The 56,637-nt window shown below is 51.0% G+C and carries 55 protein-coding genes, 5 tRNA genes, 1 rRNA gene, 1 other RNA gene and 1 pseudogene (2 of these 63 running past the window's edge); 17 read left to right on the top strand and 46 right to left on the bottom strand.

Annotated elements, in window-relative coordinates; translation table 11 throughout:
* Window positions 1-183, bottom strand: partial view of an ABC transporter ATP-binding protein gene (locus tag IRJ17_RS07790; protein WP_242774103.1) — the 5' portion only. Its footprint begins 729 nt before the window's first position; 183 of the gene's 912 nt are visible here — the first part of the coding sequence; its start codon is at window positions 181-183; the stop codon falls past the left edge of the window.
* A gap of 153 nt (window positions 184-336) precedes the next feature.
* Here IRJ17_RS07790 and IRJ17_RS07785 point away from each other — a divergent pair, with 153 nt between their 5' ends.
* Window positions 337-1,047, top strand: coding sequence for a response regulator transcription factor (locus tag IRJ17_RS07785; RefSeq protein WP_242774100.1), 711 nt, complete (start codon window positions 337-339; stop codon window positions 1,045-1,047).
* A 2-nt stretch (window positions 1,048-1,049) separates the two neighbouring features.
* Entirely contained in the window at window positions 1,050-2,453 is a 1,404-nt protein-coding gene (locus IRJ17_RS07780) for a sensor histidine kinase (protein WP_242774097.1), read from the top strand.
* A 179-nt stretch (window positions 2,454-2,632) separates the two neighbouring features.
* On the opposite strand, the gene IRJ17_RS07775 is transcribed toward IRJ17_RS07780, so the two are convergent.
* The 15 genes and pseudogenes from IRJ17_RS07775 to IRJ17_RS07705 form a co-directional block, all read right to left on the bottom strand.
* A complete protein-coding gene (locus tag IRJ17_RS07775; protein ID WP_173599415.1) occupies window positions 2,633-3,226 on the bottom strand; it encodes a YdeI/OmpD-associated family protein in 594 nt (197 codons plus the stop codon).
* A 288-nt stretch (window positions 3,227-3,514) separates the two neighbouring features.
* Window positions 3,515-3,934 carry an SRPBCC family protein gene (locus tag IRJ17_RS07770; RefSeq protein ID WP_242774094.1) on the bottom strand — a complete coding sequence of 140 codons (420 nt, stop codon included), beginning with the start codon at window positions 3,932-3,934 and terminating at the stop codon, window positions 3,515-3,517.
* On the bottom strand, window positions 3,931-4,272 hold the full coding sequence (locus tag IRJ17_RS07765) for an ArsR/SmtB family transcription factor (protein ID WP_173599417.1): 342 nt from the start codon (window positions 4,270-4,272) through the stop codon (window positions 3,931-3,933). The genes IRJ17_RS07770 and IRJ17_RS07765 overlap by 4 nt, the downstream gene beginning before the upstream one ends.
* An 18-nt stretch (window positions 4,273-4,290) precedes the next feature.
* Window positions 4,291-4,801 (bottom strand): annotated as a pseudogene (locus IRJ17_RS07760) (DoxX family protein).
* Window positions 4,802-6,106: 1,305 nt separating this feature from the next.
* A complete protein-coding gene (locus IRJ17_RS07755; protein ID WP_373926263.1) occupies window positions 6,107-6,661 on the bottom strand; it encodes a response regulator in 555 nt (184 codons plus the stop codon).
* A 69-nt stretch (window positions 6,662-6,730) separates the two neighbouring features.
* Window positions 6,731-7,111, bottom strand: coding sequence for a hypothetical protein (locus IRJ17_RS07750; RefSeq protein ID WP_242774091.1), 381 nt, complete (start codon window positions 7,109-7,111; stop codon window positions 6,731-6,733).
* 7 nt (window positions 7,112-7,118) lie between these two features.
* Entirely contained in the window at window positions 7,119-7,418 is a 300-nt protein-coding gene (locus IRJ17_RS07745; protein ID WP_242774089.1) for a bacterial transcriptional activator domain-containing protein, read from the bottom strand.
* Between the two features lie 135 nt (window positions 7,419-7,553).
* Window positions 7,554-8,327 carry a HipA family kinase gene (locus IRJ17_RS07740; protein ID WP_122963701.1) on the bottom strand — a complete coding sequence of 258 codons (774 nt, stop codon included), beginning with the start codon at window positions 8,325-8,327 and terminating at the stop codon, window positions 7,554-7,556.
* A gap of 188 nt (window positions 8,328-8,515) precedes the next feature.
* Entirely contained in the window at window positions 8,516-8,989 is a 474-nt protein-coding gene (locus IRJ17_RS07735; protein WP_242774086.1) for an ASCH domain-containing protein, read from the bottom strand.
* Between the two features lie 459 nt (window positions 8,990-9,448).
* The gene (locus IRJ17_RS07730) at window positions 9,449-9,784 is read right to left on the bottom strand and encodes a cupin domain-containing protein (protein WP_173599421.1); all 336 of its coding nucleotides are present in this window, start codon (window positions 9,782-9,784) and stop codon (window positions 9,449-9,451) included.
* Entirely contained in the window at window positions 9,772-11,541 is a 1,770-nt protein-coding gene (locus IRJ17_RS07725; RefSeq protein WP_122963698.1) for a hydantoinase B/oxoprolinase family protein, read from the bottom strand. The genes IRJ17_RS07730 and IRJ17_RS07725 overlap by 13 nt, the downstream gene beginning before the upstream one ends.
* 4 nt (window positions 11,542-11,545) lie before the next feature.
* Window positions 11,546-13,588 carry a hydantoinase/oxoprolinase family protein gene (locus IRJ17_RS07720; protein ID WP_122963697.1) on the bottom strand — a complete coding sequence of 681 codons (2,043 nt, stop codon included), beginning with the start codon at window positions 13,586-13,588 and terminating at the stop codon, window positions 11,546-11,548.
* Between the two features lie 38 nt (window positions 13,589-13,626).
* Window positions 13,627-14,967, bottom strand: coding sequence for an MFS transporter (locus tag IRJ17_RS07715; RefSeq protein ID WP_173597698.1), 1,341 nt, complete (start codon window positions 14,965-14,967; stop codon window positions 13,627-13,629).
* 43 nt (window positions 14,968-15,010) lie between these two features.
* Window positions 15,011-15,760 carry an aspartate/glutamate racemase family protein gene (locus tag IRJ17_RS07710; RefSeq protein ID WP_173599423.1) on the bottom strand — a complete coding sequence of 250 codons (750 nt, stop codon included), beginning with the start codon at window positions 15,758-15,760 and terminating at the stop codon, window positions 15,011-15,013.
* A 210-nt stretch (window positions 15,761-15,970) separates the two neighbouring features.
* Window positions 15,971-17,650, bottom strand: coding sequence for a PucR family transcriptional regulator (locus IRJ17_RS07705; protein WP_242774084.1), 1,680 nt, complete (start codon window positions 17,648-17,650; stop codon window positions 15,971-15,973).
* Between the two features lie 601 nt (window positions 17,651-18,251).
* On the opposite strand from IRJ17_RS07705, the gene IRJ17_RS07700 reads away from it, so the two are divergent.
* Entirely contained in the window at window positions 18,252-18,815 is a 564-nt protein-coding gene (locus tag IRJ17_RS07700; protein WP_242774082.1) for a hypothetical protein, read from the top strand.
* 194 nt (window positions 18,816-19,009) lie between these two features.
* On the opposite strand, the gene ssrA is transcribed toward IRJ17_RS07700, so the two are convergent.
* From ssrA to secG, 4 genes are all read right to left on the bottom strand, one after another.
* Window positions 19,010-19,364, bottom strand: a transfer-messenger RNA (tmRNA) gene (ssrA, locus tag IRJ17_RS07695).
* 170 nt (window positions 19,365-19,534) lie between these two features.
* Window positions 19,535-20,008 carry an SsrA-binding protein SmpB gene (gene smpB / locus IRJ17_RS07690; protein ID WP_122963688.1) on the bottom strand — a complete coding sequence of 158 codons (474 nt, stop codon included), beginning with the start codon at window positions 20,006-20,008 and terminating at the stop codon, window positions 19,535-19,537.
* 149 nt (window positions 20,009-20,157) lie between these two features.
* Window positions 20,158-22,662: a ribonuclease R gene (gene rnr / locus IRJ17_RS07685; protein WP_122963687.1), complete on the bottom strand. Its 2,505-nt coding sequence runs from the start codon at window positions 22,660-22,662 to the stop codon at window positions 20,158-20,160.
* Window positions 22,663-22,805: 143 nt separating this feature from the next.
* Window positions 22,806-23,048, bottom strand: a complete 243-nt coding sequence (gene secG / locus IRJ17_RS07680) for a preprotein translocase subunit SecG (RefSeq protein ID WP_003843341.1) — start codon at window positions 23,046-23,048, stop codon at window positions 22,806-22,808.
* Window positions 23,049-23,342: 294 nt separating this feature from the next.
* Between secG and IRJ17_RS07675 the strand changes: the two genes are divergently transcribed.
* The 5 genes from IRJ17_RS07675 to IRJ17_RS07655 all read left to right on the top strand — a co-directional run bounded on the left by IRJ17_RS07675 (window position 23,343) and on the right by IRJ17_RS07655 (window position 27,205).
* Window positions 23,343-23,738 carry a YqzM family protein gene (locus IRJ17_RS07675; protein ID WP_173597700.1) on the top strand — a complete coding sequence of 132 codons (396 nt, stop codon included), beginning with the start codon at window positions 23,343-23,345 and terminating at the stop codon, window positions 23,736-23,738.
* Window positions 23,739-23,813: 75 nt separating this feature from the next.
* On the top strand, window positions 23,814-24,581 hold the full coding sequence (locus IRJ17_RS07670) for an ABC transporter ATP-binding protein (RefSeq protein WP_173597701.1): 768 nt from the start codon (window positions 23,814-23,816) through the stop codon (window positions 24,579-24,581).
* Complete coding sequence (locus tag IRJ17_RS07665) at window positions 24,578-25,324, top strand: ABC transporter permease (protein WP_122963684.1); 747 nt, start codon at window positions 24,578-24,580, stop codon at window positions 25,322-25,324. Before IRJ17_RS07670 ends, IRJ17_RS07665 begins: the two co-directional genes overlap by 4 nt.
* Before the next feature lie 113 nt (window positions 25,325-25,437).
* Window positions 25,438-25,962: an RNA polymerase sigma factor gene (locus IRJ17_RS07660; protein ID WP_122963683.1), complete on the top strand. Its 525-nt coding sequence runs from the start codon at window positions 25,438-25,440 to the stop codon at window positions 25,960-25,962.
* Window positions 25,952-27,205, top strand: coding sequence for a YjgB family protein (locus IRJ17_RS07655; protein ID WP_242774074.1), 1,254 nt, complete (start codon window positions 25,952-25,954; stop codon window positions 27,203-27,205). Before IRJ17_RS07660 ends, IRJ17_RS07655 begins: the two co-directional genes overlap by 11 nt.
* 63 nt (window positions 27,206-27,268) lie before the next feature.
* Here the strand turns inward: IRJ17_RS07655 and IRJ17_RS07650 are convergent, their stop codons facing one another.
* Window positions 27,269-28,279, bottom strand: coding sequence for an ABC transporter substrate-binding protein (locus IRJ17_RS07650; protein WP_122963681.1), 1,011 nt, complete (start codon window positions 28,277-28,279; stop codon window positions 27,269-27,271).
* Window positions 28,280-28,486: 207 nt separating this feature from the next.
* Here IRJ17_RS07650 and IRJ17_RS07645 point away from each other — a divergent pair, with 207 nt between their 5' ends.
* From IRJ17_RS07645 to IRJ17_RS07630, 4 genes are all read left to right on the top strand, one after another.
* Window positions 28,487-29,497, top strand: a complete 1,011-nt coding sequence (locus IRJ17_RS07645; protein WP_242774063.1) for a FecCD family ABC transporter permease — start codon at window positions 28,487-28,489, stop codon at window positions 29,495-29,497.
* Window positions 29,494-30,528: a FecCD family ABC transporter permease gene (locus tag IRJ17_RS07640; protein WP_173597704.1), complete on the top strand. Its 1,035-nt coding sequence runs from the start codon at window positions 29,494-29,496 to the stop codon at window positions 30,526-30,528. Before IRJ17_RS07645 ends, IRJ17_RS07640 begins: the two co-directional genes overlap by 4 nt.
* 19 nt (window positions 30,529-30,547) lie before the next feature.
* A complete protein-coding gene (locus IRJ17_RS07635; RefSeq protein ID WP_173599428.1) occupies window positions 30,548-31,375 on the top strand; it encodes an ABC transporter ATP-binding protein in 828 nt (275 codons plus the stop codon).
* A gap of 170 nt (window positions 31,376-31,545) precedes the next feature.
* A complete protein-coding gene (locus tag IRJ17_RS07630; RefSeq protein WP_122963677.1) occupies window positions 31,546-32,193 on the top strand; it encodes a hypothetical protein in 648 nt (215 codons plus the stop codon).
* Between the two features lie 57 nt (window positions 32,194-32,250).
* Here IRJ17_RS07630 and eno read toward each other — a convergent pair whose 3' ends face one another.
* From eno to rpoN, 9 genes are all read right to left on the bottom strand, one after another.
* Window positions 32,251-33,537 (bottom strand): phosphopyruvate hydratase, encoded by a 1,287-nt coding sequence (gene eno, locus IRJ17_RS07625; protein ID WP_063230975.1) that lies wholly within the window; start codon window positions 33,535-33,537, stop codon window positions 32,251-32,253.
* Between the two features lie 88 nt (window positions 33,538-33,625).
* Window positions 33,626-35,167 (bottom strand): 2,3-bisphosphoglycerate-independent phosphoglycerate mutase, encoded by a 1,542-nt coding sequence (gene gpmI, locus IRJ17_RS07620; protein ID WP_242774061.1) that lies wholly within the window; start codon window positions 35,165-35,167, stop codon window positions 33,626-33,628.
* Between the two features lie 15 nt (window positions 35,168-35,182).
* A complete protein-coding gene (gene tpiA, locus IRJ17_RS07615; RefSeq protein WP_242774059.1) occupies window positions 35,183-35,941 on the bottom strand; it encodes a triose-phosphate isomerase in 759 nt (252 codons plus the stop codon).
* Between the two features lie 21 nt (window positions 35,942-35,962).
* On the bottom strand, window positions 35,963-37,147 hold the full coding sequence (locus IRJ17_RS07610; protein ID WP_242774056.1) for a phosphoglycerate kinase: 1,185 nt from the start codon (window positions 37,145-37,147) through the stop codon (window positions 35,963-35,965).
* Window positions 37,148-37,244: 97 nt separating this feature from the next.
* The gene (gene gap / locus IRJ17_RS07605; RefSeq protein ID WP_063230979.1) at window positions 37,245-38,249 is read right to left on the bottom strand and encodes a type I glyceraldehyde-3-phosphate dehydrogenase; all 1,005 of its coding nucleotides are present in this window, start codon (window positions 38,247-38,249) and stop codon (window positions 37,245-37,247) included.
* A 19-nt stretch (window positions 38,250-38,268) separates the two neighbouring features.
* Window positions 38,269-39,633 (bottom strand): Na+/H+ antiporter NhaC family protein, encoded by a 1,365-nt coding sequence (locus IRJ17_RS07600; protein ID WP_242774054.1) that lies wholly within the window; start codon window positions 39,631-39,633, stop codon window positions 38,269-38,271.
* A 20-nt stretch (window positions 39,634-39,653) separates the two neighbouring features.
* Window positions 39,654-40,679 (bottom strand): sugar-binding transcriptional regulator, encoded by a 1,026-nt coding sequence (locus IRJ17_RS07595; protein ID WP_122963672.1) that lies wholly within the window; start codon window positions 40,677-40,679, stop codon window positions 39,654-39,656.
* A gap of 177 nt (window positions 40,680-40,856) precedes the next feature.
* Window positions 40,857-41,123, bottom strand: a complete 267-nt coding sequence (locus tag IRJ17_RS07590; protein WP_173597711.1) for a glutaredoxin family protein — start codon at window positions 41,121-41,123, stop codon at window positions 40,857-40,859.
* A 6-nt stretch (window positions 41,124-41,129) separates the two neighbouring features.
* Window positions 41,130-42,503, bottom strand: coding sequence for an RNA polymerase factor sigma-54 (gene rpoN, locus IRJ17_RS07585; protein ID WP_173597712.1), 1,374 nt, complete (start codon window positions 42,501-42,503; stop codon window positions 41,130-41,132).
* Window positions 42,504-42,727: 224 nt separating this feature from the next.
* Between rpoN and IRJ17_RS07580 the strand changes: the two genes are divergently transcribed.
* Window positions 42,728-42,802: transfer RNA gene (locus tag IRJ17_RS07580), tRNA-Arg, on the top strand.
* A 129-nt stretch (window positions 42,803-42,931) separates the two neighbouring features.
* On the opposite strand, the gene IRJ17_RS07575 is transcribed toward IRJ17_RS07580, so the two are convergent.
* Entirely contained in the window at window positions 42,932-43,084 is a 153-nt protein-coding gene (locus IRJ17_RS07575) for a hypothetical protein (protein ID WP_167470261.1), read from the bottom strand.
* A gap of 212 nt (window positions 43,085-43,296) precedes the next feature.
* Here IRJ17_RS07575 and IRJ17_RS07570 point away from each other — a divergent pair, with 212 nt between their 5' ends.
* Together IRJ17_RS07570 and IRJ17_RS07565 are read left to right on the top strand one after the other, a co-directional pair.
* A complete protein-coding gene (locus IRJ17_RS07570; protein WP_242774052.1) occupies window positions 43,297-45,171 on the top strand; it encodes a PAS domain-containing sensor histidine kinase in 1,875 nt (624 codons plus the stop codon).
* A gap of 36 nt (window positions 45,172-45,207) precedes the next feature.
* Window positions 45,208-45,345 (top strand): DUF4023 domain-containing protein, encoded by a 138-nt coding sequence (locus IRJ17_RS07565; protein ID WP_083955789.1) that lies wholly within the window; start codon window positions 45,208-45,210, stop codon window positions 45,343-45,345.
* 244 nt (window positions 45,346-45,589) lie between these two features.
* On the opposite strand, the gene IRJ17_RS07560 is transcribed toward IRJ17_RS07565, so the two are convergent.
* Entirely contained in the window at window positions 45,590-46,807 is a 1,218-nt protein-coding gene (locus IRJ17_RS07560) for a branched-chain amino acid ABC transporter substrate-binding protein (protein WP_173597714.1), read from the bottom strand.
* Between the two features lie 394 nt (window positions 46,808-47,201).
* On the bottom strand, window positions 47,202-47,666 hold the full coding sequence (locus IRJ17_RS07555) for a copper amine oxidase N-terminal domain-containing protein (protein WP_122963665.1): 465 nt from the start codon (window positions 47,664-47,666) through the stop codon (window positions 47,202-47,204).
* Between the two features lie 221 nt (window positions 47,667-47,887).
* Here IRJ17_RS07555 and IRJ17_RS07550 point away from each other — a divergent pair, with 221 nt between their 5' ends.
* Together IRJ17_RS07550 and clpP are read left to right on the top strand one after the other, a co-directional pair.
* Window positions 47,888-48,109: a hypothetical protein gene (locus tag IRJ17_RS07550; RefSeq protein WP_063230986.1), complete on the top strand. Its 222-nt coding sequence runs from the start codon at window positions 47,888-47,890 to the stop codon at window positions 48,107-48,109.
* 131 nt (window positions 48,110-48,240) lie between these two features.
* A complete protein-coding gene (gene clpP / locus IRJ17_RS07545) occupies window positions 48,241-48,843 on the top strand; it encodes an ATP-dependent Clp endopeptidase proteolytic subunit ClpP (RefSeq protein WP_063230987.1) in 603 nt (200 codons plus the stop codon).
* Between the two features lie 59 nt (window positions 48,844-48,902).
* Here clpP and IRJ17_RS07540 read toward each other — a convergent pair whose 3' ends face one another.
* From IRJ17_RS07540 to IRJ17_RS07480, 13 genes are all read right to left on the bottom strand, one after another.
* On the bottom strand, window positions 48,903-49,082 hold the full coding sequence (locus tag IRJ17_RS07540) for an H-type small acid-soluble spore protein (protein ID WP_122963663.1): 180 nt from the start codon (window positions 49,080-49,082) through the stop codon (window positions 48,903-48,905).
* 13 nt (window positions 49,083-49,095) lie between these two features.
* Window positions 49,096-49,290, bottom strand: a complete 195-nt coding sequence (locus IRJ17_RS07535) for a hypothetical protein (protein WP_063230989.1) — start codon at window positions 49,288-49,290, stop codon at window positions 49,096-49,098.
* Between the two features lie 123 nt (window positions 49,291-49,413).
* Window positions 49,414-49,671, bottom strand: a complete 258-nt coding sequence (locus tag IRJ17_RS07530) for an HPr family phosphocarrier protein (RefSeq protein WP_173599431.1) — start codon at window positions 49,669-49,671, stop codon at window positions 49,414-49,416.
* 49 nt (window positions 49,672-49,720) lie between these two features.
* Window positions 49,721-50,668, bottom strand: a complete 948-nt coding sequence (whiA, locus tag IRJ17_RS07525; RefSeq protein WP_122963662.1) for a DNA-binding protein WhiA — start codon at window positions 50,666-50,668, stop codon at window positions 49,721-49,723.
* A gap of 9 nt (window positions 50,669-50,677) precedes the next feature.
* Complete coding sequence (locus IRJ17_RS07520; protein WP_122963661.1) at window positions 50,678-51,688, bottom strand: gluconeogenesis factor YvcK family protein; 1,011 nt, start codon at window positions 51,686-51,688, stop codon at window positions 50,678-50,680.
* A gap of 84 nt (window positions 51,689-51,772) precedes the next feature.
* Window positions 51,773-52,654, bottom strand: a complete 882-nt coding sequence (gene rapZ, locus IRJ17_RS07515; protein WP_122963660.1) for an RNase adapter RapZ — start codon at window positions 52,652-52,654, stop codon at window positions 51,773-51,775.
* Between the two features lie 235 nt (window positions 52,655-52,889).
* Entirely contained in the window at window positions 52,890-53,849 is a 960-nt protein-coding gene (gene trxB, locus IRJ17_RS07510; RefSeq protein WP_063230994.1) for a thioredoxin-disulfide reductase, read from the bottom strand.
* Between the two features lie 58 nt (window positions 53,850-53,907).
* Complete coding sequence (locus tag IRJ17_RS07505; protein ID WP_122963658.1) at window positions 53,908-55,557, bottom strand: tetratricopeptide repeat protein; 1,650 nt, start codon at window positions 55,555-55,557, stop codon at window positions 53,908-53,910.
* Between the two features lie 151 nt (window positions 55,558-55,708).
* A tRNA-Gly gene (locus IRJ17_RS07500) sits at window positions 55,709-55,784 on the bottom strand.
* Window positions 55,785-55,824: 40 nt separating this feature from the next.
* Window positions 55,825-55,900, bottom strand: a tRNA-Lys gene (locus IRJ17_RS07495).
* Between the two features lie 5 nt (window positions 55,901-55,905).
* A tRNA-Phe gene (locus tag IRJ17_RS07490) sits at window positions 55,906-55,981 on the bottom strand.
* Window positions 55,982-56,019: 38 nt separating this feature from the next.
* A tRNA-Asp gene (locus IRJ17_RS07485) sits at window positions 56,020-56,096 on the bottom strand.
* A gap of 54 nt (window positions 56,097-56,150) precedes the next feature.
* A 23S ribosomal RNA gene (locus IRJ17_RS07480) occupies window positions 56,151-56,637 on the bottom strand; it runs 2,420 nt beyond the window's last position.

Raw genomic sequence — 56,637 nt, 5'->3', positions numbered from 1 at the left:
TACCTGGCCGCTCGTCGGTCGTACCAGCCCCAACAGCATCTTTAATGTAGTCGATTTCCCTGCTCCGTTCGGTCCAAGAAATCCGTAAATCTCCCCTTCGCGTACAGACAAATTCACTTCCTTCACGCGCAAGGCATCACCGTATCGCTTCGATAGTTTGGTAGTAGATAGGATCGTCTCCATCTGTCCCTCCTGCAATGGCTTTATTTGGCATATATGCAGTATGACAGGAGATTCTTTCAGCAATCTGACGTTCACCTTACGCCAGCCTTAAATTTGCTGCAAAAGCCGATTATCCCGCGCCAAAGCCGCTATAGTAGAGAGAGGTGATGACAGATGGACGAACTGAAACAGAAAAAGCTGCTTATCGTCGACGATGAGCCTGAAATCCGAAAAATGGTCGAGCATTTTTTGCGCAAAGAAGGATTCATGCGCATTTACCATGCGGGCGATTGCAGAGAAGCGCTGGAGCTTTGTCGTTCCATCCAGCCTGACCTCGCCATTCTTGATGTCATGCTGCCGGATGGCGACGGCTTTTCCTTGCTGCAAGCGATCCGGCATATTTCGAACTTGCCCGTGCTATTTTTGTCTGCCAAAGGACAGGATGAAGACCGAATCCTCGGCCTCGGACTGGGCGCGGATGATTACATCGTGAAACCGTTTTTGCCACGGGAGCTTGTCTTGCGGCTGACGGCTATTTTGCGCAGAGTGTACATTCCCCACACGCCGGAAAAACGCCCTGTTTTTCAACTGGACGACCGTCTCATTGACTTGGAGGCTGGCACCATTCGCCATGGCGGAACAAATATCCCGCTGACCGCAAAAGAAATCGCTCTGCTCGGCAAGTTTTATGAGAACCACAATCGCATCGTCACGAGCGACGCGCTCTGTCAGGCCGCATGGGGCGACGACTATTACGGCTATGAAAATACGCTGATGGTGCACATTCGGCGCATTCGGGAAAAAATCGAAGCGAATCCTTCCCAGCCCGCTCATTTGCTGACCGTGCGCGGACTCGGCTACAAGCTGATCGTAAAGGAGGAGTAACGATGGAAGGCACGTCGCGCATTATCAAGCGTTTTGTTCACGCCACCATCCTGATTTCGCTGCTGCTCCTGGCTCTCAATGCTGTCGTGCTCTTGATCTGGATCGGCAGCGGGATCAGCGATGGCGCCTCTCCTTCCGCTGTTGTGCATTTCGTCAGCGACGACTTGCATGGCAATCGAGACGCCTATGCCATCGCTCCCCGCTCGCAACAACTATTGGAGCAAAACAGGGCGTGGGCCATGCTGATCGACTCCAAAGGCTACGTGGCATGGAAGTTCCAGCTGCCTGCCGAACTGGAACGGCCGTACTCTCTCGCAGATGTAGCCAAGTTTTCACGCAGCTTCCTGGACGATTATCCGGTCTTCACCTGGGAACATCCAGCTGGCCTTGTCGTCGTCGGTTACCCGAAAGGCTCCTACGCCAAATACCAGCATATTCTTCCGGTTGGCTGGGTGGAGAATTTGCCCGGGAAGGCGTTCTTTTTGTTGGCAGGCAACATCGTGCTGGCTCTGTTGCTCTCGCTGTTCATCGGTTCCAGACTCATCGCTTCCATCCGCCCGCTGACAAGCGGCATTCAAGCGTTGGGAGCAGACAAGCCTGTCCAGATTGAGCCAAAAGGCGTGCTTGCGAATCTGGCGGTAAGCATCAATCATGTGTCCGCCCTGCTGCAACAAAAAAACGCCGCTCTGAAAGCAAGAGACGCGGCCCGCTCCAACTGGATTTCCGGCGTTTCCCACGACATCCGTACGCCGCTTTCCATGCTCCTCGGCTACGCGAGCGACATCGCTGACAGCCCGGAACTGCCGGCAGAACAGAGGCGCTTGGCCGCGATCATGCGCCAACAAGCCGAGCGCATCCGTTCTTTGGTGAGTGATTTGAACCTCGTCTCCATGCTCGAATACGAGATGCAGCCGCTGGGCAAAAAACCGCTGCGGTTGTCGGCAGTCGCCAGACAAGCGGCCTCGGAGCTGTTGAACAACGGACTGGATGAGCGATATCAGCTGGAAGTAGAGCTTGGAGATGAATCCCCGCAAATCGATGGGGATGAGCGCCTTTTGTTGCGTGCCCTTGCCAATCTTTTGCAAAACAGCATCGACCATAATCCGGCGGGGTGCCAACTGCGCATCCAAACCTTTTTTGATCCCGGCAACCAAGCTTGTCACGTAGTCGTCTCGGACAACGGAAACGGAATTTCCCCAGACGAACTGCCCGACTTGCTGGAACTGCCTTACGCAAGCAAACGCAAACGCCCGCGCCAGAACGGACACGGCTTCGGCCTTCCCATGGCCGAGCGAATTGCCAAGGCTCACGGAGGAAAGCTGTCGTTATCGAGCGAGGTCGGCAAAGGCTTCTGCGCGAGTATGGAGCTGCCTGTCCTCTCGCAAAAAGAAAAGAGCAAGCCGTAATGGCCTGCTCTTTCTCCGGTTAGATTTCTTACTATTGCGAATAAAAGGTTCGTGACTGCGGTGCAAAAAACAACTGTACGTCACAGCACGGCGTCCCATTTTTTCACTAATTTTTTGCATTCACCGGATTTCAGTTGGTTCGCTCCGTTTGACGCTTATCGCTGAATAGCTGCGCTAGGCTAATCATTCAATCCTTTTCCGTTTAGAATTTGCTCCATGTATTTTTCCACTCTCGCCACTCGTGTCTTGGATTGTTTCGGTTCAGAAAAATAATAAAGGTATGCTCTCTGCCGTCCCGGTGTCAACGCTTCGAAGGCAGCTTTCAGGTCAGGATTTTCAGCCAATTTCGTTTGAAATTCTTCAGGAGCGGTATATTCTTCTGTCTTCTTGAAATCCACTTCCAAACCGGCTTTTTCCACTTCAATAGCCTGATGAATATAGGCTTTCAAGACGTCTTCCATCTCCACGATTTCTTGCACGTTGGTAAAGCGAATTTGCCGCGCCGCCTGTACATTTTCCGTCTGCTGGATGAGGATTCCGTGCGGATCTTGCAACAACGCACCTTTGTGGAACAGGAGCGCACAGTATTCTTTGAAACCATGGATTAAAACGACGTTCTTTTTCTCCAGCGTGTAACAAGGATGCATCCATTTAAAATCTTCGGTCAGCCCACAGTCGAGAACGATTCTGCGCAACTCCACAAATTCTTCCTGCCACTTTTTCGCTTTGCTTAAAAATTCGTCGACCTTCGGATGCGCACTACTATTTGTCATCAAAGAGCACTCCTCTTCCATCTTTTGATCAACTGACAGTCAAAAGAATGTTCATTCAGTCGTAATAACCTCTTGCTCTTAATTTTGCCCATTCTATCATAATTAAGACTGTGACTATGCGAACAACCGCGACAATTCACTTGCACGCAATTAAAAAACCTCCCATTCGAGCACTCTATCCCGTTTGCTGCAACTGGAAGGCTTTTCATTTGTGTGTATGGAAATGATCATCCATTCATCTAGCATTGCGGACGGAGGTAATCAGCGGTACATCCGGCTATCCGGTTATTATGCCAACGCCTTTTCCAGCTCGCTGCACCACTTGCTCCAGCCGTACTTCGCTCCACCCAGTGCCTGCTCATTGGAGATTCCGGATTGTTCGAGATGCAGGTTAACTTTTCCGTCTCCTAAATCCTGTAGCGTCCAGACAACTGTGTGCTTCTCTCCCCCGCTGCCCCACGTGTAGGACAAGCGGTTTGGTTCGTCTACGATAAGCACTTCGCCCTCAACGACTCCATCCCAATATTCGGTCGGCTTAGTGCGAAACTGAAAACGATGTCCCACCACAGGTTTAAAATCATTTTCCATCGGCTCGCCAGTCTGGATGTTGCACACCCATTTGGCCAGCTTGCTTGAATCAGTCAAAGCGGACCACAGCTTCTCAAGCGTTGTCTTGTACTGAAAATCCAAAGATAATGTCAAACTCATTCTGCTTCCTCCTCTAATAGTTGGTTCAAGCGCAACAAATTCGCACTCCAAAACTTGCTGTAGAAAGCCACCCAATCTTGAATTTCCCTCAGTGGAGCCGCGTTGAGCCTAAATCGCGTTTCCCTGCCGACTTTGCGGTCGAGCACCAGTCCGGCCTCTTTCAGAATTGTCAAATGCTTGGATACCGCCGTCCGGCCCATTTGAAACTGTGCCGTTAGTTCATGAAGCGGCAGCTCCTCTGCTCCGGCCAATAACTCAATCAGCCGTCGCCTGGTTGGGTCCGCAACAGCATCAAACACATCCCGAGACTGGTTGTTTTCGTTTTCATTCTCGTTCACAACACTCCCTCCAAAATATTAATTTCTGTAGGACATAGGTATTGGTGGCGCGAAAGGACGAATGTTAATTTTGAGCACCTCCCTAAAGTTTGCACCCTGTGAATGCAGCGCCCATGCGGCGAGATTTAGCGCGGAATAAAAGAGCGGGAGGATAGCAAAAAACTCGCAATCACCGTAAGCGTTGGCAAACACATGAGAGAAAGCTGCACCAGTCATTCAAATGTAGATACCAGCGTGAACCATTCTTTCAGCCGAGGTAAACCTGGCACGGCAAGAGCGATGGCTCCGAGCACTTTTCAAATCTCGGGGATGGTTAAGAGGGTTAAGATAGTCAAGACGGTCAAGATGTATAGCGGGCAACCAAACTTCGCCACCAGCTCGACGCTTCTCCCGCTTGCATCAGTTGACCGATGCCACTTGCCATCACCGTTGCTGCGAGTAAGAATGTCGCTGACCAATAAGCAGTTATTTTTCCCCAGGGCTGAATTTCTACACTCGCGATTGTTCTGGCACTGATCAGCTGGTCCATCTGTCTCCCCTCTCATCCATATTTCCAAATGCGGCTTATTCAGGTTGTGAGCTTTGCAAATGGTTTTTTATTATTGGACACCTTTTAGTGTCTGTTTTGATGATAAGACACTAAAAGGTGTCCTGTCAACAGGAGCTTTTTCGCTGCATAAGTCTGAAAGTCAGTGCGTAGGGAGAATTTGTCCCCTGAACACATGCTAAAAAGCCTCGGCGCGTTAATGCCGAAGCTATCTATGTCCGCTAGCTCAAATCCTCTGGAAAATTGTATACTTGCTACCCAATCTATATACTTGAACGGATGTTAGGATGCTGACAAGGAGATAGGTGCATCTTGCGGGATTGTGGGTCTCCCCAACATAGGGAAATCGACAAATACACGCTCTCCCTTCGGCTGTGACTTATGACTCGCTATACGTTTGCTCTTTCGTCATTTGCTTCCCATATAGCAAATGCGCCATAACCTAAAAACTCGCGCACCTCAAGAAGTTAGCGCCTGTAACGCTCAGATCACTCATGAAAATCGCTCCTGTTCGTCTTTGTGTAAACTTCAGCCATTGGCAAACGCCAACTCAACACAGCTTCGGCAAACGCAAAACATCTGAGAAGATGAACAAGCCAACTGAGCCATCCCCGAAAATGAATGTCGCGTCTTAGCGCACGCGGCAATGCCCCCTTTATTTTTCCTTAGTGTGCGCATCTTCATGCAATGCTGTTCTCTCCCTCGTTAACAAATTGTCTGGTTTGTCGAACATAAACAATGTAAATTCAGACATATGAGTTGTACGATAATATTGCCTGTTGTTCATTTTCTTTCTGATCCGTTGATGAAACGCCGTGTGCGATGAAAGTCGCCCGCACGGTGTAGGCTCGCTATAAAACCAAGATAGATAGAGGAATAAATAACTATATTTGACATTATTTTCATGTCCCAAATAGATAGTGGAGACGGAGTGAGCGTTCAGGTCAAGTCCGCTTTTTACCATAGATTCCTGCGGGCTGCCCTTGTTAACACGAGATGAGCTGCATGATTATTCCAAGCACAAATCCGAGTTTCTGTTTTCTGATGCAAAACAACTGGCAGGCAGACTTTTATGCAGCGCCCCTGAACTGAACTTGCCATCAATCGCAAGAAAGAGAGTGCTTTTTAAGTGATTTCCTTACCTCGGAACGGAAATCCATTCGATGAAACCACATGTTATCGCTCGTATGAAAGACAGTGCAAAAAAAGTGGATAATCCGCATTCACTGTTGAATCGGATTATCCACCAATTGCTCCCCAAGCTTGGGTCTATTTTTCTATCTTAATCTACCTGTCCGCGATCGCCTCCACGCCATCCGCCTGTTTCATCGCTGTATGCGGCAGAGCATCCGTATAGCTCAACGCAACAATACTATTCAAGACGTTGTACAAAAAATGCGGCTTGATTTGCGATTGCAAAAACGCAACCTCCAGATCGACCGCCTTGGCGAGCGACTCCTTCATCGCCAGCACGCTGCCGATTCTTGCCTTCAGCTCCGCCAGTTCGAATGGCTTCGGCAGGAAGTCGTTCGCCCCCGCCTCGAACGCCGCTACCTTGTCTTGAGGTTGAATCGCAGCCGTCACCATCAGCACGGGAAGCTCCAGCAGCGTGTACGTTTTGCGAACCTTCTGGCACACTTCGTACCCCGACATGCCCGGCATCATCAGGTCGAGAATGACAAGATCTATCTTATGCCGCTGGCTGATTTGTTCCAGCGCCTCATAACCGTTTTTGACGGCAATGACGTTATAGCCAAAAGGCTCCAGCGGCGCATCGAACAGATAGGGAATGTTTTGCGCTTCGATTCCTGTGCCTGTGTCCTGAACCGAAATTTCAATCATGCCGTCCGTCTGTCGCCGCTGCCGTTACGGCAATACTGCCGCCCTCGGTATGCTTGACCGCGTTGTCGATCAGATTGCCGATGTTTTCAAACCGTAAACCGCTGCCGTATCGCCGACTTTGATCCGCAGACGGTATGTTGCCATGCCCAAAGTATTCATCTGATCCGACCACGAGCCCGGCACTTCGATCCGCCCCGGCAAACGATTGTTTTCATTCGCGGGGGAGGATGTGAAATCTTCATGGAAGAGGAGCTTGTCCGGGTAAAACTCCCATTCTCCGTCCAACGGAACGATGCCTTTGTCTGCAAACCGCCATGCGGTCAAATCCAGCAGCCCGTTCTCCACCCTTGGCGTCGGCTTCCCGTCCGGCGAGAACCAAACGAGAAACATGCCGTATGTTGCGGCCAATATGACCAGCGTGACCAGTGCCGCTGCAATCGTTTTTCTCATCGTCCGCTCATCCCTGGTGTCTCATTTGTTGATACAATCTTACCGTCTCCTCTTCCATCGCGACACCCAACTCATCGCGAATGAACTGCTCCAACTGCCAATAAACACGCAGCGCCTCATTGCAGTTGCCCGCTTCCAGATGCAATTCGATGAGCTCGCGGCCGTCCGTCTCCGACTCCGGCGCAATCGCCAAAATGCGCTGCAAGCTGCCCGCCGCGAGTACCGCATTGCCGCCCATTCGAAAGAGCCTGTACATGCGGCGAAGTGCACGGATGTATTGGCTACATTTCTGATTTCCTCGACACAAATGGTCCTACTCCTTGCTTTCGTCGGTTTCGCCTTCGTTCCCTGCAAATCGTTTCCGTCCCAACAAAAGCGGTAAAATGGGGCACGTCTCCTGCTTGGTAAACTCCCTCGCGCCACCCCATTCTTGCCGAGTTGCTTACTCCGCAATCGCTTTCTTATGCCGCATGCACCAAGCCACGACCATCTCGCGTAATTTCTTTTGACGGTAGAGCAGCATTTCTACTACCATTTCTTTTTCGAGTTTTGGCAATACGTTTTCCGGTACTGTCTCCACAATGTCTCGTATCATGTGTTCAGGGATTTTCTCAATTTTATCCACATGCGGCAAAAGCTGGCGAAAGGTGCGGATATAGGCGCGCAAGCCTCTTGGATAGTGGAAATTGTATTTGCTTACATTCAGCCAGTAATCCGCGCTCCAATGGATTTTTCTCCACGTAACTCCCCCTAAAACCGCGCTGCCGTGGTCGATCAAATAAAAATCATAGTGCTTCCCTTTGGGGAAAACAATCAGATTTCCCCCGTGCCGATCAATGTTGCAAATCCATATATCAAAAACAAATGTAAGTAACAGTTGTTCGGGATTGTGCAAATGTTTAACGGGCGAACCGCCTGTTTTTTTGGTTAGCTGGAACCAGTTGAAATGGGCGGCCATCGGCTTAGCAATGGAGACGATCCCTTGCTTTCCCTCAACAACCGTTAGTTCTACAGTCGCTACGTTTAGCTCCAGGAGCTTGGCTAGATGATAAGCAATCAGCTCGTTTGCAATCACATTGCCCCACTTCGCGTTTTTCTTGCAAGGAAATTTGAAGTATCCTCGTTGAATTTTGCCGTTCACAGATCGCCAGACGGACCAGACTGTGCCGAATCTGCGCGAAAATCTGCGGTGAGTCCTCCACTTGTTTGTGCTCATCCCTCCACCCCCTTGTACAATTTATGTAGGACAGGCAAGGCGAGGAACGGCATATATAATGACTGGCCGAACTCATTTATTTGTCAGTTTCTCGGTGTTTCGGATGAACTCTCATTTGTCGAGGAAGTCACGCTCCTACTGCCTGTGCGCTAGTCTCCCCATCTGCTTCGCTCGTCATTTTAGGACAATCATTCATTATCCGTTTTCTCGTTATGGTATTTGTCACAATCCCAATTCCACAATCCTTGCCGTCCGTTCACCGGCACCGGAGCGATCGGCTTTACGTCAACCATCTGCCAGGCAAACCTCCCTCGTTCAAACCAACCGAAGCTGAGTTCATTGCCTTTTATCGGTATCGCCGCATCATCTGCGTCACGCCAGGCGGCAACTTCGCCTGTTCCGGGGGCGATAATGATTTGCAGGCAATCTTCAAGCTTTGCGGTCGCAACCACCGCGCCTGTCGGCAAATTATCTGCGGTGTAGCCATGTTTGGCAAGGACCGACCGTATTGGCTCCCTGTAGCACGCCTCCTTGTCCACCTTTTTGGCCGCGTGAATCGCGAGAGGGCCGCGGTATTTCGTGGCCCACCCCCGGGTTTCAAAGCGTTTCTCGCCAAGAGCGATCAATGTTGCCCAAGGCTGGTGGATCGTGATTGTCTTCATGCCGTTTCCTCCTGTGAAATCCTCGAATCTTTCTACCGAAGTCCCTTCTTAATGTAAGGACAATTTGTCGCGACATTAAGGAGGAGACTATTCATGCTGAAAAAGGGTTATTGTTGCGTTCCATTCAAATTTATTTATCAGTATAAAACAAACAAACCGCCCTGTGGACGGTCTACATTATATGGCACTTTAGCAAATTGAAATTGGATAAATCGACTCACGCAGGATAACAGATCGCTCCAAAGATCGGAATCGAAAATGTGTTTATGCAGCAACGTAGTCTCGTTGAAGGCAAGGCGAATGGCTGTATCAACATACTAGCGATCTAGACTTGTTCGAATGAGATAAGATTAGCCCCCTTTTATGAAAAGAGGGCACTCATCCAGTCACACAAACCTATGCCCCATTCACTGCGGCATTGAGATAACCAAGTCTAGCATCCTCTCCGTATCCATGCCGCTATCGTTTTACAAGCACCCAGACGATTTCGCAATCTTCGCTCCCGTCGTTGTATGCCCAGTGGGCCTCGCCAGCAGGAATAAGAGACGCATCATTTGCTGACATCCGATATTCACCTTCTTCCGTACCGGCAAGAATCGTTCCTTTTACGACGATTGAATACTCGTCCTGCGCATGACTCCCCGAACCGCTTAAAGGAATACGCGCACCAGGCGGAACGACGACGACACCGAAAGTAGCTTTTCCGTTCTCTACCTGCTCTTCGGTAAACAGTATTTTCAGGGTTACACCTGGGCGATCTTCCGGCTGAATCGCATTGGCATTTACAATGAGCATTGCTGTTCCCCCTGTTCAAAAGACTGACGCAGCGGTGTCACCCCTTCTACACGATACGTTGCCTTGTCCAGCTCTACTCCGTACAAGTCTCTTGCTTGTTCTACGGAAATATAGCCATTTTTGGCATCCAGGACGACCTTCTCTACCGGACGTTCCAGCGGGTTGCCGTATCCTCCGCCTGTTGCGGTAACAAGGCGCACGACATCTCCTTTATTAAGCGGAAAGCGTGCATATTTGCCAAATGGACCAACCACTTCGCCATTGGCTTTGACGATCTCAAATTCATTACGGGAGCCGTCATGCCCCCCGTTAAAGCCCCATGGCAAATATTTGTGACGGCCAAAGGTTGCCGTGATCGTCTGACCATCAGACATCGCGCGGTACGAGCGGATAGCTCCTGAACCGCCGCGATATTTACCGGCACCAGCCCCATCCGTACGCAGGCTGTACTCCTCAACCATGATGCCATAACGTGTCTCCGCTACTTCGACCGGCACGTTGTACGTTTCCCCATCGCCGATGCAAAACTGTCCGGCCATCCCGTCCAGTCCGTCTCCTGCGCCCCATCCTCCGACTGAAGGCTCAACCACAAGGAACGGTTCGTTCGTATCCGGATGGATGCCGGATAGCACCACCCCGCACACCGAAAGCAGATGCCCCGCATTCAACCGATGGGGAACGACCGGTGCCAGTGCCTTCCAGACGAGATCCGCTCCATACATCATGGTTTCCCAGTAGGTTGATACGGCTGCCGGGCGTTCCGCTGAGAAAATGGAACGGTCATCGATAAGAATGTGGAGCGGGCGGAAAACGCCATCGTTTACATCCTGAGACGGGTTGGTCACCGCAAGGAAAATGACGCGAACGGCGGAAACCAAGGCGGTATAGGAGCAATTGACTGGACCCAGCACTTGCGGATGACTACCGCGGAAATCGCAAATAAACTCGTCATCGGTAATCGTGACCTTCACCTGTACCTTGAACGGACCGTTTCCAACTCCGTCATCATCAATAAAATCTACGGCTTCATACGTGCCCTTAGGCAGCTTGGCAATTTCTTTTACCGCCAACTGTTCGCCATGTCTTAACAAATGGTCAATGGCATCCTTCACTACCGCTTTTCCATGCTTATCGCACAATTCGCGAAAGCGCTTCTCCCCTGTTCGCAATGCTGCTACCTGCGCCCACATATCACCAAGCGAGAGATCGGGAAAGCGGACATTTGCTGCAATGATATCAACCAACGGCTGATTCAGCTTGCCTGCTTCAAATAGTTTGACGCAAGGAAATTGCAAACCTTCCTGAAAAATCTCCGTGGAGTCGGTCGTCCAGGAACCCGGGTCTTTTCCGCCTACTTCGGTCCAGTGGGCTTTGTTGGCCGAAAAGGCAATCAGCTCGCCCTCGTAAAAGATTGGCAGCACAAGACCTACATCAGACAAGTGGGAACCTCCTCCACCGTAAGGATCATTTATGATGATGATATCCCCCGGCTTTAGCTCCCCATGCTCGGAAAACTTTTTCAAAGTTTCCTTCACCATAAAGGTCAGCATCCCGATAAATCCGGTCACACCGTTGCCTTGCGTCAGAAGTTGACCTTTTGCATCTGTCAAGCCGCTGGCGAAATCGAGCACCTCGTAAATAATCGGACTCATCGACGTGCGCGCCAATGTATGAAACATTTCTTCCCCAATGGCGATCAGGGAATCTTTCACAATCTCAAGCGTAAACTGGTCATGTTTCAACGTTGTCTCACTCATCTGACTACACCCCCGTAGTAATGATTAGATTGCCATATTCATCAACAATGAGATGCTGTCCAGGATAAATGACCGTTGAAGAAGAAGGTTCCTCGACAATTGCCGGACCCTTCACCGCGCTTCCGGCATTCAGCAGCTCGCGGTCGTAGACTGTCGTGTCAATCCATCCATACTCTTCGAACAGAACCGGACGCACTTCTTTGCGCGCTTCCTCGCTATTGTCCCCTTGTCTTCCCAGACTGGCTATCCGTGGTTTTTGCACCATGCCGAACGCCGTTAGATGGAGGTTTACAATCTCCGTCGGTGCATGCTCCAGTTTGAACGTGTAATGCTGCTCGTGCAGGTCATGGAAGCGATAAATCACTTCCTCAATCGCTTTTGCATCCATCAGTCCATTTGGCACGGGAACCTTGACAGCATGCTCCTGTCCGACGTAACGGATGTCCGCATACCGTACGAACAGTACTTGATCCGCTGCAATTCCTTCGCGCTCGTATTGGTCGGTCGCTTCTTTTTCCAGTTGGCTCCATTCGCGATTCAGTTCTTCCTGATTCAGTCCGTTCATTCGGCGAATATACGTCTGGATGTAGTCGTGCCGCAAGTCAGTCATCAGCATGCCCCATGCGGAGAAGACCGAAGCCGCAATCGGGATGATGACTTTTTTCACACCCAATTCCTTGGCCAATGCCAGCGCATGCATCGGTCCTCCCCCTCCGAATGCAACCAGGGAAAACTCCCGCGGGTCGTAACCCTTGCGAATGGAAATGAGCTTCAGCGCATTCAGCATGTTGGAGTTGGCAATGCGGATAATTCCCAGTGCCGCCTCTTCCACGGAGATGCCGAAGTGCTTTGCGATCTTTTCGTCGATCGCTTGCTTGACCGCTTCCATATTTACCTCGTTTTGAAAATTGGCAGGCGATAACCGCCCTGTAACCAAATTGGCATCGGTTGTAGTCGGACTTTCACCGCCACGCCCATAGGCGACCGGCCCTGGCAACGCCCCGGCCGACTGTGGCCCCACCTTTAATGAGCCGGCACCGTCGATCCAGGCAATAGAACCTCCGCCATTCCCGATCTCCACGATATCAACCACTGGTACTTTAATCGGATATCCGGCATTTCGTTCATCTTTCTCAATCCGGTATTCGGTCGTAACCTTTACTTCCCCTTTGTCAATCAGGGAGCATTTGGCCGTCGTCCCTCCGATATCAAAAGCAATGATGTTTTCTTCCCCAAGAATTTGCCCTAAGATGGCTGAGCCAAAAATCCCGGCTACTGGCCCCGACTCGACCATGTTGATCGGCGTTTCTTTTGACTGCTCAAAAGTAGTCGTGCCAGAGTTGGACTGCATGATATATTTGTTGCCGTCAAGCCCGATGTCGTGAAGATGGTTACTCAACTTGTCGATGTAGGACTTGGCAATCGGCTTGACATAAGAGTTCAGCACTGCCGTACTGGTCCGCTCGTACTCGCGCCATTCCTTGGTCACCTCATGCGAAGCCGTCACGGCTACCTCCGGCCAAATTTCCCTGATCGCTTCCACCGCCAGCTTTTCATGAATGGGGTTGGCGTAGGCATGCAGGAATGAGACCGCAATAGCCTCGACTCCCTCCGCTCGCAGTTGCTCGACAGTGGCCTTCACCTCTTCCACCGCCAATTCGGTCATGACTTCCCCCTTATAGTTGATCCGCTCGCTGACCTCCTTCCTCAGAAAGCGCGCAACAAACGGAGTCGGCTTCTGATAACGAACATTGAACAAATCGGGACGGTTGCCTCGGGCAATTTCCAACACATCGCGGAACCCTTTTGTCGTGATTAACCCGGTCTTTACTCCCTTGCGCTCCGTCAATGCGTTGATAATTACCGTCGTTCCGTGGATAAAGGTCGCGATTTCCAAAGGATCAATCCCAGCCTTTTGAATCACTTGGATAACCCCTTGCTCAAAATGGGGCGGTGTTGTATCGCTTTTAGCGGTACCGATTTTACCGTGCTCATCTAGGTACACCAGGTCAGTAAACGTTCCTCCAATATCTGTAGCTACACGCATAGGAACCACCCTTCTAGGAGTAATGGAATGTTACAGCATTAATGCAAAATCTCGCCTTCCGTTTCCTTCAGGAAAAGCGAAGCCACAAATGTAACGACAAGAAAAGCGGAGATAAAGGAAACCGTAGTCAAAAAGCTGCTGTTGATCGCCAGCATGGCTCCGATTACACTTGGTGCAATCGCGTTGGCTACACGCTGGCCGGTCATCCCTACAGAATAGCTGACACCGCGGACCTCTGTCGGATACAGCTCAGCCATCCATGTATCCCATACTCCCCACGCCCCCAAGCTGAAGAACGAAAGGGCAAAATTCCAGATGTACATTTCCTGCAAAGTATTTGCGTTGGCAAATCCAAATCCGCTGACCGCTGCAAAAAAGACGAACAGCGCCATTACTTTTTTGCGCCCATATTTGCCCGTCAAATACGAGGAAACCATGTAACCGGGAAACATGAAGAGGGCGGATATAGCCATAAAGCCCATTCCTTCCGGCGCACTCAATCCTTTTTTCGCCAAAAGTGCCGGCATCCAGGAGGACAGTCCCCAATATCCCCAGGAAAAACTAAAGTTGATGACGAGCTGCAAAATTGTCGAACGCCGGAATTGCCCGCTAAAAATCTCCAGGAAAGAACCTGTTTTCACATTCTCCACAGCAAGCTCGACGCTGTTGATCTCTTTTTGCATCGTGCCTTTGGAAAGTTTGTCAATAACCTCCTTCGCCTCCGAATGGCGCCCTTTTCCGGCCAACCAGTACGGCGACTCAGGTACAAACGCAGCGATTGCCAGAAACCACAAACCGGCAAGCGAACTGACGCCAATAATCCAGCGCCAGCCCAGCTCCATAAAGAGGTAGGTCGTGCCAATGGCAAGCAAATAGCCTACTGGCCATCCAGAAGCCAGATACACCGCAGCCTTCCCACGCACCTTCATGGGGAGCAGCTCCTCGAAGTAGGGGAACGTTGCCACCAAAACCCCAGAGAGCGCCACACCGGACAAGAAGCGGGTCCACCACAGCATTTCGTAGGTGAGTGAGAATGCACTAATAAGCGAAATGATTCCATAGAGGCCAAAACTGATAATCATTGATTGCTTGCGGCCGATTTTATCAACGAGCTTTCCCCATAGCAGGCATCCCGGGATCATCCCGAGATAAATGGAGCCGATAAGCGATCCGATTTGAGTGCCGTCCAGTTGAAACTCGCCGCCAATTGAAGCGCTTGCCAGAATGACAATCATCATTTCCCACGATTCAATCACAAAGGAGAAAAAAAGCACCAATCCCGCTTGCCAATGCTGACTGGTAACCGGCATGTTTTCAAACAGCGCCCCAACGGGTACTGATCGCTTTTGCAGTACCTCCACTCCGCTTTCTGCTCTCATAAATGGCCCCCCTTATCTCTTCTCACAGCCGCTAACTTTGTTTTTAAAACAGCTTCCAGCAGGCCACTTCTTCATCAGGCGGCGACTGGTAGCCATCCAGCTTGCTGTGGCTCCAACCGAATTTTTGGTTGAGCTCTATCAAAAATTCGGCGTATTTAAAAGGTGCAAGGCTTGCGTCAATAACCGGAACCCCCAGCTCCTCCTGAATTTCCCGATAAAAGCCAAATTCAATCGTGCATCCCAGCACAAGCACATTGGCTCCATCCTTCTCGACAGCCTCTCGCGCCGCCTCACGCATCCGCTGCATCGTCACCTGATGATCTTTCTGAAAATCGTGCACGCCCATATCGAGTGACTTGAAAGAAGCCAATTTGTCGGCAAAGCCATATTTATGGACGTTCTCTCTCATCTCGGGTATCCACTTGCGCCGCCCGACAATGATCGAGATACTCTCGCCCAATGTCGCCGCAATATGCAAGCTGGCTTCTGCCGGAGCCGTGACGACCATTTTTTTCGAAATCTCTCGGGCCGCCCTCAAGACAGGATCGTAGAAGCAGCCGATAATTGCCGCATCGTAGCCGTCTTCTTCGGCTTTTTTAATCACGCGGAGGATTTCCGGCATCAGCATCACTTCGTAGCAGTTGTACTCCAGATGAGTCGGTCCAGGACCCGGGGTCAAGGAAACCACATCCACAATCGTCCCCGCCTGCTTGATCCTGTCAAACTCGCTCTTGAAAATGGTGTTGAACAAATCAGTAGTGACCGGATTGATCCACAAAATTCTTTTCTCCATGCGAATGCCCCCTCATCGGTTTTGGTTTTTCCCAATCTTGTGTGTCCATCATGCAGCCCACAGCCCCCTATCCTGCATAGCTTTCAATCATACTGCTTGTTTCTGTTCACATTATTTCACACAAAAATAATAATCTTAATATTTAAAACAAACAAAAAACAGCCCGTATCTTTGTCTATCACAGACAAACCGAGCTGCTTCGCGCTTCTATTATGGCAATAGCTTCCTGGCCTTCAGCGCCAGATGGAAATTCAATCTTTCCTCAGGCTTTTTAAATGGATCAAACCCGAGAATCTCCTTCACTTTTTCAATCCGGTATTTGACCGTATTGGGATGTACGAACAACCGCTTTGCGACATCTGTAAAGATTTCCTTTTCATCCAGATACGCTTCTACCGTCTTTACCAGATCCGTTTGATTTTTGGCATCATATTGATAGAGCTGATCGAGAAGCCCCGCTGTAAACTGGTCTAACAACTTGCCGGATATTTCCCCCAGAATCCCGAATACCCCCAGCTCATTCACTGCTGTAATACTGCCCGTCCCAAACATTTTGCAGCCGAGCTCAAGGGCTTGCAGCGCTTCCCTGTAGCTTTGGTCCAAGTTCAACGGCGACGGATAAAAACCGCCGATTCCGGCAGATACGCGGGCTTTGCCGCTTCCCGCTTCGATAGCCTCTTTTAACAGGACCGCAAGATTTTTCGCTTCCTGTTGCGAATGTTGCTTGTCAAATTGCCTGTCAAAATGAATGAAAATGACCAACATGTCCCCCTTTACCACAAAATTGCATTTGGGAGCATGCTGATTGATCGTTGACCGGACCGCCGCGTGAATGCGGCTTTCCAGTTTCCCCATCTCTTTTTCAAGCCCATCGCTGAAGTCAAAACGCATGACCAGCACCATATGTTTTTTCACCAGGTTAAGTCCGACCGCTCTCGCCCTCTCGTACAAATCCTCTTCTCTAACATATTTCCCTTCGAACATTTCCGTCAAAAAGTCGCTTCGCATGCGTCTTTTCGCCTCGGTAATCGCCCGCTGCTTGGCAATCTCCAGAGCGACCGCAGTAGAAGCGTGCGAGATGGCAATGAAATCAAGCTCTTGTAAGGGAGCCCCCAGCTCTAAGGTGAAAATGTACCCCAGAGGATCGCTTATCACTCCGGCAGGCATAACGATCAGCCGTACAGACCGCCCTTCTATCTCAAACAAGCTGGAGTGAAACACCATCTCCAGCGCAGAATCGTGGGTCCAGTTTCCAGCTTTATCAAACTGAATCCGCTCCGACATTTCTGTCATAAGCAAACACTTTTTTAAAAACGAATGTTCTTCCGCTTCTTTTGACCCTAAAGCCAAAATTTCGAACATATCGTCGGTAATCATGACTGGCTGCTTGATTAATCCGGTCAGCGTCTTGGCAATCGCATTCACATCGCCACCATGCAATATGACACGGGTCATCTCCCGGTTAATCTCTTCCGATTGTTTCAACAACTGTGATTGCCGATTCAGGATCGTCCCTAACACGGCAGAAAAAACCGTAGCATAAGGCATCGCAGGAGGCAACAAAATGACAGGAAGGCCGGAAATATTCGCTGCCTCCACGATCGCCTTCTGCATGATCTTGTCAGCAATCATCGGATGAATCCCCAGAGCTGCTGCCCCGTTTTCAGCAAGCTTTTTAATCGTATTCACTTGCGCCTCCAGATCATCTTTCAAGCTGTGAAAGGTGGTCAGCACAAGCTCGCCTCCCAAAACCAAATGCTCCACTTCGGTTATGGGCATTTCCAAAACATTTACCTGATTGATGATCCTGTCCAAACCATCGAAACCGGCGATAACACGTAAACTTTGCAGCGCGTCCAACCGCAGCATCTCCTGCACCGTAATCCCCATTTTCGATCCTCCTCTCGGCCTAACCTTCCTAGAAGTAGATAAGACACGTTTCCTGATTCGTTGATTAGACGAGCTTTACAAGATCATACTGGTTCGTAAGAGAGAGTTGCGGATATTATTGTTTTTGCCTAGCTCGTTTTTTTATTTGGCTTCGTTCATGCATTTGTCAATCTGATCGAAATAGCCTTGATTACGAATAGTCGCATTTATTATACCATTTTGTATTTGGATTGACTTTTGGTAGTGGGAGTCCCTTGTGCAATCTAGACATTTCGCTTGGGTTTCTGGATGATTTTTGGGCGTAAAAGATGCGCAGTTTGGTAGCTAGTAAGGGTGGGGGATGTTTTATGGAAAGGAGAAAGGAAAAAACGACTATTCCTTGATCGTTAAGAGAATAGTCGCTCCTATTTATCGTTCCCTTACGGAGTTATCACCCGTCCAGTAATCGCATCAACAAATTGATCTCCCCGCCCCATTCTATCTTCGCCTACTCTCCCGACCGAACTGATTATTATGTTCATCAGGCAAAGAAGCACATTTTCTTAATTTGTCCAGTCACCGCCGTATTTTCGTAAATACGCTTCACTGTGGAGGTGACAACATGAGTTCGAAAAAGGATGAGAGAAGTAAAAAGTACGAAATCCAAGTCGTACATTCTACTCCGAACACAGGTTTACGCAAGGAAGAAATCGAGCAGTGCTACCAGGACTTGCAGGATTTGAACGACGCTGCTTCGGCGTTTTTTCGAATCCCTGTGTTCTTTAGCCATCAAAATTTGTTTACGCTCGGTCCTCCACAGCCGCCGTTTACTATCCAACAACAATTCGTAATTCGCATGTTCAAAGAAATCAAGAAAGAACTCCTCTTCCCGCGCACTTTGCCCAACACAGAACAATATCCGAATACTACACTGGAAAACATCCGTACGATGATTAACTCGAGTTATGGAATGGCTTCTGTCCTTCTACGACCAACGAGGGCAACACAGCAGGGAGAACCGTACTCGCCTTTTTTGCAAATTGAACCTGCAATGGCTTATCAATACGGTTTACCATTGCTACTTGTGATTGAGGACGGGTTTCCGGCAGGCGGCATTTGGGGAGGGGCTGGTCAGCTCGCTCCATTTACTCCCATCGTTTGGTTGTTTCTGGTTCTGTATTGGTAGATGATTTTTTTAAAAGTCCCCAGTGGAAATCCGCTCTGAAAAACTGGGCCGGACAAGTTAGAAGCGGGTACTTTATACAGACAGGACCCGCATTTCAGTATCGCTGTGATGACTGAAAATTGAGTCAGTTCATGCATAACGAGACTTCGCTGTCAACGCAAAAAAGCCACCTCTGCAGGTGGCTTTTTTTATGTAGGTGGAGGCGGGGGGATTCGAACCCCCGTCCGAAAACAGCGATACATGAGCATCTCCGAGCGCAGTCACTCATTTAAATTTCGGCGACGGATTCGCGGAGTGACGCGCTGACCCGTTACCTAGCCTGATTGATCTTCTTCCTTTGGCTCCAGGCGGAAGCCTCCGGCGTATCCCACTAAAGTTGAGCGCTAGTCATGCCACATGGGCGATGGAATGGTAGCGCCTCACTGGTTATTAAGCAGCGAGAGAAAGTTGTTTGTTGCCAGTTAATGGCGTTTGCGTTGGTGACGAGGTCCGCAACCCCCCGGCTCGCTTCTCATGCTCTACCATCCCCGTCGAATCCAGAACGCCCCCGAGGTATAAGGTGAGAAAAAGTCCAGATGACGAGCCATTATCGACATCCAGACTGTTGTTTACAAGTCAGTCCATGCAAGCTTGTACCGCTTGCTGTTGTTCCACTACTATAGCACAAGCGATGGCGGAAACTCAACGTTGATTGCTGCCAGGCTTGCCATAGCCATCCATTATGCCTTTTGGCGGTCGCGCAAGGCGCGCTCGACTTCGCGGGCTGCGTCCTTTTTCTTGAGGTCTTCGCGCTTGTCGTAGTTCTTCTTCCCTTTGACGAGAGCAAGCTCAACTTTGGCCCAGCCGCCTTTCAAATAAATGCTCAGCGGAACCAGCGAGTAGCCTCTTTCGCGGATCAGACCGTTCAACTTGAGGATTTCCAGCCGTCTCATCAGCAGCTTGCGGGTGCGCTCCGGTTCATGGTTGAAACGGTTGCCCTGCTCGTACGGGCTGATGTGCACGTTGTACAGCAGCAATTCGCCATTTTGCACGCGGGCAAAGCTGTCTTTGAGCTGGACGCGCGCTGCACGCACGGCCTTGATCTCCGTTCCGGTCAGGGCAATGCCTGCTTCGAATACTTGCTCGATGTGGTAATCGTGGCGTGCTTTTCGGTTTTGGGCGACTGTCTTGGTTCCGGTTTTATCTTTTGACATGGAGATCACCTCACTCGCACGTACTGCGTATCGTAACAGTTAGTCTAGCAAATTTTGCCGATGGTGGCAAGCGATTTTCCCGGAAGCTTCGGGGGCTTTCCTGGCCGATTGGCACTCAAATCAAGCCCCCTTGGCTCTTATACAATCGTTTAACGGCGTTTCCGTTTGACCTGGCTGGCTACATTCTTGCGGTTTTTCTTTTTGGAGCGGACAAAATCTTCCCAGAAGCCTTTCTGGTTCTGTGATTGATTTTCCTCTCCGCCTGTCCCGATTGGCAGTACCTCTTCCTTGGCACCTGCTGATCCGGAAGCTGGTGGACGAGAAGCTTTTGTTCCTTCGCTTCTGCGGCGATCCTTGTATTTTTGCCGGATTTCAGCCGGGTGCTTTTTGTCCTTTTGGCGATCTGGCCGTTCTGGGCGGCCTCCACGGGAACGATCCTGCTTGCCGCGAGTCGGCTTGCGCTCTCCTCCGCGTCCGTCGATGACGCGCGGTGTACGTTCGCGGCTGCCGCGGAAACCTGCCGCTTTGGTCATGCCGACGATTTCAAAATCGATGGTGCGTTCATCCACGTTGACACTCGCCACGCGAACCTGCACAACATCCCCGATGCGGTACTGCTTGCCAGTTCGCTCCCCTACCAGCGCATACATCTTCTCATGGTAGTGATAGTAATCGTCGGTCAGGAAGCTGATGTGCACCAGCCCCTCGATCGTATTGGGCAGCTCCACGAAAATTCCGAACGAGGTAACACTGGAGATCACGCCTTCAAATTCTTCTCCGATGTGCTCTTTCATGAACTCCGCTTTTTTCAGGTCGTCCGTCTCACGCTCGGCGTCCACAGCCAACCGCTCGCGCTGGGAAGCGTGCTCGGCGATAACCGGCATTTGCTCCGCCCAATACGCCAGGCGCTTCTCTGACAGGTTGTTGCCCTGCTCGATCCAATCCCGAATGCGGCGATGGACAATCAGGTCCGGGTAGCGGCGAATCGGCGATGTAAAATGCGTGTAAAACTCGGTGGACAGCCCGTAGTGACCGAGGCTTTCCGCGTCGTAGCGCGCTTGCTTCATGGAGCGCAGCATGACCGTGCTGATGATGATTTCTTCCGGCGTGCCTTTGACTTCCTCCAAGAGCTGTTGCAGCGCACGAGGATGTACAGAGTTGCCTTTTCCCCGGATCGAATAGCCGAAGTTCGTAATAAACTCCATGAAAGACATGAGCTTCTCCGCGTTCGGGTCTTCGTGAATGCGGTACATGAACGGCTGCTTCATCCAGTGGAAATGCTCTGCCACTGTCTCGTTGGCTGCCAGCATAAATTCTTCAATAATCTGCTCGGCAATCGAGCGCGTGCGGAAGCCGATCTCTGTCGGTGCGCCTTCTTCGTTGACAAAAATTTTCGCTTCGCGGAAATCGAAGTCGATGGCTCCGCGCTGCATCCGCTTGGAACGCAGCTTCAGTGCCAGCTTCTTCATTTCCTCGAACATCGGGACAAGCTCGCTGTACTTCTCAAGCAAAGCTTCGTCCTTGTCTTCCAGGATGCTGCGCACATCGGCGTACGTCATGCGCTCGTTGGTACGGATAACGCTGAGGAAAATATCGTACTTCACCAGCTGCGCATTTTGGTCCATCTCCATATCGCAGGAGATCGTCAGCCGATCCACTTTTGGATTCAAGCTGCATATCCCGTTCGACAAGCGGTGCGGCAGCATCGGGATGACACGGTCGACCAAATAGACGCTCGTACCCCGGCGATACGCTTCATTGTCCAGCGCAGACTTTTCACGGACATAATAGCTGACGTCGGCAATATGCACGCCAAGCCTTACATTTCCGTTCGGCAACACTTCAAGCGACACGGCATCGTCCAAATCCTTCGCGTCCGCTCCGTCGATTGTGACCATCATCCGGTCGCGCAGATCGCGGCGTTCCTTGATTTCGTCTTCGGAAATTTCGTCCGGCGAAGCCTCTGCTTCCGCCAGCACCTCATCCGGGAACGCTTCCGGCAGATTGAACTTGCGGATAATCGACAGGATATCGACTCCCGGGTCGTTTTTGTGCCCCAGAATCTCGACGATTTCTCCTTCTGGATTCACCCGTCCTTCCGGGTAGCGGACGATATTGACGACTACTTTGTGGCCGTCTACCGCTCCGTTGTACGCCGTTTTCGGGATGAAAATGTCTTTGCCAATCCGCTTTTCATCCGGGATGACAAACGCGTAGTACGTCTCGTCCTTGAACGTCCCGACAACTTGGGTCATTCCCCGCTCGACGATGCGAACGATCCGTCCTTCCAGGCGATTGCCGCCCGCTTCCTTTTCCACACGAACCAGCACGGTATCACCGTGAATCGCTCCGTTCATGTCGTTGGCGTGTACGTATACATCTTCCATGTCAGGTGTTTCCGGGATGATAAACCCAAAGCCTTTTGGATGGCTTTGCAGACGTCCGCGCACCAAATTCATTTTTTCAGGTACACCATATCGATTCGCACGAGTGCGGATAATCTCTCCGCCGGCTTCCAGTGCGTTCAGCGTCTTCACCAGTTCCTTGAAGGAAGCTGAGTCCTTGATTTCAAACGCTTCCTCCAGTTCCTTCACTGTCATCGGGTGATAGGCCTGCTCGCGCATGAACGCGAGTATTTTTTCTTGATCTGTCATTCACAAACCTCCTTTTTTCGCGTGGCTCTACCGCGCTGTTCCATTTCTCCATTACTATGTAGTATTCACCGTTCATCCACATCGCAATCGGAATAGCGAAAAAGACAGCAAGTCGCACTCGCTGTCTTTCGGCTATTCGTCTATTACGCTCCTGTTTTCAAGAAATACCCGAGCAAAATCGCAAAAATCATGAAAGCAACCGCAAATACAACGGTCAGTTTCCCTAAAAGTGCGTCAATCCCACGGGCTTTTTGTTTGCCCATCAGTTGCTCTGCACCGCCACCAATCGCTCCCGAAAGGCCGGCACTCTTTCCAGATTGCAGCAACACGACGATAATTAAGCCAATACTTGCGATCACAAGTAAAATTTTCGCAGCCAATGCCATCTACATTCACCTCAAAACGGATTTCCAAGGCGGTAAAAAACCAATATAACCACTTTATCATACTTGTCTGGTTACAGCAACCCGCTATCCTTTCCATTATATGTGGAGCAATCATCCGCAAAATAATCTCCGACTTTTTAGGCACAATAGATAGAGATAGTGAAAGATTGTTTACACAAAATTGGCAAATTGTGTACTTTCTTTGTCTGTTTGGCAGTCGCCTTGCAACTGTCAAGATTTTGCCGTAAAATTGCAGTTGAACCTTTATTATTTGCATCGGGAGGTCTTTGTCAAATGGCTGGGTCCAACAAAAAAGACATGAATCAAAACGACGTAATTGATTCCGCGAAGGCCTTTTTCACTTCGTTTGGTATCTTGTTTCTAGTTTTTCTCATTGCACTCGTAGGATCGATTATTTTCCCGCCAAAACATGGGGAAGAAGCTCAAGGTGGCGGCGCACCTACTGCCAACATTGACGCTGCAGCTATTTTCAAACAAAACTGTGCTTCCTGTCACGGGCAAAACCTTGAAGGAATCGCAGGTCCAAACCTGACCAAAGTCGGGGCAACTTACAGCGCTGAAGACATCGCCAAAATTATCAAAGAAGGTAAAGGCGGCATGCCTCCAGGAATGCTGAAAAAGCAACCAGAAATTCAAGCGGTTGCACAATGGCTGTCGGAGCACAAATAAGTACATAGATAGCCGTAAGGAGAAACACCGAAGACTCGTCCTCTTCGGTGTTTTGCCGTTGATGGGGGGATTTGCATGAGCACCGTCATGGAGATTGAATCGTTGGGCAAAAAAGTTTTCGCTTCTGCCGATTCCTGGCTTTTTCGCGACTTGAACGCAACCATCTCAGAACCTGCTATTATTGGAATCCTCGGAAAATCCGGTCAGGGCAAAAGCACGCTGCTCCGCATTTTAGGCCGACTGTTGGCTCCCGATCACGGAACCGTCCGAATGGAGCAAAAAGCAATGGAGCAATGGCCGAGCGCCTTGTGGCGAATGAAAATGAGCTACGTCGCCCAGCAGGCGACCATGCTGCCCGGTACGGTAGAAGACAATTTGCGAACCGCAAGCATGCTGCACCAGCGCCCTTTTGACCAACAGCTCGCCCGCGCCCTGTTTGAACAGCTTCATCTGGAACAGGTCGAATGGTCGAAGCCAGCGCAGCAACTGTCTGGCGGCGAAAAACAGCGTGTAGCCCTCGTGCGGACACTGCTCCTGCGTCCGGCTGTTCTGCTATTGGATGAAGTCACAGCCTCGCTGGATACGAGAAGCAAACTGGCAACCGAGCAATTGCTCGTCGATTTGCACAAACAAACAGGCACGACCATCCTCTGGGTCACGCACGATCTGGAAGAGGCGAAAAACAACTGCGAACGCATCTGGTTCATGGCAGATCATCAGCTGCAGGCAGACATGCCCAGCCACGCGTTTTTTCAGGCGCCGCCCACCGAACAGGCGCGGGACTTTTTGCAGACATCACTAGCACAAGCTCATCCAGGCGCGAAAGAGGTACACCATATATGACGTATACATCGATCTGGATCGCATTTGCCTTCGTACTGATTGCCCTCCTCCTCTCCTTGTGGCAGCGGCTTGGGCTGGAAAAGGAAATTGCCGTCGGCACGATCCGCTCGACGCTGCAACTTTTGGCGATTGGCTACGTGTTGCATTTCGTCTTTCATTCGGACAGCATCCTGTTCATTTTGCTGCTCATCGCCATGATGATTGCCGTCGCCTCCTGGAACGCGGCGAGCAAAGCGAAAAAGCTGCGCGGCATTTTTGGGCGCATCGCTCTTTCGCTTGCGCTCACGGAACTGGTCACCATGGGACTGTTGGTGACGCTCGGACTGGTTTCGCCGACACCTCAGTACCTGATTCCGATGAGCGGCATGATTATCGGCAGCTCCATGATCGTTTGCAGCCTGTTTCTTACCCATATGAACAGGGAAGTGGAAACCTCGCGCGGCGAGATCGAGGCGCTTTTGTGCCTGGGAGCGACTACCCGGCAAGCGGTGCAAATCGTCCTCAAGCGCGCCGTGAAAGCAAGCATGATTCCTACTTTTGATACGATGAAAACGATTGGGCTTGTCCAGTTGCCCGGCATGATGACGGGGATGATTATTGCTGGCGCCAGTCCCATCGAAGCTGTTCGTTACCAGATTCTCATCATGCTCAGCTTCAGCTCGTCTGCTGCTGTCTCCGCCGTTCTGATCAGCATGCTGAGCTATCGGCTCTGGTTTACACGCGATTCCATGTTGCACTCATAACGTTCTTTCCAAAAACTGTCGGTCATGTTTCCGGCAGTTTTTTTCGTCTTTTGTAATGAAAGCACGCCTTGGTCGTCAAATTACAAGTAGAAAGCATAAAAGGTGGTTCAGCTATGGACAAAAACAGCATTATCGAGCAATGGTTTCTGCGCTATAGCGACGACATCTACAAGTTCCTCGTCTACTACACCGGAAACAAGGACGTGGAGGATCTTGTCCAGGATGTGTTCCTCAAGGCGCTGCGGTCACTGGAGTCATTCGAAGGCCGATCGCAACCGAAAACATGGCTGCTCACCATCGCCAGACATACAGCGATCGACTTTGCCCGCAAAAATCGGCTGCGCAACTGGCTGCCGGACAAATGGCTTGCCGGGGTTCAATCGGAAGCAAAAACGCCGGAGGAAATTTTGCATCTGCACGCCGAACAGCAAGCCCTGTACCAAGCCGTCAGAAAAATGAAGCCCGCTTATCGCGAAGTATTGATCCTGCGCGGGATAAAGGGGTTATCTCCCAAAGAAACGGCCGAAATTCTCGACTGGTCGGAAAACAAAGTAAACGTGACCATGCACCGGGCCATGAAGGCGGTAAAAGAGCATTTGATGCAAGACAGAAAGGAGATGGTAGGCGATGCCATCTAAAACAGACGACCAGCTTCTAAACGACATGAAAGGACTACCTGACATGAAAATGAACCAGGATAAAAAACAGGAAATCATCTCCACGATCCGCTCGACTGACACTCATTCCTTGCCTAAACGAACAGCCGCTTCCCCCGGCCGCTTCTCTGCTCTGGGTAAAGGCTTGGCCGTATGCTCTGTTCTGGCGGCGACGATCTGGATGGGAGCGACCCTCATCAGCAACAACCAGCAAAGCACCATGCCGGAATCAATCACAAGCAACACGCCCGGCTCGACTTCTGCTTCCCCTGGCCCAGCGGCTGGAAAAGGAAATGCCGTAACCCCTGCGCCTGTTCAGCCGCAATCGGAGCAATTGCTGCCGCTCATCCGCAAAGACGCCGAAAAAGGCAAAGTGATTGAGGTTCCCTACAGCGTGGAGCAGACTGTTTTTGATCAAGTCGAAAAAGACTGGGGCAAGCCGGATCATACCGATCAGGCAAACGGCCTGACCTACTCCACCTATGCCAAACGCGGTGTCGTGTTCGGCTACAACAAAGGCATGCAGGTGGTCGATATCCGCACGAACGATCCCCGTTTGGCGAAACTCAATGCGGACATGGTGGAAAAGGCGATGGGAAAACCCGGCCGTATTTCCGAGTTCGCCGGTAAAACGATTTACACATACGACGTAACAGACAAATACCAAATCAAGTTTATCTTCCAAGGCAAGAAAACCGCCAGTGCCAAGGATCTCGTCCTGGTTCGCTACAACGTCTACTACCCGCAAGGCAACAAAAACCTGATGCTGTACGGAAGCAATGCCGATATTTTGCAAAGCATCCGCGATCTGGCCAAAAACGGGCAAACTTTCGGCAGCGAATATCGCGTCGAAAAAGACTTATTTGATGACATCGAAAAACAGATCGGCAAACCAGATATCGTCGCGACCTTCAATGGAATTACCTACAATACCTACATGGACAAAGGATTGGTCTTCGCCTTCAACAAAGGCATGCAAGTCGTGGATATTCGCTCCTACGATGCACGCCTGCAAGCAATCAGCCAAGCGGAAGTTCTGCAAACGTTGGGCAAGCCGAACAGTGCCACGACCGCAGCAGGTGAAACCATCTACACGTACAAAGTTACGCCTGACTACGAGTTGAAAATCATCTTTAGCGGAACGGGCGGCAAGCCGGAGAAACTCTACATCGATCACGTCAACATTTACTATCCGCGCGGCACGATCAACAACATGGCAGGCTGATCAGCACCATTTTGTACGCAAAAAAAGACGAGGGCACCCGCCCCCGTCTTTTTGCTTGCTATCTTATTTGCCGATGATGTAGCCTTCCAGCTCATCCAGCACTTTGTTAGCCGCGATTACGCCGCCGGAAGTGTTCCAGATCGTATCATCCACTTTGAACGCTTTGCCAGCTTTTACGACATTCAGGTTTTTCCAGAGCGGATCGTTCGTCCATTCTTGCTCCAGCTTGGAAGCTTCTCCTTTGCCTGGCTCATACGTGAAGTAGAACATGATGTCGCCGTCCATTTCCGGAATGCGCTCTTTGGTTACTTCTGCTGCGAACTCTTCTTTGTCCTGGGATGCTGGACGAGCCAGGCCCAAGTCTTTGAAAATGGAACCAGTGAAAGTGTCTTTGTAGTAAATACGCACTTTACCAGGCATGAAACGTACGACGGAAATTTGCGTTTTCAGCTTGTCGCCCGCTTTTTCCTTGAAGTCTGCTACGCGTTTGTTCCAGTCAGCGATGACTTTCTCGCCTTCCGCTTTTTTGTTTACCGCTTCTGCGTACAAGTTGAAGTTTGCTTTCCAGTCGCCGCGCGGTTCTTCTACGAATACAGTTGGTGCGATAGCGGACAGTTGTTGGTAAATTTTCTCATGGCGGAACTTCATACCGAGAATCAAGTCTGGCTTCAGCGCAGCGATTGCTTCCAGGTTTGGCTGGCTTTCCGTACCAACCGACTTCGTTCCTTCGAGGAAAGATTTGGTAAAGTCGTAAAATTGAGTCGGGTCAATAGTCGAACCAACTGCACCTACCGGCTTTACGCCAAGCGCCATCAATGTTTCAGTACCTTGGTTGGTCAGCATAACGACGCGTTCCGGAGTACCTTTGATTGTGGTTTCGCCCATCGCGTGTTTTACTGTATAAGATTGGCCGGAACCGTTGGAGTTGCCTGTAGCTTGGTCAGCAGGCTTCTGTTCTGCCGGTTTTTGCTCTGTTGCTTGCGGTGTGCCACAACCTGTGACGATCAGCAACAGCGCCATCAAAACGGCGAAGAACGCTTTACCGCCTGCGGTCCGATATGTACGAGAAAACATGATGTGAGGACCCCCTTGATTTTTGTCTATGGAAAATGTGAGTCAAAGACATTGACTATCCTACCTTTATGCATGGCCACAGTCAAGCATAAAATGATAATGACTATCAGCATCATTGACACATATCCGAGCTGGCTCTAAACTTAGCATTGTGGCGGAATCGTTAACAAAACAGAACAACAAGAAATAGATAAGGATGTAGCCCTCATGAATTGTTTACTCGCAAGTAACATTCGGAAAATTCTGGGAGTGGTTATCGCCATTCTGCTCTTGCTTTACCTCAGCTATGCCAGCCTCGTTTTTGGCGTAATTGACACCAGCTGGCAAAACGCAATCGACGCCTACACCCATTTCAACGGTTCGAACGAACATATTGTCATTAAAGAAGTTCGGGTTCCCCGCGTGCTGAACGCGCTGACGGTAGGCTTTTGTCTCGGCCTGGCCGGGACCCTGCTTCAATCGTTAACGAGAAACCCTGTTGCAGATGTCGAGTTATTCGGACTGAACGCGGGCGCTTCTCTCTTTGTCGTTTTTGCCGTTACCTTTGTCGGGATCAGTTCGCTGACGGAGTTTACCTGGATTGCCTTTCTGGGGGCTGCGGTCGCCGGATTTGTCGTCTACTTGCTCGGCTCGTTTGGCAGAGACGGCCTTACGCCTGTCAAGCTGGTGCTTGCGGGTGCGGCGATTACGGCTTTGGCCGCTTCGATTCGTCACGCCATGATGGTCTTGAATGAAAAAGCTGCCGACGAGGTGCTTTTCTGGTTGGCTGGCTCTGTCGGGGGAAGAAAGCTGGAGTATTTGGCAACCGTCTTTCCTTATATGGTCTTTGCCTGGATTGCCGCCTTTCTGTTGGCCCGTCCGATTCAGACGCTGCTCATGGGTGATGATGTGGCAAAAGGGCTTGGGCAGCGCACACTGCTAGTCAAGCTGTCGACAGGTGTGGTCATCGTTCTGCTTTCCGGCTGCGCCGTTGCGGTTGCAGGGCCGATCGGCTTTGTCGGGCTCGTCACGCCGCATCTGGCTCGCTATCTCGTTGGAATCGAAACACACTGGGTGCTTCTGTACAGCGGCATGCTCGGCTCGATCCTGTTGCTGCTCGCCGATATCGGCGCGCGCTTTATCGCCATGCCAGCCGAGGTTCCTATCGGTGTCATGACAGCCCTGATCGGTGTGCCGTTCTTCATCTATGTCGCACGAAAGGGGCTGGATAAGGAATGAAACCATACCTCTCTCTGCGGTTTGGCAAACGTCTGTCTTTTCAGCTGCATAAAAAAACCGTACTTTTTTCCGGCATCGCTTTGCTGGTTGCACTCGCTGTCACGGTGATCAGTCTCGGCATGGGCGAGATGAAAATTGCGCCACTCGATGTCGTCAAAGTCCTTCTCGGCATCGGTTCTGATGAAAATGCTCTGATCGTCCAGCAATTTCGCCTGCCCCGCATCCTGACTGCGATTCTGGTCGGTGCTGCCTTGGCTTCGGCCGGGGCGATCATGCAAGGAATTATCCGCAACCCGCTCGCTTCACCTGACGTTCTCGGCGTAGCCGGAGGTGCTTCTGTTGCGGCTGTGGCCTTTTTGCTCGTCTTCGATACTGTCAGCATCAAATGGCTGCCGCCTACCGCTTTTCTCGGCGCCTTGCTGACCACGTTTCTTTTATACGCGCTGTCCTGGAAAAAAGGCGTCACGCCGATGCGCCTCGTCATGATCGGTGTCGGAATCAAGATTGCTGCGGGCGCGTTCGTCACGATCCTGATCATGTTCAGTCCGTTTTTGCTGCAAAACAAAGCCTTGCTCTGGTTGACCGGAAGCATCTACGGGGTAGACTGGAACGATGTGTTCATGATCCTGCCATGGGTCGTCATCCTGATCGTCGTTGCGGTTGTTTTGGCACGACGGGTCAATATCCAGCAGCTCGGGGATGACGTGGCGACAAGCCTGGGAAGCTCGCTCCAATGGGATCGGTTCCTGCTGCTCATGATTTGTGCAGCTTTGACCGGAACAGCCGTTTCTGTAGGCGGAGACATCAGCTTCGTCGCTTTGCTCGCGCCGCATATCGCCAAGCAGCTAATCGGGCCGTCCTTTGGCGGTGCCCTGCCTCTGTCGGCATTCCTGGGCGCCGTGATTGTGCTGATTGCCGATCTGATCGCCCGCATGGCTTTTTCTCCAATCGAAGTGCCTGTCGGGGTTTTCACTTCTGCGATTGGCGCTCCGTTCTTCATCTATTTGCTGTACAAAAATCGAAATCGCTAGCGAAAGGAGTCTTGCCCTCATGCAAGCTTTGGAAACCCGCAAACTGACCTTGTCCTACGGGGAACGCAACATCATCGAAGCGCTCGACTTGAATATTCCGCGTGGAAAAATTACGGTTTTCATCGGCAGCAACGGCAGCGGCAAATCGACACTGCTGCGCTCCCTCGCTCGCCTGCTAAAGCCAAAAGAAGGAGCCATTCTGCTTGAGGGCGAATCCATCGCCAAACGCTCTACAAAAGAAGTGGCAAAGCGCCTGGCTATTCTCCCGCAAGGACCTTCGGCACCGGAAGGCTTGAGTATTCACCAGTTGGTCAAGCAGGGGCGTTACCCTTATCAAAACTGGCTTCAGCAATGGTCGGAAGAAGATGAGCAAATGGTGAAGAAAGCGCTGGAAGCAACTCAACTGACGGAAATGGCCAGCCGATCCGTAGACAGCCTCTCCGGCGGTCAGCGCCAACGAGCCTGGATCGCCATGACGCTGGCTCAAGGCACCGATACGATTTTGCTCGATGAACCGACAACGTACCTCGACATGTCGCATCAGATTGAAATTCTCGATCTGTTGTATGAACTGAACGAGACTGAGCAGCGGACGATTGTAATGGTTCTTCACGATTTGAATCTGGCTTGCCGTTACGCCCACCATATTGTCGCCGTGCACAATCAGACGGTTGTGGCCGAAGGGGCGCCGGAAGAAATTTTGACGACCGATCTCGTCCGCACCGTGTTCGATATGGATTGCCAGATCACACTCGATCCGTTGTACGGCACTCCCATGTGCATCCCTTACAGCAAATGCCGCATCGGTGGCAACACCGCGAAAGCAAAAGAAGCAGTGATGTCGTAAGCGACCGTTACTCTGAAAAGACTGCCCCTGCCTGTTATCCAGGAGCAGTCTTTTTTTCATGCGAAAAGCAAAACATCCACTGATGCCCATTGCCTGCTTCGCTCATAAGATGCAATAGCAAGGGCTAACTGGAATTGACTTTGGGAAAGGAAAGAAAGGAGGGGGCCGAAATGCCACACCAGATGCGCGAAGAGTGCGTTCGTCTGCCAAAAATATACGATTGGGTGCTAACGACCAGCTATTCCCGCTCGCGGCTGCCGGTTCCTGAGCCTTTTTTCACTCAGTTGAAAAACTGTCTGCAAAGCGGCATGGCGATCTCCGTGAGCTGCCTGCCCCCAGACGACCCTTGCACTTGTGCCCCTATCCGCTGCCACCTCCACGCCCCTTTGCACCGGACTTTTCACATCGTTGGCGGCCAGCGTGTGCCGATTGCTGTTGCCCGTTTTATCGTCGAAGCAACTGTTTCTGTTCTCTTTTTTGCAGACGGCGACTTGCTTTTTGAGCTTCCTGTCCCGCTCGCTTTGGAAGAACAGGCAGCGATCAGCCTGCCGCCCCCCTTGGACCTGGAAAACATCTCCTGCCGGATCGCAGCGGCTGAATGTCGCGCTGATTCGGCACTGTTGTCACAGATGGGGTTTATCGAAATCGATGCTTTTGCCTGCCTGGAAATGGTGGTCGAAGCCCAGGCCGTTTTGCAGGTGATGGGACGTCACTGCACTCCGCGGTCCGATTCGATTCCCGTTCCTCCCCGCAAGCTCCCGCTAAGCTGTACCCCCTTTCGCCTGCCTCCGAACTGCCCCAGGCTGACTGCTCCTTGAACAAAAAGAAGCGATGCCTGCGCATCGTCTGCACAAGCATCGCTTCGTTGTATTTCGTTATTTTTTCAGGTTGTAGAAAGCTTTGCGTCCGCCAAAACGAGCGGTATCAGCCAGCTCATCCTCAATGCGCAGCAATTGGTTGTACTTCGCTACGCGGTCAGTACGGGAAGGCGCACCTGTCTTGATTTGTCCCGCATTGGTAGCTACTGCGATATCCGAGATGGTGGAGTCTTCGGTTTCGCCGGAACGGTGGGAAATAACAGCTGTGTAGCCTGCCAGCTTCGCCATTTCAATCGCTTCAAACGTCTCTGTCAGCGTACCGATCTGGTTTACTTTTACCAGAATGGAGTTGCCTGTAGATGTTTCGATACCGCGCGCCAGACGCTCTGTGTTGGTTACGAACAAGTCGTCACCTACGAGCTGCACTTTGCTGCCCAGCTTGTCAGTCAGAGCTTTCCAGCCATCCCAGTCGTCTTCGGACAGGCCGTCTTCGATGGAGATGATTGGATATTTGCTTACCAGATCTTCGTAGAACGCGATCATTTCTTCGGTTGTTTTCACAACGCCTTCGCCTTCGAAGTGGTATTTGCCGTCTTTGAACATTTCGGTAGCTGCTACGTCCAGAGCGAGGAACACGTCTTTGCCTGGCTCATAGCCAGCTGCCTTGATCGCATCCAGGATAGTCGTAATCGCTTCTTCGTTGGATTTCAGGTTTGGAGCGAAGCCGCCCTCATCGCCTACTGCCGTGCTCAGACCTTTGTCATGCAGCACTTTTTTCAAGGAGTGGAAAATTTCCGCCCCCATGCGCAGCGCTTCCTTGAAGGACTCTGCACCTACTGGCATAACCATGAACTCCTGAATATCTACAGTGTTGTCCGCATGCTTTCCGCCGTTCAGGATGTTCATCATTGGAACTGGCAGCGTTCTTGCGTTGAATCCGCCCAGGTAGTTGTAAAGCGGCACTCCCAAAGAGTCAGCAGCTGCGCGAGCTACTGCCATGGAGACGCCGAGGATCGCATTTGCGCCCAGCTTGCCTTTGTTGTCTGTACCGTCGAGCTGGATCATCGCCATATCGATGCCTACTTGATCCAGAGCGTCCATGCCGATCAGCTCAGGCGCAATGATTTCGTTGACGTTTTCTACTGCTTTCAGAACGCCTTTGCCCAGGTAACGGGACTTGTCGCCGTCACGCAGTTCAACTGCTTCATAAGCACCTGTGGATGCTCCGGATGGTACTGCTGCGCGGCCCATGGAGCCATCTTCGAGGTACACTTCCACTTCCACAGTCGGGTTGCCGCGGGAGTCCATAATTTCGCGTGCGTAAATGTCAGTAATCATTGCCATTTCTCGTCCATCTCCTTTTATAATGCGAGTCGCCCCACAAGTATTTGGTATGGCTATCCAGACATCTATCAGTGTGTCTTAGAGACGCCTATTTTGCAAGTAACGATTTCCCTGTCATTTCAACAGGCTGTTCTGCTCCCAAAAGGTCGAGCAAGGTTGGCGACAGATCGGCCAAAACTCCGTCTTCTCTGAGCGTAGCGCCTGCTTTGGTCACAATGACTGGCACAGGGTACGTGCTGTGCGAAGTGATCGGACGCCCTTCTGCATCCAGCATCAAATCCGCATTGCCGTGGTCTGCCGTGATGATCGCCGCCCCGCCTTTGGCCAAAATCGCATCGACGACCCGACCGAGGCAAGCGTCGACTGTCTCCACCGCTTTGATCGTCGGCTCCATTTTACCGGAGTGACCCACCATGTCGCAGTTGGCGAAGTTGAGAATGATCGCATCGAAATGATCGGCTTCAATCTCCGCCACGACCGCGTCTGTCAGTTCAGGCGCACTCATTTCCGGCTGGAGGTCGTACGTCGCCACTTTCGGCGAAGGAATCAGGATGCGCTTCTCGCCTGGAAACTCCTGCTCGCGGCCGCCGCTGAAAAAGAAGGTCACGTGCGGATATTTTTCCGTCTCCGCGATGCGCAGCTGCTTCAAGCCTTGCTGTGCCAGCACCTCGCCCAACGTGTTGTCCAAGTTGGAAGGCTTGTAAGCGACATACCCGTTCACCGTCTCGGAAAAATGCGTCAGGCAGACGAAGTGCAGATCGCGCGGGTGGTTCTCTCCGCGATCAAAGCCGCGGAAATCATCGTTCGTAAAAGCTTGCGAGATTTGGATGGCACGATCCGGGCGGAAGTTGTAAAAGATGATGGAATCTCCGTTCTCGATCGTCGCTACAGGCTTGTCGTCAGCGCCAAGGATAACCGTCGGCATGACAAATTCGTCCATGATCGACTTTTCATAGGATTCCTTGACCGCCTGAATCGGGTCGTGATAGGCAGGAGCATCCGCATACACCATGGCGCGGTAAGCTTTCTCTACCCGCTCCCAACGCTTGTCGCGGTCCATCGCGTAGTAGCGACCTTGCACCGTTGCGATCTGACCAACGCCGATTTCCGCAATCTTCGCTTGCAGCTGCGCAATGTATCCGACGGCACTGTCCGGGGATACGTCTCGCCCGTCGAGGAAGCCGTGAATATAAACGCGGTCAAAGCTTTGCTTTTTGGCCAGCTCCAAAATCGCGTACAAATGCTCGATATGGCTGTGCACGCCTCCGTCAGACAAAAGCCCGAACAGATGCAGCTTCTTGCCGTTTTGCTTCGCGTGCTCGATGGCAGCAATCAACGTCTCGTTTTCAAAAAAGGCGCCTTCCCGAATCGACTTGGTGATGCGAGTCAAATCTTGATAAACAACGCGGCCCGCACCGATGTTCAGGTGCCCTACCTCGGAGTTCCCCATCTGCCCTTCCGGCAAGCCGACAGCCAGTCCACTCGCTTCAAGCGTTGCATGAGGGTACTCGTTCCAGAGGCGGTCAAAGTTCGGTTTATTGGCTTGCGCTACTGCATTGCCATACGTTTCGCTCCGCAAAGCAAAACCATCCAAAATCAACAGCGCTACCGGTTTCGGTCTTTGTGCCATTTGTTTCTCCTCCTCCTATTGCTGCTGTGCACCTGCCACAAGCTGCAAATAGCTGTCTGCTGCCAGGCTCGCTCCGCCTACCAGCGCGCCGTCGATATCAGGCTGCGCCATATAGCTTGCGATGTTCTCCGGCTTGACGCTGCCGCCGTACTGAATCCGCACGGCTTCCGCTATCGCTTGGCCGAATCGCTCTGCTACGACACTGCGAATAATCGCAATCGTCTCGTTAGCGTCTTCAGCCGTAGAAGATTTGCCTGTGCCAATCGCCCAGATCGGTTCGTAAGCAATAATCGCTTTTGCCACCTGCTCGGCTGTCAATCCGGCAAAAGCTCCTTCTGTCTGCGTGCGCACGACGTTAGCTGTCTCGCCTGCTTCCCGCTGCTCCAGGCTTTCTCCGACACACACAATCGGCACCAGGTCTGCTGCCAGCGCAGCGACCACTTTTTGATTCACCGTCTCATCTGTTTCATTGAAGTATTGACGACGCTCGGAATGGCCGAGAATCACGTATTCGACGCCGATCTCTTTCAGCATGGACGCGCTGACTTCCCCTGTGTATGCCCCTTGCTCGGCAAAATGCATGTTTTGCGCGCCAACGGCAATATCCGTTCCTGCCAATGCCTCTGTCAAAGCAGCCAAAGCTGTAAATGGTGCGCAAATGACTTTTTGTACGCCGGAAGTGTTGTTCCCTGCTTTGGCTTCTGCTGCAAAAGCTTTCGCCTCGGCAATCGTCTTGAACATCTTCCAGTTCCCCGCGATAATTGGTGTCCGCATGCAAACTCCCCCGCTTCGCTCTTATTCGTGATCTGCCAGTACAGCAACGCCCGGCAGTTCTTTGCCTTCCATAAACTCCAGAGACGCTCCGCCACCTGTAGAAATGTGGGTCATCTGCTCGGCTACGCCTGCTTTTTCCACCGCAGCTACCGAATCGCCGCCGCCGATGATCGTCGTTCCTGTGCACGCAGCCATCGCTTTCGCTACGCCAATCGTGCCAGCTGCAAAAGCGTCCATTTCAAATACGCCCATAGGACCGTTCCAGACAACCGTTTTGGACTCTACGATTACACTGTGGTATTGCTCCACCGTTTTTGGCCCGATGTCGAGCGCCATCCAGCCTTCCGGAATCGCGTCGATCGCCACAACCTTTTTCTCGGCATCTGCCGCAAAACGGTCTGCGACAACGACGTCGACTGGCATCAGCAACTGGACGCCGCGCTCTTTTGCCTGCTCCATCAAGCTGCGCGCCAGATCGAGCTTGTCATCCTCACACAGCGAAGCACCGATGCCGTAGCCCTGTGCTTTGAGGAATGTATTCGCCATGCCGCCGCCGATGATCAAGTGATCCACTTTGGTCAGCAGATTTTCGATGACAGCAATTTTATCTTTGACCTTTGCTCCGCCGACGATCGCCGTAAATGGACGCTCCGGCTTGGACAAGGCTCCGCCCATGAAGCGAATTTCCTTTTCCATCAAAAGCCCCGCAACAGCCGGTATGTACTGGGCAATTCCTGCTGTAGAAGCATGTGCCCGGTGTGCGGCTCCAAAAGCGTCATTGACAAACAGATCGGCCAGCGCCGCAAAGCTTTTTGCCAGTTCTGGATCGTTCTTTTCTTCTCCCGCATGGAAGCGTACGTTTTCCAGCAAGATCACGTCGCCGTTTTCCATGCTTCCTACTACCGCTTCGACATCTGCCCCTGTGGAATCGTCAAGCTTACGGACTTCCTTGTCCAGGAGCGCAGACAAATGGGACGCGACAGGAGTAAGGCGCATCTCTTCGACTACTTGCCCCTTTGGACGGCCAAAATGGCTCGCCAGGATTACTTTCGCTCCTTTTTCTATCAGGAAACGGATGGTTGGCACAGCGGCACGGATGCGAGTATCATCTGTGATGGTCCCGTCCTGCATCGGCACATTAAAGTCGACACGGCAAAATACGCGCTTGCCTGCCAGCTCAACATCGCGGATAGATTTCTTGTTCATGAACGATCCTCCCAAATCAATGGCTTTTTATTCGGAAAAAACATATGGGAAAAGGGAGATTGCTCTCCCTTTTTTCACAACAGTTCTATTTTACGTGTTAGAAGCCGCGCTGTGCAACAAAATGACACAAGTCTACGACACGATTGGAATAACCCCACTCGTTGTCGTACCAGGAAACTACTTTTACCATGTTTCCTTCCAGTACCATAGTGGACAGAGCATCGATTGTGGAGGACGCCGGGTTTCCGTTGTAGTCGGACGATACAAGCGGGTCTTCGGAGTAGCCCAGAATGTTTTTCATCGGGCCTTCAGCTGCTTCTTTCAGCGCGCTGTTCACTTCATCAACCGTTACGTCAGCTTTCAGCTCAACGACCAGGTCGACAACCGACACGTTTGGAGTTGGCACGCGCATAGCGAAGCCGTTCAGCTTTCCTTTCAGCTCAGGCAGTACGAGCGCTACTGCTTTCGCTGCTCCAGTGGAGGTAGGAATGATGTTTTCCGCAGCGGCACGGGCACGACGCAAGTCTTTGTGCGGCAGGTCGAGAATTTGTTGGTCGTTGGTGTAGGAGTGAACGGTAGTCATCAAGCCGCGAACGATGCCGAATTTATCGTTGAGCACTTTGGCAAACGGAGCCAGGCAGTTCGTTGTGCAGGATGCATTGGAGATGACGGTGTGCTTCGCAGCATCGTATTTGTCTTCGTTTACACCCATAACGACCGTGATGTCTTCATTGGTAGCAGGGGCGGAAATGATGACTTTTTTCGCTCCGCCTTCCAGGTGCTTCGCTGCGTCTTCACGCTTCGTGAATCGGCCAGTAGACTCCACGACGATTTCCACGCCGTAGTCTGCCCATTTCAGTTGAGCAGGATCACGCTCTGCGAGAACCTTGATTTCTTTTCCGCCTACGATCAGCGTGTTTTCTCCCGCTTCTACGGAGAGATCCAGAACGCCGTGCACGGAATCGTATTTCAGCAGGTGAGCGAGCGTTTTCGCATCAGTCAGATCGTTTACTGCGACGATTTCCACGTTCGGATTGCCAAGTGCTGCGCGGAATACGTTGCGACCAATTCGTCCAAATCCGTTAATCCCTACTTTTACCATGAGAAAAACCTCCTGATCGTTAACTAGCTTTATTCTTTATGGCTATCATCCCACCTTCCGGAAGAAACCATCGGGTGGAGAGAATGGTGACAATCGGCAACAAAATGCTGAAAAATACAAAGGGCAACGTCTGTACGGTGGGAACTCCCAGCGTCAGAGCCATCATCATCGACAATCCGTTCCACGGAATCAGCACAGGCATGACTACCGTAGAATCGAGCATGGTTTTCCCCAGCAACTCGCGCCCTTTGCTCCATTGGGAGAATCGGTCCAAAAGCGTCGTTCCCAGCACCAGAATCGGAATGGTCTGGTTACAGCTGATGATGATGACCAGGAGCGACAAAGCAGTTGCTTTCGCTACCAGCAGCGTCGGATTTTTCGTCTCGCCCATCCATTTATCGACAATCGGAGCAAGAATTTGGGCCTGGTTCAATATGCCGTTCAAAAACCCTGCCAAAACAATCAGCAGCAGGACGTTCAAAATGGCAACCATCCCCCCGCCGTGTACAAGCTGATCCAGCCTTGTACCTGAGTGCAGCTCGTAGCCGTTCAGCATGGCGGAAAAAAACGTGCTGACATCAAGCTGCCCGTGAACGAGCACCATCACGGCACTGACGACAATGCCGAGCAAAAGAGCCGTTACGGCCTTGATCCGCAGGGCAAAAGACCCGATGAGGACAAGCAGCGGCAGCATGAGCAGCCAGTTAATCGAAAAGTGGCTCGTCAAAAGCTCCTGATACATTTGAATCATTTCGCCTGAACCTGCCTGTGACCGGAACAGGTCGAGAGCGAGAAACAAAACGGCGCATATGCCTGTGGCAAGCATGGCAGGACGTCTCGTTTTTCCATCTTGCGCTTCTGTCATCCCTACACTGGAGAGGACAAGCAGACGGCTGCTGGATATCGGTGAAAATCGTTCCCCCACCATCGCTCCCGAGATCAAGGCTCCGCCCGTAATCGCTGGCGATATCCCTGCTGCGTGGGCAATCCCCATCAAGGAAAGTCCGATGGTGCTAAGCGTGCCGACAGACGTTCCAAGCAGGTAACTGACTGCTCCTGTCAGCAAAAAGGAGAGAACGAACAAATAGTCGACGTTGACGATGGACAACCCGTAATAAATGATCGCGGGTATCGTTCCTCCCATCATCAAAAGCGGAATCAGCACGCCCACCAAAAACAGGATCATGAGAACCGGCTTCGTCTTCTTGACACCTTCCCAGCCAAAGCCGAATTGCTGCCTGATGGAAAAGCCCAGCTTTCTTACACTTACCAGTGTGACCAGGATCGCAAAAACAATCCCCCATGCGATCGGCAAACCGAGCGACAAACTGAGCACGATTCCCGCAATCATCGCCAGGATCGGCGTAACTTGCGCCATAGACATACGATCAACTTCCTTCCCCGTTACAATCGTGTGGACAAGAGTGCTCTTGCCGCTCCCTCATCTGTAATGAGTACATTCTGACACGATTGTTTGGCAAAGGAAAGAATCGCTTTTGCCTTGCTTTCGCCCCCTGCTATGGAAAGCACGGTTTCAGCCTTGTGCACTTCTTCCAACTGAAGTCCGATAGTCGGCATCCGGTGGACCGTTTCGCCTGCTTCATTAAAGTAGTAGCCAAACGCTTCGGATACCGCTCCCGCTTCTGCCAGATCAGCCAGCTCTTCTTCGGAGTAATTGCGCCGACGAGCCATGGCGATCGCGTCGCCAATCCCGTGCAGCACGATCCGCGTATTTTGCAAAAGCGCGAGAACGTCTTGCACCTGAGGCTCTTTGAGCAATGTTTGCAGCGCTTCCGGGTGCAACCGATCCGGCACGTGCAGCAGCCGATAAGTAGCCCCTGTCTTGGCAGCCATTGCGGCAGCGAGCGTGTTGGCTTGCAGCTCCACTCTCTCGCCCAGCCCGCCGCGAGCAGGTACGAACTGTACATGCTTGAACGAAGCGGAAGGCGTCAGGTGATTGGCTACGCTGGCAATCGAAGTGCCGCCAGTCACAGCGACAATATCGCCCTCTTGGATCGCTTGCTTCAAAACTCTCGCGCCTACGCGTCCAAGCTCGGCTTTGACCCAGGGAGACTGGTCTGCATCGCCCTGCACCACGATCACTTCCGGGATGCCGAGCTTCTTTTGCAGCCCTTCTGCCAAGTCCCGGAGGCCAAACAGCTCGCCGACAAGCGGCTCCATGTCGTCCAACACTTGCTGTCCTTCGCCGCTCAACTGCATTCCCGCAGCGGTAACCGTCAGAAGCCCTGTCTCTTTCAACAGCTCTACCTCGGAACGCAAAATGCGCTCGGTAGTGTTCATCGCCTGAGCAAGCCCTCTGCGCCCAATCGGCTGCAAGTGATAGATCGACCGGAGCAACATGTACCTTTCACGCAAGACCCTGGTCAGGTCAGGCAGCAACTTCTGTTGCAGTTCCAGTAAACGTCGCATGTGCTTACATCCTTGGCTGTAAAATTGATCGGGACGTTTTTTGTCCCTGTATATACATTTTTTGTCCCGATTCGTACAAAAAAAAGATCACTTGCTACAACTTGAATGTAGCATATCGCAGGCAAACATGCAAGCTCCCCCTGACCTAAATATTGGCACAGAGGGAGCTTTTTTCAGTCAATTCTGGCGCCTGGCAAATTCCGCTCGCAGCTCTTCCATGGTCACGACATGAGTGATCGAGCGAAATACGACCTCTCCATCAATCGCGACTACCGGAATCACCAGCATCATCTCTTCGTGCAACTGTTCATCGCTTTCAATATCCACGACGCTTAGCTGTAAAGGAAACTCCTCTGCCAAAGCGCGGATGATCAGTTCCACATCTTCGCACAGATGGCATTTTTTTCGTCCGTACAAGACAATTTCAAGCTGCCTGTTGTTCATTGGCTTTTAAAACCTCTTTCGTTTGGCCGAGGATGGAATCAGCATTTCCTCCCGATACTTGGCGACCGTGCGGCGAGAAATCTCGATTCCTTCTGCAAGCAGCATTTCCCCCAGCTTCTGGTCGGAGAGTGGCGCCTTGCGATCTTCCTGCTCAATCAGCGCCTTGATCCTGCGTTTTACGCTCTCGGAGGACGTTGCAGACCCGCTGGAAGTGGTGAGTGCCGAAGTGAAAAAGTATTTCAGCTCGAAAATTCCCCGCGGCGTTTGCACGTATTTGTTGCTGGTTGCCCGGCTGATCGTCGATTCATGCAAGCTGACGCGCTCGGCGATTTCCTTTTGCGTCATCGGCTTCAAATAATGGATGCCCCGGTCAAAAAAGTCGCGTTGCATGTCCACGATCGCCTGCGTTACGCGCATAAGAGTCAGACGGCGCTGTTCCAGACTTTTCGCCAGCCACATGGCGGCGTTGAGCTTGTCGTGGATAAACTGCTTCGCTTCTTCCTGGCTTTTTTGCTGACTGAGCATTTTTTCATAAAAGCTGTTGATTTTCAAGCGCGGAGCCGCCACATCGTTGACTAGCACCACGTACTCGCTGCCGACTTTTTCCACGGTCACGTCCGGGATGACGTATCTTGTCTCGGATTGAGAGAACTGAGCACCCGGTCTGGGATTCAGCGTCCGAACGAGATCCGCCATCGTCTGCACTTCCTGCGGCGTGCAACCCACTTTGTCGGCAATGCGCTGGTAACGGTTGTCTGCGAGGTCTTGCAGGTGGTTGCGGACGACCATGACGATCTTCTCGTCATCGAGCGCCAGGTGCTCCAGCTGCAACAGCAAACATTCCTCCAGACTGCGCGCCGCTACTCCTACCGGGTCAAAGTGCTGCAAGACCGACAGTACATCCTCAATCTCCAGCATCTCTACTCCGAGATTGCGGCTCGCTTCCTCCAGCGTTATTTCCAGGTAACCTTTTTCGTCCAGGTTTCCGATCAAAAACAGTGCGATTTGCCTTTGCAAAGGGGAGAAGCCCTTCACGTAGCCAAGCTGCCGCTCCAGATGCTCATACAAGTTTTCGCTGCCTTGCTGAACATAATCCAACGGGTTGTAAGTGCTTTCATTTTTTGCCGGAGAGTACTCACCCGTCGCGCGGTTGCCAACGATTTCCTTCCAGTCAATCTCTGGCGCCGGCTTTTCGGCTTTCGCCGAGGCCACTTCTCCCGCTACTTCCAGGTCGAATACAGGATTTTCGTTGGCCTGATCCTGCAAATAGGAAATCAGGTCAACAGCTGAGTATTGCAATATGGTAATGGCTTGACGCAATTCCGGCGTCATCACTAATTTCAGCGTCTGTTCTTGATACAACCCCAGTCCCATGTTCATGAAGTTCGCCCCCTTCCCACTGCTTCTTGCGAGATGTCTCTTTAATTTTCATTATATTCGTTCTCTCTTGCAATTTTCCTGCCAATTTTTGAAGATGATCTGCAAAAATTAATGCTCCGCTTCTGTTCACACTCATGAAAAAAAATCACACAAAATCTCGTTTTTCGTTTGCATTTTCCTGTGGTAATCCCTTATAATTGATTAGTGTCACCCATTCACATCATACGCCTGTAGCTCAGTGGATAGAGCAATGGTCTCCGGAACCATGTGCGGGGGTTCGATTCCCTTCAGGCGTACCATATGAAAAAAGACTGGACTCGTTCCAGTCTTTTTTGTTTTCCTTGGTCTGACCTTGTCTTTTTACCTGAAAGTCTGCGACAGCACATCCCCATCGCAGGCTCACAGGCAAACCATTCATTCGTTCTGCGCTACTGATCCAGCTCTTTCTGCGCCAGTTCTTTCCCCGGAAGCGGATCTACCTGCTCCGGTTTGCGGGCATAAGCTTTGTTTGTAATCAATATCGTGAGTCCGATGATGAGGACAAAGACAATCACCAACGCAACAATAAACCCCGTACTCATGCAAGACACCTCCGCCTGTTTTCCTTCTTTCATTATAGCCTATTTTTTCGTCCAGTTTGAACCGTCCTCCGTTTGCCAATTTTTCGTTTTCCATATTGTCCCTTTCTATTCTGAATTTGGTGATAGGAAAATAACCCCAATAGCTCGAATACTATGACTATCTTGACACGAATCTGCAAATCCAAATAATTGAATGCCAAGGCAGGATAGCTATGACAGATAAGCTCACGCCCACATACAAGTGGAAAAAAAGGCGCTCCCACCCCGACGCGGCGAGACTCTTCTTCCCGGATCAGATTTTGAAAGCATTTTTTCACTTTACGACAGACGCCATCTCGATCAGTGACATGAACAACCAGATCGTTTTGGTCAATCAGGCATTTGAACAGTATTACGGCTGGTCGCTTGCGGAAATCAACGCCTCCCCGTACTGCTTTATCCCGGACGAGCTTGTCAGCGAGACGAGACAGTTGTTTGATGCCGTCCGAAACATGGGCGTGCATTTGACCAACTACGAAACGATCCGCAGGCGAAAAGACGGCACGCAGGTGGAGGTTACGTTGTCCGCCGCCCCCATACGCGACGCAAACGGAAGCATCATCGCCGCTTCGTGCCTCACGCGAGACATTTCCGAGCGCAAACGGGTCGAAAAAGCGTTGCTTCAAACAGAAACCAAGTATCGACTGTTGATAGACCATACTCAAGATATCGTCACGATTTTCGACGAGTCGCTGAAGCGTGTCTACGTTTCCCCCTCTGTCGAGCAGCAATTGGGCTATTTGCCTTCCGAACTCGTCTCCCCCGGCAGCCTGGAGATTACACATCCAGACGATTTCCCCCTGCTTTTGACCAAGAAGCAAGAAATTTTCGAAAAGAATCAGCCGGTTTTCCTGGAATTTCGCTCCCGGCACAAAAATGGAACATGGATTTCTTTTGAGACACGCGGGATTCCCGTTGCTTCCGAGGATGGCACGGTGAAAAACGTCATGTTTGTCTCCCGCAATGTCATGGAGCGCAAAGTATCTGAAGCCGCCTTGTCCAAAATCAGAAAAGAAAGCCAACTTATCGCGGAGCATACGGACGATTTGATTTTGATTACCGACAAGCACGGAGACATCGTCCAGCTCTCTCCCTCATACGAGCGAGTCACGGGAACGATGAGGCATGCCGGCAAGCTGTCCTTCAAAAACATTCACCCGGATGATCTGGAGCGCGTCGACCTGCAATTTCAAGATTTAATGGAAACGCTGGAGCCGCGAACGTGTGAATTTCGCTATCGCACGGTGAGCGGCCACTGGCTCGTGCTGGAGGCAAAAGGAACCCCGATCCTGGCCGACAACGGCGAATGCGACGGCTTCATTATCGTTTCCCGCGATATTACCGAGCGGAGAAACAACGAGATGCTGCTGCGCAATGCCGAGAAACTCTCTGTCATCGGCGAGCTGGCAGCGGGCATCGCTCACGAAATCCGCAATCCGCTCACTTCGCTGCGCGGCTTTATTCAGCTGTTGAAGCCGACGCTGGTTGATCATCAAATGTACGCAGACATCATGCTTTCCGAGCTGGATCGAATCAATTTCATCGTCAGTGAGTTGCTCGTGCTCGCGAAGCCGCACAACGTCAAGATCAAATCTCTCCCGCTGGTCTTCTTGCTGAAAAATGTGCTGACCTTGCTGGCGTCAGAAGCAAACTTGAAGAACATCCGCTTCCACACCGCTTTTGGCTGCGATCCCCTCATCTCCGGGGAAGAAAACCAGCTCAAGCAAGTGTTTATCAACGTCATCAAAAATGCAATCGAGGCCATGAGCGGGCATGGAGATGTCACCCTGACCACTTCGGCAAAAGCCGCTGGCCAAGTGGTCATCACGATTACCGACAATGGCTGCGGCATACCGGAAGAGCTGCTTCCCAAGCTGGGCGAGCCTTTTTTCACGACCAAAGACAATGGAACCGGATTAGGGCTGATGATCAGCCGCAAAATCATCAAAGACCACGACGGCCATCTGGAAGTGAGCAGCAAGCCAGGTGAAGGAACTACGGTAAAAATCACGTTGCCGATTGTCGCCGCTGAAAAAGGGCTATCCTAAAGAAAGGCGTCAAGCCAAACCGCATGGAGGTGCCCGATGGATTTTACCAAGATGAGTACGAGTGAGTTCGTCGCCAAAATTCATGAATCACAAGCCAAAAACCTCAGAAGCCGCAAGCATCAAGGCTACGGCCATCCAGAAAAACGCCTGCCGAGCAAGCAAGGAATCTGGTAAACACAAAAACCCACCCAGGAGCTTATCGCTCGCTTGGGTGGGCTTTTGCTTATTGCGGGTCTTGCTTATTCAGGTTGCGATCTCGCTCGGACTTTTGCTTTTGCGTGCCCTGCGTCTTGCTGCTGTGTCCCTGATTGCCGCCGTTTTTCGTATTGCGATTGTTTGACATGCGAATCCCTCCTCATGTTAGCTGGTCTTCGTGCCAAACGTAGTATGTCCGAAACGGCCTGATCATACTGAGCGATTATTTCGCTTCCCCGATGTATACTTTTTGACCGTTCTCGTATTTGTACACATATACGGACGCGAACTCGTTGTCGCCTTTTTCGTTGAACGTTACGTTAACGAATTTGCCTTTGTAGTCTTTTGTTTTGTGCACAGCTTCCAGCACTTGCTCACGGGTTGGCTTTTTGCCGCCGTTCGCTTTGATCGCCTCTTCCAAACCGCTGAGCATTACACCCATGGAGTCATAGCCAAAGGATGTGAAGATACCCACTTTGTTGCCAGTCGATTTTTCAAAGTCTTCGATCCATTTCTTGCCTTCAGGTGTAGCCCCTACATCGCCGACAGTAGAAGTGAACACTACGTTGTTCGCGTTATCGGCACCAGCGATTTTCACCAGGTCAGCAGAGTCGTAGCCGTCTCCACCCATGAAGATGCCTTTGTAGCCTTTTTCGCGCGCTTGCTTCACGATAATGCCCGCATCGGAGTAGTAACCGCCGAAGTAGATCATTTCCGGATTTTTGGATACGATCTGGTTGATGACGGCACTGTAATCTTTCTCTCCAGCTGTTACCCCTTCAAAGCCGACAATTTCCACGCCGTCTTTTTCAAATTGCTTTTTCACTTCTTCAGCAAGCCCTTGACCGTAAGCAGCCTTGTCGTGCATGACGAACGCTGTTTTTACGCCCAGTTGGTTTTTCGCATAGATCGCTGCCTTGGAGCCTTGCTGGTCGTCACGCGCACAGATGCGGTGTACGATCTTTTTGCCTTGCTCCGTCAGGTCAGAGCCTGTCGCAGATGGCGATACCATGACGAGCTTCTCTTGATCGTATTGAGCAGCAGCAGTGATGGAGGCACCCGTTGTTGCGTGGCCTACAACCCCTACTACATCAGGATTGGAAATCAACATTTGTGCGACCGCTACCCCTTGTTTCGGGTCAGCCTGGTCGTCTTGTGCGGAAAGCTGTACTTCAAAGCCGAGTGCTTTGAACGCCTCTTGTTTTTCTTTCAGGGCATATTCAGCACCTGCTTTGGCCGTGCTTCCGTAATCGGAATATTGACCGGACATCGGACCGACTACAGCGATGACCAGTTTTTCCCCAGCCCCTCCGCCTCCGGTGCTTCCGCCGCCGTTTGCATTCGATTGTGGTGCGCTGGACTGGCCGCCCCCGCAGCCTGCAAGCAATGTCCCCAGTGCTACGGTAGCAGCCAGGATCGACAGTGATTTTTGTTTCTTCATAGCGAAACATCCCCCTCTTTATTTACGTGCAAACTATGAATCACTCTTTTATTGTAGGATATTTTAGAAAATTTGCAATAGAAATGATAATATTTTGGTTGTTTTATTGTGGAAGTTTATATTCCTGCATGATATATTTTCTGAAAATTAAATAAAATAGCCACACCCGTGAAAGGTGCGGCTTCTTTTTTGGTAAATATTTGTTACTCTTTGTATTTTTGGGAATACGCTTTGCACATAACGTATATAGCCACTACCACAAAGCCAACCAGCAACGCTACACTGGCAAACGTGGTTCCTTGCATTTTTGTAAGTCCCCTCTCGATTGCGCCTGCTTTTTCTCTATTATACGAGAAGCCACAGGGCAATCACAACGGAGGAATCATCCAAAGCGTTACTTGTTGATCTCGGTAGTCAGTTTGTATGTCCATGTTTTTGCATCGTAGGACACTTTTGCACCAAGCTCTTCCGCGATGAACACCAGCGGTACCAATACGCCACCAGTCACGGGACGCGGCGGGTTTGCTACACGGGTTTCTTTTCCGTTTTTGTATGCAAACGTGTTGTTTTCATACATGCGCAGGCCGTACTTGTTGTCTTTGGAAACCAGCAGCGATTTGGTTGTGGAATCCCAAGCAGCTGCACCGCCCAGTGCGACTGCCAAAGTGCTTGCATTGACATAAGCTACCCCGTTCTCAGTCACGATGTCCTGAGGAAATGGCAGCTCTTTGCCGTTAAGTTGAACCGTGATTTTGATTTGTTGTTTGGCAGGTGCCGTTTGAGCAAAAGCCGCTGTTGCAGCTACGCTTCCGGTCAGCAAAGCAGCTGTCAGCATCAATGTGGAAAACTTGCGAAGCATAATAAACACCCCTTGATTGTTATGAAATGAATTCCAATTTTGTGTTTTTCGACACAAATCTTCATATTCCTCCTTTTTTGTTCCATACTTTTCCTATGTAAAGGATTAGCCAATTATGCCAAAACTATGGGAATCAACGCATGCTATCCCGCGAACAAATGTTTTTGTGCACAACCTGTGGATAAAACTGTGGATAATTATAAAGATGGGAGGGTGCCTTCATGGCAGGCGAGCGATTTTTTCTGATATACCAGGAAGCCAGTGACGAAGAATGCCTGTTGACGATCCAGCCGTACAAAAATCAGCAGGAGCTGGCAGAAGCCATCAATCACTTATCGGCCTTGCAAATAGACGAGTATACGATCATCAAAGGGAAAAAAATGAAGGCGACGCTCAAGCTTGCCGTTGATCTGGCGGAAGCGGAGGACACAGAGGAAGAATGAAATCATTCGTTCCGCCATAGGTTTAGAGAGAGACAATTTGGCAACCATGGTAGGGAGGGCGTGCACTTATGTGTTTGACCTTCATTGACCTTTTGTGTATGATAATCTTACAAAGAGAGGAGGAAGACTAGATGCACATGAATTTGATTCCAACCGTCATTGAACAGACAAACCGCGGTGAACGTGCTTACGATATTTATTCGCGCCTGCTCAAAGACCGCATCATCTTTCTGGGAACTCCCATCAACGACACGGTAGCCAACATTGTGGTGGCCCAGCTGTTGTTCCTTCAGGCGGAAGATCCGGAGAAAGACATTCATCTGTACATAAATAGCCCGGGCGGTTCCATCACTGCCGGCATGGCGATTTACGATACGATGCACTTCATCAAACCTGACGTTTCCACCATTTGTATCGGAATGGCTGCTTCCATGGGAGCTTTCCTGTTGGCTGCCGGAACAAAAGGCAAGCGCTATGCCCTGCCGAACAGTGAAGTCATGATTCACCAGCCTCTGGGCGGTGCACAAGGTCAAGCAAGCGATATCGAAATCGCGGCAAAACGCATTTTGAAAATGCGCGACCACTTGAACACCATCCTGGCTGAACGGACAGGACAGCCACTGGAGCGCATCCAAAAAGATACGGATCGCGACAACTTCCTCTCCGCTGCGGAAGCAGTAGAGTACGGACTGATCGACAAAGTGATTACTTCAGAGCCATCTGCGAAAAAGTAACGACTTTCGTCACAAAAACACTCGTGCCAACGACTGGCCGAGTGTTTTTTGCATCTACTTCACAATTCCTCCAACTGGCTGACATACACAGTCAAGCTGTTGCCCGGATTTCTTTCCTGATGAATACGCGCTGTGGACGTCTTCTCATCGACAGAGTCGATCCATACCGATTCACCCTGGTATTCTACCTTTATTTTCTCAGGAGAATAAAGGATTGCCTGCGCTCTTGTCAGATCCATGGCTTCGTCCCTCTTATCGCTCGTTTTCTAAGGCTTGCTGCGCGGAGCTTGCCCCTGTCATCGTATCCACGCTGGTTTCTTCGATCAGACCGTTCTGATCAGAAACGATTCCGCCGCCAAGCCCTTCATTGATCATCCGGTCGATGTCCATGTCATAAGAATCCCGGCCTTCGTTGCAGCTATCCTGACACGTGTCACGATTGCTCATGAGTCATTCCTCCTTTTTGCGCTCTACATTGTTTAGCAATACCCTCCGTTCACGAAATTGATGCATGGGCATCTGTACAAAAAAAGACACTCCCCTTTCGGGACAGTGTCTTCATCCATCTTTCTACTCTTCCTTGCTTACCAACGTCGTGAGGCTCGATACTGCCTGGGAGGCATCCGGCCCTTCCGCCAAAATGGTAATCTCCGTTCCGGAGCTGATCGCGAGGCTCATGATACCCATGATGCTTTTCGCGTTAACTTTTTTGTTGCCTTTTTCTACGAATACTTCCGATACAAAGCGGTTGGCCTCCTGCACGAAAAAGGCAGCCGGACGAGCCTGCAAACCGGTCTTCAACTGAACCACAACCTGCTGTTGAACCATGAATGGACCTCCTTACTTGTAGACTATTATCCTTTAGTATAGCATGCAATTACATCGAAAGATTTTGTTTTTCTCGTATTTTGTCAGCGATTTCATTAATTTTTCGCAAGCGGTGATTAATTCCCGATTTGCTGACAACTCCACTCGGGACCATTTCCCCCAACTCTTTCAAATTGATATCGGGGTGAGCCACGCGAAGCTCCGCCACTTCCCGCAGACGTCTGGGCAAATTCTCCAGCCCCATTTCCTGATCGATGAGCTGAATGTTTTCCATTTGTCTTGTGGCAGCGTTTACCGTTTTGTTGATGTTGGCAATCTCGCAATTATGCAGCCGGTTTACAGAGTTTCGCATGTCCTTGACGATCCGGACATCTTCGAAGTACAAGAGAGCCTGATGCGCACCGATAAGACTTAAAAACTCGGTAATTCTCTCGCCCTCTTTTATATAGAGGACGTACCCTTTTTTCCGCTCGATGCACTTGGCATTTAGTTTATACCGATTGGCGATCTTGGTCAATGCTTCGCAGAAATCCTGGTAGGAAGTGAATATTTCCAGATGGTAGCTGGACGCTTCCGGGTGATTGACCGATCCGCCCGCCAGAAAAGCTCCACGCAGGTAGGCGGCCCGGCAACACGACTTTTTCACGATTTCAGGAGCGATCCCCGGTACGAACGAGAGACTGCTGTCCATGATCGCCAGGTTTTGCAAGATTTCATTGGCCTGGTTGGGTATACGCACGATGTAGACGTTATTCTTTTTCAGACGCATTTTTTTGCGGACGAGCAGCTCACAGTGCGTCTGAAACAGCTTTTTGATCAAGGTGTAAATCCTTCTGGCAATCGCCGCGTTTTCCGTCGTCACATCCAGCACCAGGCGTCCTGCCCCGAACTGCAAGCTCCCATTCATGCGGATCAAGGCAGACAATTCGGCCTTGTTGCAGCAATCGGCGCCCTCCATCATGGTCAGTTCTTTCTTGGTATGTGCGGCGAATGACATCGAACTTCACTACTCCTTCTCTATCTTCAGCACCTTTCGTCTGCGCTTGACGAGTGAAACGACTTGCTTGCTTACTGCATGCGCATCATGACGCAGGTAACCGTCCTCGAATGTGACCAGCGGCTTTGCAACAATATGCAAGCCGAGCTGACGCAGCTTTTTCAGATCGCACGGGACGGGAGCAGCTCCTTTTTCCGCGTATTTCTCCAATACGTGGTTCGGCAGCTCTGCTGAGTTGACAATGATCGTATCTAAAAATGATTCGTTAACATGTTCGTACATAACCTGCACATGCTTGGAGGCGGAAAAACCGTCCGTCTCTCCTGGCTGTGTCATTACATTGCAAATGTAAATCTTTGGGGCCGTAGAGCGTCTGAGCGCAGCAAACAAGCCTCGCACCAGCAAATTGGGCAGTATGCTCGTATACAAGCTGCCCGGGCCAATCAAAATGGCATCCGCCTCGGCGATGGCCAAAAGAGCTTCGCTCAGCGGCACAGCATCCACAGGATCAAGGAAAACCCGTTTGATTTCCTTGCCCGTCAGCGGTATTTGGGATTCGCCCACCACGATGGAGCCATCCGTCATCTCCGCTTTCAGACGAATGGATTGCGTAGATGCAGGCAGTACATCTCCTCGCACTGCCAAAACCCCGCTTAACGTTTTCACTGCGGTCACAAAATCTCCCGTGATTTCGTTCATCGCCGCAAGTAGTAGATTTCCCAAATTATGCCCTGCTAATCCCGTGCCTGAGGAAAAACGGTACTGCATGACTTTTTCCATCAACGGCTCCGTATCGGCCAAAGCAGTCAACACATTGCGAATGTCTCCCGGTGGCAGCATATCCATTTCCTCGCGCAGACGTCCCGAGCTTCCCCCATCGTCTGCTACGGTTACGATCGCTGTGATATGCACCGGCTCATGCTTCAGACCGCGCAAAAGGACGGACAGACCCGTTCCTCCGCCAATGACGACAATTCGTAATGGCCTTGACTGTAGCCTCCCCATTCCCTTAGTAGGCATATGTCACCTCATTATTTCTGATACAAATAAACAGGTGGCTATCTCATGTGCATCGTCTTGCTTTTTCTTCCTGCCATCCTATGCTCACTTGTTCTTTTCCATGTCTCGATGACTGACACGGATGGTAAAATCTTTTCCGAACGTCTCCCCCAAATGCTCGGCGATGGCGACTGAACGGTGTTTTCCTCCCGTGCATCCGATGCCGATCACCAACTGGCTTTTCCCTTCCCGCTGGTAATGCGGCAACGTATACGCCAAAAAGTCCGTCAGCTTCTCGATGAACTCTTTTGTTTCCTTGTGTTTCATCACGTAATCAGCCACTTCTGGATCACATCCGGTCTTGGGCCGCAATTCGTCCACGTAGTGAGGGTTTGGCAAAAACCGGACATCAAACATCAAGTCCGCGTCAATCGGCGTACCGTATTTAAAGCCAAACGACAATACATTGATCGTAAGGGGTGATCCTTGTTGTGCGTATTGGTTGATGATTTTTTCACGAAGCTGTGCCGGCTTCATTTGACTCGTATCGATAATCTGATGCGCCCAGCCCTTCATTTCCTGCAACAAGCGGCGCTCAGCATGTATTCCTTCCAGAGGGGAACCGTTCGGTGAAAGCGGATGTCTGCGACGGGTTTCCTTGTAACGGGAAACCAGCGTTTGATCGTTCGCATCGAGATAGAGGATGTGGTACGACAATCCCTCCATCTGCTCCAGACTCTCGATCGTTACGGACAGACTTTCGAAAAACTCCCGTCCCCGCAAATCGATAACCAAAGCGACACGCTCAATACTCCCGCCAGACTGTTTGACCAACTCGGCAAATTTGGGAATCAGTACAGGGGGCAGGTTGTCGACGCAAAAATAACCCAAATCCTCCAAGCTTTGTACAGCAACTGTTTTTCCCGCACCTGACATTCCGGTAATGATCAGGAGATTAATGGCCTTGTCGTTTCCCAATTCCGTCACGCAACTCGCCTCCTACGATTCTGACAATAGCATACCATAATCACTGCCCTATTCGCACCTTTTTGGGCGCTTCCCCACTTTTCCCATCTGTTTTTCCAAAGCGTACAAGCTGTTTTTGGACAAAAAAAGATGCGCGACTGCATTCTCAGCCACGCAACAATGTTTATATAGATAAGGGGGTCAATTCATTGTCTTTATCTTACCCTTGAATTATTTCACCCATGTTACAAGCACGTTAAGAGATTGTGACATTTTGTTCCTTTATCTTTTCGTTCAGCTCTTCCACGTAATGTTGCGCGGATTGAGCAGCGATCGAACCGTCTCCGGTCGCGGTTACGACTTGACGCAGCATTTTTTCACGAACGTCGCCGGCTGCGAACACGCCTTTTACTTTCGTGTACATTTTTTCATCAGTCAAAATGTAGCCAGCGTCATTGGTGATGCCCAGCGAACGGACGCTTTCTGTCAGTGGGTCCATACCTACGTAGATGAACACGCCATCTGTCGCAAACTCGCTTTGCTCACCTGTTTTGGTGTTTTCCAAAAGAACGGATTGAACTTTTCCTTCACCGCGAATTTCTTTGACGGCGGAATCCCAGATCACTTCGATCTTTTCGTTTTCAAAAGCGCGTTTTTGCAAGATTTTTTGGGCGCGGAACTGATCACGACGGTGTACGATCGTTACTTTGGAAGCAAAGCGGGTCAAGAATACGGCTTCCTCAACCGCAGAGTCTCCGCCGCCTACTACAACCAGCTCTTTGTTGCGGAAGAAAGCTCCGTCACATACCGCGCAATACGAAACGCCGCGGCCGGACAGTTCTTTTTCTCCCGGCACTCCGAGCAGACGGTGCTCTGCTCCGGTAGCAACGATCACAGATTTCGCCAAGTATTCCTTGTCGCCTGCGATGACGCGTTTGTACGGCTCTTCATCGCGGATTTCCTTGATCTCGCCATAAGCGTATTCAGCGCCGAATGACTGCGCATGTTCAAACATTTTGGTAGACAGGTCAGGTCCGAGAATGGAGCTGAATCCTGGATAGTTCTCGATTTCCTCGGTGTTGGCCATCTGACCGCCCGGGATGCCTCTCTCCAGCATCAAAGTGCTCATATTGGCGCGGGAAGTGTATACAGCAGCCGTCATACCAGCAGGGCCGGCTCCGGCGATGATCACATCATAAACTTTTTGATCGCTCATATATGTTGCCTCCTCGTCTGACACGCTTCTTTATTTATAGTTATTATAAAGTAATAATCTATTTAAAATCAAGCGTCGACAATACTTTGACACACTTCGAGACGGTTGCAGCCGAAACTCCGTACTTTTGAGCCAGGTGCGCTTGCGACTTCTTGCTGTTTACCACAGTTCCGTATACATATTCTAATGCAGCGATCCATGCAACTGCTTTCCGCACTTGTACTTGGCTGAGCATATATTCATGATGCACGTTCCACACCTGAAGGCACCACTCTCCTGCCTCCTGCTGGCCCTCTGCGATCAAGTAGCGGTGAATGCCCTCTTCCACACTCATCTCACCTTGTACGATCCCCGTGTGGCTGGCGTGCTTTGCCGAGTCCGGCGCATCCTCAGGCATCGCCGCCCCCATGTCAGCCAAAGCGAGCAACGCCAGCTTTTGCAGTTGAGGGTTGTCCGTCTGGTAGTAAAACTGGCGAACGGCATGTTCAGCCTCGTCATCGCCGATCAACGACAAAGTTTGCAAAACGGCGAATTTGACTTCGTCCCGCCCATGCTGCAAAGCCCACAAAAGCGAAGCACGAATCATCGGATCGTTTTTGAAATCCTCTACTCCCGTAAAAGGCGCTTTTTCCCACGAAACATCGCGTTGCGGAGGATTGTATTGATAAGGGATCGGCTTTATAGTTTCCCCTTCTTGCTCGCTTTTTACCATGTGAATGTACTGGTCAGCAATTCCGGATTCCGGGTCCATCTGCTTTGCTTTTTGCCACCAGCGCAGTGCCTGCTCTTTTCGTCCGCTCAAATACGCCGAGATCGCCGCGTAGTGGTACGTGCAAGCCTCGTGCGGACGGCCAGCGCGCAGCATTCGCTGATAGTGGAAGAAAGCTTCGTCATGCTGTCCCAGGACTCCCATGGTCGTCGCCAGCTTGTAGGTGTTCTCCGGATGGAACGGCACGACTTTTTTGAGCATGTCCATCAAAGCCAGCAGCTCAACAGTATGGTTGTGATGGGAGAGCAAAACAGCCAGATTGCACAAGGCATGCAAATTGCCATGCTCTTTTTCCAGCGTCTTCTCGATCGTCTCCATCGCTTGCTGGAAGTCGCCCACGTAATAATAGGCGAGGGACAAATTGTTCCAGGCTGGCAAAAAGTCAGGGTCGGCTTCCACGATTTCTTTCAAAATGTCCAAAGCCTCCAGGAAGCGACCTTCTTCCAAGCTTCGACGTGCCCGCTCATGTTTGCTGTACACATCTTCATTTTCGCTCGGGAGAAAATGTCGCGGCGGCAAGTCCAGCTCGAAGTAAATGTAATCGAGCAGTTCTTCCGCTTCCTCCCGATAATGTCCGTTGCCGGCTTCCTGCAAATAGCGCACAGCCATTTCTTCAGCCATCTGGTAATCTTCGAGATTGGCGTAGTTGTTCGCCATGTAGAAATACACTTCTACCATGGACGGGTCCCATTTTTCTATAACCTCATAGAGGACTTCATTCGATGCTTCAAACTGCCCCGTCTCAGCAAGGGCACTAGCCAAATGACAGTGGCACTCAGCGTTGGCTGGTTCCATCTCAACAGCCCGCCGAAACGATCGCAGTGCTTTCTCATAGTCGTACCGATTCAAAAAGCGCATACCACGGTCAACAAAAAAAGTGGCATCTTGTTTGAAGTCAACGACAGTCGTTTTTTTCAAAATACTTTTGGTATGTTTCATAAAACCTCCAACATCGTAGGAGCAGCACTTCAAGTATCGTACCAGAAGCGGTGCCAGCCTACAAGCTGACTCGTCTTTTAAAGTGTTCATTTCACAGGTAAAAGCAGGAAAACACCACTGGCGCATAGCAAGTGGTGTTTACGAACGGAAATGGAGCGGACGACGGGTCTCGAACCCGCGACCTTCGCCTTGGCAAGGCGACGCTCTACCAATTGAGCTACGTCCGCATAGTTTATCGTGTTTTCTTTTTCTATGTTTTGTAAAAACTGGTGAGCCATGAAGGACTCGAACCTTCGACCCTCTGATTAAAAGTCAGATGCTCTACCAACTGAGCTAATGGCTCTCACATGGTGGCTCGGGACGGAATCGAACCGCCGACACGAGGATTTTCAGTCCTCTGCTCTACCGACTGAGCTACCGAGCCACATACTTTTTCGCCATTTCTTCTCTAGAAACAAGAAATGGCGGAGCTGACGGGACTCGAACCCGCGACCTCCGGTGTGACAGACCGGCGTGAACTCCAACTTCACCACAGCTCCATTATGGAAGGTTTTGTTCCTTCAAAACTGAATACGCATGATTGCTAAGCATGTGTGGATAAGTCCTCGACCGATTAGTATTCGTCAGCTCCACGCGTTACCGCGCTTCCACACCGAACCTATCAACCTCATCGTCTATGAGGGGTCTTACCAGCTTGCGCTGTGGGAAGTCTCATCTTGGAGGGGGCTTCACGCTTAGATGCTTTCAGCGCTTATCCCGTCCGCACATAGCTACCCAGCTGTGCCACTGGCGTGACAACTGGTGCACCAGCGGTGCGTCCATCCCGGTCCTCTCGTACTAAGGACAGCTCTCCTCAAACTTCCTGCGCCCGCGACAGATAGGGACCGAACTGTCTCACGACGTTCTGAACCCAGCTCGCGTACCGCTTTAATGGGCGAACAGCCCAACCCTTGGGACCTACTTCAGCCCCAGGATGCGATGAGCCGACATCGAGGTGCCAAACCTCCCCGTCGATGTGGACTCTTGGGGGAGATAAGCCTGTTATCCCCAGGGTAGCTTTTATCCGTTGAGCGATGGCCC

This window comes from Brevibacillus parabrevis (assembly GCF_022701015.1).
Classification (GTDB): Bacteria; Bacillota; Bacilli; order Brevibacillales; family Brevibacillaceae; genus Brevibacillus; species Brevibacillus parabrevis.
Note: the sequence above shows the minus strand (reverse complement) of the source record. Positions and strands in the feature narration are given on the sequence as shown.

Bases quoted from the DNA above. Each gene is read 5' to 3' on its own strand.
- IRJ17_RS07785 (WP_242774100.1), top strand. From the start codon at position 337: ATGGACGAACTGAAACAGAAAAAGCTGCTTATCGTCGACGATGAGCCT.
- IRJ17_RS07780 (WP_242774097.1), top strand. From the start codon at position 1,050: ATGGAAGGCACGTCGCGCATTATCAAGCGTTTTGTTCACGCCACCATC.
- IRJ17_RS07775 (WP_173599415.1), bottom strand. From the start codon at position 3,226: ATGACAAATAGTAGTGCGCATCCGAAGGTCGACGAATTTTTAAGCAAA.
- IRJ17_RS07770 (WP_242774094.1), bottom strand. From the start codon at position 3,934: ATGAGTTTGACATTATCTTTGGATTTTCAGTACAAGACAACGCTTGAG.
- IRJ17_RS07755 (WP_373926263.1), bottom strand. From the start codon at position 6,661: ATGATTGAAATTTCGGTTCAGGACACAGGCACAGGAATCGAAGCGCAA.
- IRJ17_RS07750 (WP_242774091.1), bottom strand. From the start codon at position 7,111: ATGAGAAAAACGATTGCAGCGGCACTGGTCACGCTGGTCATATTGGCC.
- IRJ17_RS07740 (WP_122963701.1), bottom strand. From the start codon at position 8,327: ATGAGCACAAACAAGTGGAGGACTCACCGCAGATTTTCGCGCAGATTC.
- IRJ17_RS07735 (WP_242774086.1), bottom strand. From the start codon at position 8,989: ATGAAGACAATCACGATCCACCAGCCTTGGGCAACATTGATCGCTCTT.
- IRJ17_RS07730 (WP_173599421.1), bottom strand. From the start codon at position 9,784: ATGCTCATTGTAAATGCCAATGCGATTCAGCCGGAAGATCGCCCAGGT.
- IRJ17_RS07725 (WP_122963698.1), bottom strand. From the start codon at position 11,541: ATGAGTGAGACAACGTTGAAACATGACCAGTTTACGCTTGAGATTGTG.
- IRJ17_RS07720 (WP_122963697.1), bottom strand. From the start codon at position 13,588: ATGCGTGTAGCTACAGATATTGGAGGAACGTTTACTGACCTGGTGTAC.
- IRJ17_RS07715 (WP_173597698.1), bottom strand. From the start codon at position 14,967: ATGAGAGCAGAAAGCGGAGTGGAGGTACTGCAAAAGCGATCAGTACCC.
- IRJ17_RS07710 (WP_173599423.1), bottom strand. From the start codon at position 15,760: ATGGAGAAAAGAATTTTGTGGATCAATCCGGTCACTACTGATTTGTTC.
- IRJ17_RS07705 (WP_242774084.1), bottom strand. From the start codon at position 17,650: ATGGGGATTACGGTGCAGGAGATGCTGCGGTTGGACGCGCTGCAAAGT.
- IRJ17_RS07700 (WP_242774082.1), top strand. From the start codon at position 18,252: ATGAGTTCGAAAAAGGATGAGAGAAGTAAAAAGTACGAAATCCAAGTC.
- smpB (WP_122963688.1), bottom strand. From the start codon at position 20,008: ATGTCAAAAGATAAAACCGGAACCAAGACAGTCGCCCAAAACCGAAAA.
- rnr (WP_122963687.1), bottom strand. From the start codon at position 22,662: ATGACAGATCAAGAAAAAATACTCGCGTTCATGCGCGAGCAGGCCTAT.
- secG (WP_003843341.1), bottom strand. From the start codon at position 23,048: ATGGCATTGGCTGCGAAAATTTTACTTGTGATCGCAAGTATTGGCTTA.
- IRJ17_RS07675 (WP_173597700.1), top strand. From the start codon at position 23,343: ATGGCTGGGTCCAACAAAAAAGACATGAATCAAAACGACGTAATTGAT.
- IRJ17_RS07670 (WP_173597701.1), top strand. From the start codon at position 23,814: ATGAGCACCGTCATGGAGATTGAATCGTTGGGCAAAAAAGTTTTCGCT.
- IRJ17_RS07665 (WP_122963684.1), top strand. From the start codon at position 24,578: ATGACGTATACATCGATCTGGATCGCATTTGCCTTCGTACTGATTGCC.
- IRJ17_RS07660 (WP_122963683.1), top strand. From the start codon at position 25,438: ATGGACAAAAACAGCATTATCGAGCAATGGTTTCTGCGCTATAGCGAC.
- IRJ17_RS07655 (WP_242774074.1), top strand. From the start codon at position 25,952: ATGCCATCTAAAACAGACGACCAGCTTCTAAACGACATGAAAGGACTA.
- IRJ17_RS07650 (WP_122963681.1), bottom strand. From the start codon at position 28,279: ATGTTTTCTCGTACATATCGGACCGCAGGCGGTAAAGCGTTCTTCGCC.
- IRJ17_RS07645 (WP_242774063.1), top strand. From the start codon at position 28,487: ATGAATTGTTTACTCGCAAGTAACATTCGGAAAATTCTGGGAGTGGTT.
- IRJ17_RS07640 (WP_173597704.1), top strand. From the start codon at position 29,494: ATGAAACCATACCTCTCTCTGCGGTTTGGCAAACGTCTGTCTTTTCAG.
- IRJ17_RS07635 (WP_173599428.1), top strand. From the start codon at position 30,548: ATGCAAGCTTTGGAAACCCGCAAACTGACCTTGTCCTACGGGGAACGC.
- IRJ17_RS07630 (WP_122963677.1), top strand. From the start codon at position 31,546: ATGCCACACCAGATGCGCGAAGAGTGCGTTCGTCTGCCAAAAATATAC.
- eno (WP_063230975.1), bottom strand. From the start codon at position 33,537: ATGGCAATGATTACTGACATTTACGCACGCGAAATTATGGACTCCCGC.
- gpmI (WP_242774061.1), bottom strand. From the start codon at position 35,167: ATGGCACAAAGACCGAAACCGGTAGCGCTGTTGATTTTGGATGGTTTT.
- tpiA (WP_242774059.1), bottom strand. From the start codon at position 35,941: ATGCGGACACCAATTATCGCGGGGAACTGGAAGATGTTCAAGACGATT.
- IRJ17_RS07610 (WP_242774056.1), bottom strand. From the start codon at position 37,147: ATGAACAAGAAATCTATCCGCGATGTTGAGCTGGCAGGCAAGCGCGTA.
- gap (WP_063230979.1), bottom strand. From the start codon at position 38,249: ATGGTAAAAGTAGGGATTAACGGATTTGGACGAATTGGTCGCAACGTA.
- IRJ17_RS07600 (WP_242774054.1), bottom strand. From the start codon at position 39,633: ATGTCTATGGCGCAAGTTACGCCGATCCTGGCGATGATTGCGGGAATC.
- IRJ17_RS07595 (WP_122963672.1), bottom strand. From the start codon at position 40,679: ATGCGACGTTTACTGGAACTGCAACAGAAGTTGCTGCCTGACCTGACC.
- IRJ17_RS07590 (WP_173597711.1), bottom strand. From the start codon at position 41,123: ATGAACAACAGGCAGCTTGAAATTGTCTTGTACGGACGAAAAAAATGC.
- rpoN (WP_173597712.1), bottom strand. From the start codon at position 42,503: ATGAACATGGGACTGGGGTTGTATCAAGAACAGACGCTGAAATTAGTG.
- IRJ17_RS07575 (WP_167470261.1), bottom strand. From the start codon at position 43,084: ATGAGTACGGGGTTTATTGTTGCGTTGGTGATTGTCTTTGTCCTCATC.
- IRJ17_RS07570 (WP_242774052.1), top strand. From the start codon at position 43,297: ATGACAGATAAGCTCACGCCCACATACAAGTGGAAAAAAAGGCGCTCC.
- IRJ17_RS07565 (WP_083955789.1), top strand. From the start codon at position 45,208: ATGGATTTTACCAAGATGAGTACGAGTGAGTTCGTCGCCAAAATTCAT.
- IRJ17_RS07560 (WP_173597714.1), bottom strand. From the start codon at position 46,807: ATGAAGAAACAAAAATCACTGTCGATCCTGGCTGCTACCGTAGCACTG.
- IRJ17_RS07555 (WP_122963665.1), bottom strand. From the start codon at position 47,666: ATGCTTCGCAAGTTTTCCACATTGATGCTGACAGCTGCTTTGCTGACC.
- IRJ17_RS07550 (WP_063230986.1), top strand. From the start codon at position 47,888: ATGGCAGGCGAGCGATTTTTTCTGATATACCAGGAAGCCAGTGACGAA.
- clpP (WP_063230987.1), top strand. From the start codon at position 48,241: ATGCACATGAATTTGATTCCAACCGTCATTGAACAGACAAACCGCGGT.
- IRJ17_RS07540 (WP_122963663.1), bottom strand. From the start codon at position 49,082: ATGGATCTGACAAGAGCGCAGGCAATCCTTTATTCTCCTGAGAAAATA.
- IRJ17_RS07535 (WP_063230989.1), bottom strand. From the start codon at position 49,290: ATGAGCAATCGTGACACGTGTCAGGATAGCTGCAACGAAGGCCGGGAT.
- IRJ17_RS07530 (WP_173599431.1), bottom strand. From the start codon at position 49,671: ATGGTTCAACAGCAGGTTGTGGTTCAGTTGAAGACCGGTTTGCAGGCT.
- whiA (WP_122963662.1), bottom strand. From the start codon at position 50,668: ATGTCATTCGCCGCACATACCAAGAAAGAACTGACCATGATGGAGGGC.
- IRJ17_RS07520 (WP_122963661.1), bottom strand. From the start codon at position 51,688: ATGCCTACTAAGGGAATGGGGAGGCTACAGTCAAGGCCATTACGAATT.
- trxB (WP_063230994.1), bottom strand. From the start codon at position 53,849: ATGAGCGATCAAAAAGTTTATGATGTGATCATCGCCGGAGCCGGCCCT.
- IRJ17_RS07505 (WP_122963658.1), bottom strand. From the start codon at position 55,557: ATGAAACATACCAAAAGTATTTTGAAAAAAACGACTGTCGTTGACTTC.